Here is a 57,671-nt window from a genome sequence, read left to right on the forward strand (position 1 = left end):
GAGCTGGCCGTACAGCTCGTCGGGGCTGAGCGAGGCGATGAACTCCCGGCTCAGCGAGTGCAGTTTGGGCAGGTCGAGCAGCGGTCCCGAGGGGCGCATGCCGTCGAGCCGGACGGGCGCGGCGAGCGCCTCGGCCGTGGGGACGTCCATGAGCCGGATGTTGGCGAGACCCCGCAGATAGTGCTGGACCGCGGCCGGCGGGTACCCGGCGGCCAGGTAGTAGTCCACCGAGGCCTCGGGGTCCTTGCGCTTGCTGAGCTTGCGCCGCGAGGGCCCCTCGGCCTTCATCAGCGGCGCCAGATGCGCGTACGCCGGCGGGTCGAAGCCGAGTGCCGCGTGGAGCTGCAGATGCACCGGCGTCGAGGACAGCCACTCCTCGCCGCGCACCACCAGCGACACCCGCATCAGATGGTCGTCCACGACATGGGCGAAGTGGTAGGTGGGCAGCGGGAGTTCCTCCTGAGAGGACTTGAGCAGCACGATGTCGTTGCCGTTGTCCTGCATGGTGACGGCGGCGCGGATCCGGTCCGTGAACCGGACCCGGCCGGGGAACTCGTACGGGCAGCGGAACCGCACGACGTACGGCTCGCCGGCCGCCGTCCGGCGGGCCGCCTCCTCCGGCGCCAGCGTCCGGCAGGGCGCCCACCGGCCGTAGTAGCCGATCGGCGAGCGGCCCGCGCGCTGCTCCTCCGCACTGGCGGCCAGCCGCTCCTTGTCGCAGAAGCAGGGGTACGCGCGGTCCCGCCGCAGCAGTTCGCGCACATGGCTGAGGTAGACGTCCCGGCGCTCCGACTGGAGGTACGGGCCCCACTCCCCGGCACCGGTCGCCCCGCCCTCGTCGGGGGCGAGCCCGAAGGCCGCGAGCAGCCGGGTGAACTCCTGCGCGGCACCGGCCACTTCGCGTGACCGGTCGGTGTCCTCGACGCGCAGCACATGCACACCACCCGACTGGTGGGCCAGGGCGCGCGCCACGGCCGCCGTGTAGAGGCCGCCGATGTGCAGATGCCCGGTGGGGCTCGGGGCGAAGCGCGTCACCTCGGCGCCCTCCGGCAGGGCGCGCGGCCGGAAACGGCGCTCCCAGTCGGCCGGTTCCGGGAGATCGGGCGGGAACATCGCGTTGATGACGGACAGGTCGAGCACGGTGGACTCCCTCCTGGGGTTCCTCGATCGATCCACCGTAGGCCGGTGACCGGCCGATTCGAGACGGGCGGCGGCGCGAGGCTGCGGGACTCCGAACCCACTTCGGCGCTGCGGGCCCCGAGCGGCGCACACGGTCAGTAGCGTCCTGAGGACCGATCCGTACGCCACGGACGGACACGGAACAGAAAGGGGTGTGATGGGCGGCACGCGCGCGGTGGCCCTGCTCGCGCTCGGCTCCTTCGCCATGGGGACCGACGCCTACGCGATGGCGGGACTGCTCCCGGACATCGGCGCCGACCTGCGGGTCTCCGTCTCCCTCGCCGGGCAGTCCGTGACCGCCTTCACCCTCTGCTACGCCCTGGCCGCACCGCTGTTCTCGGCCGTCCTGGCCCGCTGGGGAACCCGCACGGTCCTGGTGACCGCGCTCGTGGTCTTCGTCCTCGCCAACGCCGGGACGGCACTGACCGGTTCGTATGCCGGACTCCTCGGCACCCGGGCCCTGGCCGGGGCCGGGGCGGGCCTCTTCACCCCGGCGGCGGCCACCGCCGCCGTCGCCCTCGTACCCCCCGAGCGGCGCGGCCGGGCCCTCGGCCTGGTGCTCGGCGGAATGAGCGCGGGGACGGTCCTCGGCGTACCGCTCGGACTGCTGGTGGCCGCCGGATCGGGCTGGCGCAGCGCCCTCTGGCTGATCACCGGCCTCGGCGTGGTGGCCCTGGCCGGGGTGGGCGCCGCCCTGCCGCCGGTACGCGGCGCCGCGGCGCCCTCGCTGCGGGCCCGGTTCGGCGCCCTGGCCCGGCCCCGGGTCGCCGTGGTCGTCGCCGTCACCTTCACCCAGACCGTCGCCAGCCTCGGGCTCTACACCTATCTGGAACCGGTGCTCCACCGCGTCGCCGACATCGGCAGCGCCGTGCCGTACCTCTGGGTCTGGGGCATCGGCGGGGTCTGCGGCAGCCTCCTCGCCGGGACCCTCGTCGACCGGACGGGGCGGCCCGCCCTGCTCGCGGTCGCCCTGCTCGGCACCCTCGGCGGCGCCCTGGCCCTGCTGCCGTGGACCGGAACCGTGCCCGGCCTCGTCCTGCTGCCCCTGATCCTGTGGGGCGCCGTCGGCTGGGCCTTCGTCGTACCCCAGCAGCACCGCCTGCTCGCGCGGGAGGGCGAGGGAGGAGCCGCGGCCGTCGGCCTCAACAGCTCCGCCACCTATCTCGGCGGCGCCGTCGGCTCCGCGCTCGGCGGCCTCGCCCTCGCCCACGGGCTCGACGCCCGCTGGCTCCCGCTCCCCGCCGCCGGGGTCGCGCTCGCGGGAGTCCTCTTCCACCTCACCGCGGTGCGCGCGCTCGCCGGGCGCGAGGCCGCGGCCGGACCGCCTGGCGCCGCGACCGACCGGCGTGATGCCGGGGCGGAACTGCGGGGCACCGGCACCGACCGACGTGACGCGGCCACCGAGCCGCGCGACGCCGCGACCGACCCATGTGACAAGGACGGGACCGGAGCCGCGGGCGCGACCGCGGCCGAGGCCCTGGAAAGGAACACGCCATGAAATTCGGCGTCAATCTGCCCAACTACGGGCCCGAGGCCACCCCCGACGCCCTCGCCGACTGGGCGCTGCGGGTCGAGTCGATGGGCTACCACTACGCGATGGTCTCCGACCACGTCGCGCTCACCCCGGACGTCCAGCACCTCTTCCCCGCCCCGTTCTACGACCCCTTCACGACCCTCGCCTGGCTCGCGGGCGTCACCAGGACCGTCGGGCTCGGGACGACGGTGACGATCCTCCCGTACCGGCATCCCGTGCACACCGCCCGCGTCGCCGCCAACATCGACCGGTTCAGCAACGGCCGGCTCGTCTTCGGCGCCGCCGCCGGCTGGGCCGCCCGGGAGTTCGCCGTCCTCGACGTCCCGTACCGCAAGCGCGGGGCGATCAGCGACGAGTACCTCGCCGCGATCAAGGCCTGCTGGGCGACCGAGGTGGCCTCCTTCGACGGCGCCCACGTCTCCTTCCGGGAGGTGCACACCGGGCCGCTGCCCGTGCAACGACCAGGCCCGCCCGTCTGGGTCGGCGGCCACAGCTACGGCGCGCTCCGCAGGGCCGTCCGGCTCGGCGACGCCTGGCACCCCACGTCCGTCTCCGGCGACTGGCTCCTCGGCGTCGGGCTGCCCGCGCTCCGCCTGGTCGCAGAGGAGCACGAGCGGCCCGTCCCCGACCTCTGCCCCCGGATCAAACTCCGTGTCACCTCCCGGCCGCTCGGGCCCGGGCGGCTGCTCGGCGAGGGCACCCAGGCGCAGATCGCCGACGACCTCGGACTCCTCCAGGACCTGGGCGCGCGGGCCGTCGTCCTCGACCCCACCTACCCGGGCGACCGGCGCGAGGCGGGGCGCACCGCGCGCGACCTCGACGTCCTGGAGACACTGGCCAAGGAGGTCATCGACGTGGACGCCGGCTGCGTACGATGACCGAACGGCGGCAGCGGGAGGGGGTGCGCGACGTGACCGATCCGGACCTGCGGAAGCTGCGCGTGCTGAGGGAACTCAGCGAGCGCGGCACCGTCAGCGCGGCCGCCCAGGCCCTGCACCTCACCCCGCAGGCCGTATCGCAGCAGATCAGCGCGCTGGGACGGGAGTTGGGCGTTCCGCTCACCGAGCCGTCCGGACGCCGGCTGCGGCTCACCGGGGCCGCGCGGATCGTGCTGCGGCACGCCGAGGCCGTCTTCACCCAGGTCGAGCACATGCGCGCGGAACTCGCCGCCCACCAGAGCGGCGAGCGGGGCGAGGTGGCCGTCGCCGGGTTCTCCACCACCCTCTCGGCGCTCATCCTGCCCGCCGTGGCCCGGCTGCGGGAGACCCGGCCGCTGCTGCGGACCTCGCTGGCCGAGGTCGATCCGCCGGAGAGCTTCTCGCTGCTGCAGCGCGGGGAGGCGGACGTCGTCATCTCCGCGGACACGACCCGGCCCCCGGCGGACTCCGGCGGCTCGGGGAACCCGGGAGGCCCGGGGAACTCGGGGAGCCCGGGAAGCCCGGGGAGTCCGGAGCCTTCCGGAGGCGGGGAGCGGCGCCTCGGCGGACCGGGGGACGGCGGCCCGCCCGGCGGTCCTTCCGGCCATCGTTCCGGCAACCGCTCCGACAGTCGGCCCGAGGGGCGTTCCGAGGGGCGCTTCGACGGGCGGTTCCACCGGGTCGTGCTCTGCGACGACCCCTTCGACATCGCCCTGCCCGCCGGTCACCGGCTCCTCGACAGCGAACGGCTGCTCCTCGCCGACCTGGCCGACGAGACCTGGATCTTCGCCACGACCGGCCTCTGTCACGACATCGGCGTCGCCGCGTGTACGGCGGCCGGCTTCACCCCGCAGGCCTCCCACGCCATCGGCGACTGGGACGCCACGCTCGCGGCGGTGCGGCTCGGCCTCGGGGTCGCGCTCGTGCCGCGGCTCGCCAAGCCGGTCCCGCGACCCGAGGTGACGATCCGCCCGTTCAGCGAGCGGGCGCCCTCGCGGACGGTCTTCGCGGCCGTACGCGAGGGCAGCCAGACATCCCCCGAGATCGCCGCCGTCCTCGACGCGCTGCGGACGGCGGCCAGGGCGGCCGTCGCCGGCTGAGCGGGCATCGCGGGCGGCGCCTGAGCGGGCATCGCGGGCGGCGCCTGACGCGCCGCTCCGACCTGCGGGAACGCGATTCGCCACGGCTCGTGGACGGTACCGTCCAGCAGACGTTGCTGGACCCGCCCGACCGCCGGTGCGAGGCTCGATCCCGTACCGCGGAGAGCTCCGCGCGTCCTCTCACCCTTCTTTTCCAACTCCTTGCCGAGCCCTGTCTGCCTTCGGAGAGCGGGAACACCCATGTCCAAAGCCACCTACACGCGGCTGGCCGCGCTGAGCCTCATCTGGGGCTCCGTCTTCCTGTGGATCAAGATCGCCGGGTACGGCTTCTCACCCGTGCAGATGGTCCTGATCCGGCTCGCCCTCGGGGCCGTCGTCATCCTCGCCATCGGCTACGCCAAGGGGCTGCGGCTCCCCAAGGAGGCCGCCACCTGGGGCCATCTGACCGTGGCCGCGCTGCTCGGCAACGCCATCCCGTGGACCCTCTACGCCGAGGGGGAGATCGACGGATCGAGCAGCGTCGCCGCGGTCGTCAACGGCAGCGCCCCGATCTGGACCCTGGCCGCCGCCCTGCTGCTCGGCCAGGAGAAGCGGGTCTCCGGCTTCAAGGCCGGCGGCGTGCTGCTCGGCCTCGGCGGCACCGCGCTCATCGCCTCGCCCTGGAACTCCACCTCGGCCGGGACCGGTTGGAGCATCCTCTGCTTCGTCCTCGGCTCCATCAGCTTCGGCGCGAGCTTCGCGTACATGGGCAAGTACCTGGTGGGCAGGGGCATTCCGCCGCTGATGCTCGCGGGCGGACAGCTCGGCGCGGCCACCGTCCTCCTGCTGGTCGCCTTCCCCTTCCTGGGGCTCCAGACCATCACCTGGCGCACCGACTCGGTGGTCTCCGTCCTCGTCCTCGGCGTGGTCTGCACCGGCTTCGCCGCGCTGCTCAACTTCGAGCTGATCATCAAGGACGGGCCCACCGTGGCCTCCACGGTCACCTATCTGATGACCGCCGTGGCCGTCGTCCTGGGCGCCGTCGTCCTCGACGAACCCCTCGGCTGGACCGTGTGGCTCGGGGCGGTCGCGGTGCTCGCGGCCACGGGGCTGCTCCGGCGTAAGCCCCGCCCGGCACCCGAACCGGCGCCCGAGGCCGCCCCCGTACCGACGGCAGCGGCGGCCGATTAGCCGCCCCATTCCCCCAGGAAATGCCGGGCCGCCGCCCGCAACATTGTGTTCATTCATGGGGCGGGTGATGGGTGGTAGCGTCACGAGTGGAAACACCCGGCCTTTATGGGGGAGTCGTACGTGGCTTTTGTGGTCGAACTCGTTTTCCGTGGCAATGAGACGGACCGGTTGAGTTTCGGAGAGGCTCACCGGACCTATTGGAAAAGGATGGCCGCGCGCGGCATCCTGCTCGGCGGCGGACCCTGGCGGGACGGTACCGGGGAACTCCTGGTCTGTGAGGCCAGGGACCGCGGCACCCTCTTACGGGTCCTGTACGCCGACCCCTACGCCCAGGCGCAGGTCGTCGGAGAGTTACGGGTCCGAGAATGGAACGCGGTCATGGGGCACGTGGTGCTCGCCGGTCTGGAGCGGTCCACCGGTGGTGCCGGGACCCATGAGCGAATACGCGGGGGCGTCACTGCGCCCGCCCCGCCGGCCGTCCGACCGGTGGCCGCCGTACGCGAGGAGGTCGCCGTCCGTGAGGAACTGACCGCCCACGAGCGGCGCATCGCCACCATGATGCTCGACGGCCTGACCAACAAGCAGATCGCCGAATCGTTCACGGTCTCGACCCGGGCCGTGGAACTGCACATCACGCGCATCTATCGCAAGCTCGACATTCGTCGGCGTGCCCAACTGGCCGCCGCCATCGACCGGTTCGAGGCAGCGCTGGCCTGCTGACCCGTCCGCAGCGCGGGTCCCGTCCGGTACCCGTTCCCGTTCCCGTACGTCTCCGCTTGGGGGAGTTCGCCATGCCGCTTGTCGAGATCACCGTTCCCGAGGGCACCCTCTCCGAGGCCGCCGCGGAGGTCCTGCAGCAGCAGGTCGCCGACTCCGTGCTGACGGCCATGGAGCTGCCCCGTACCGACTTCTTCGCCGCCGCCACCTGGGTCTACGTCCGTGAGGCCGCCAAGGGGTTCGCGACCACCGGGGCCGGCACCGCCCCGGGCGTCCTCGTCGTGGTCACGCCCCTGGAGGGCTTCCTGACCCCCGAGCGCAACGAAGCGCTCTCGGCCGAGGTCACCCGGCACGTCCAGGAGGCCACCACGCCCGACACCGTCGTCTGGCTCGTGGTGAACGAGATACCCGAGGGGAACTGGGCCGTGAACGGCGGGCTGACCCGACGGGCGAAGATCGACGAATTCGTCGCGGAGGCCGCCAGGGCCCACTGAATTCCGTTTCCGTTTCTTCTTTCGTCTCGCATTTCGGACGCATCGGCGCCGCACCGTATTCACGGTGCGGCGCCCTCGTTTTCCCGGGTGATGAATCCGGCCACGGGTGCGGAATCCCGTATCGATGTGCGGTCCGTTCCGCTCGTACGGTGATGTCAATGGCACCGACGGATGGGAGTGACTCGTTCATGGCTCTGCATTCGGCGCCGCGACTCGGTGTGGTGGTTCCTTCGGGAAACGCCGCGGCCGAACCCGAGATCGGCAGCCTCGTCAGCCCCGCATTCAATGTCCACACCTCACGCTTCCCTGTCCTTCCCGGAAAAGACCTCCGCGGCCGGCTCGAGAAGTACAACGACGTGCTCCCCGACGTGCTGGGGAATTTCGGTGGCCTGCGTCTCGACGCGGCCGTCGTCTCCTGCACCGGCTCGCACTACCTCCTCACGCCGGACGGCGACCGGGCCCTCTGCGCGGAGCTCTCCGAGCGCGTGGGAGCCCCCGTACGGTCGGCGGCGCTCGCCATCCTCGACACGGCGCGCGCGGTGGGCGCCGAGCGGCTCGTCCTGATCTCGCCGTACGAGCCCTGGCTCACCGAACTGTCCCACGCCTACTGGGAGTCGGCGGGTCTCACCGTCGACCGGGTGGTCAAGATCCGGGCCGGCGCCCGCTTCTCCCCGTACGACGTGACCACCGAGGAGCTCGTCGCGCAGGTGCGTGAGGCCGAACTCCCCGAGGACGCGGCACTGCTGTTCACCGGAACCGGCATGTTCACCTTCGACGCGCTCGCCGAGCTCGGCCGGGACAGCGGACACACCCTGCTGACCTCCAACCTGGCGAGTGCCTGGTGGGCCCGGGACACCCTCGGCCTGCCGGCCGAAGGGCCGGACGCGCACCCGCTGCTGCGCCGGCTCGCCGAGCGGACCGGCACGAGGGCCGGCGCGCCGGGGCCCGGCCGCGATGCCGCCGAGCCCGGTCGCGGTGCCGAGCCCAGCCGCGATGCCGAGCCCGGTCGCGGTGCCCTGCCCGGCCGTGATGCCGCCGTGGCCGTGTCGTGAGCGGCGATACCGTCTCCCGCGAGCCGGTCGCCGTCGTCGGCGCCGGGCCCGTGGGACTGACCGCCGCGCTCGTCCTCGCCCGGTCCGGTGTCCGCGTCACGCTCCTGGAGTCCCGGGAGACGCTGGCCACCGAGTCCCGCGCGTCCACCTTCCACCCCTCCACCCTCGACCTCCTCGACGAGCTCGGCGTCGCCGCAGCGCTGCGCCGCCAGGGCCGTACCGTCGACCGCGTCCAATGGCGCGACCTGGACGGCTTCGTCCACGCCGAGCTGGACTACTCCCTGCTCGCCGGGCACACCGGCCACCCGTACCGGCTCCATGTCGAACAGGCCCGGCTCACCCCGCTGCTGCTCGCCGAGCTGACGGCCACCGGTCTCGCCGACATCCGCTTCGGCACCACCGTCACCGGGGCCGACCACATCGGCGGCGGAGGAACCGGCGGCGGAGGAGCCGGCGGTGCGACCGGCGGACGGACCGGCGGTGAGACAGGCGGAGGCGGCGGGGTGCGGCTGCGCACCGAGGACGCGGCGGGGCGGGTCACCGTCACCCGCCACCCGTACGTCCTGGCGGCCGACGGCAGCCGCAGCACGCTCCGCGCGCTCGCCGGGCTCCCCGGCACCGCCGAGGAGTACCCGGACTACGCGCTCCGCGTGGTCACCGGGACGCCGCTGGACGAGCTGGTTCCCGGGCTCGCCCCGCTGTCCTACGTCCGCGACACCCGGGCCTCGTTCAGCGCCCTGGGCATGCCCGACCACTGGCGGCTGATCTTCCGGATCCCGCGCGGCACGGACCGCGACGCCGTCCTCGCGCCCGAAGCCGTCCGGGTCAGGGTCGAGCAGGCCCTGCCGGGCGCCGCGGGGAAGGCCGTCCGGATCGACGACGCCCACACCTACCGCCTCGCGCGGTTCCTGCTGCCCCGCTACCGGGCCGGCCGGGTGCTGTTCGCCGGGGACGCGGCCCATCTGACGTCCACCGCCGGCGGCCTGAACATGAACTGCGGGATCCACGACGCCGTGGAGACCGGCCGGGCCCTCGCCTCCGTCCTGCGGGGCGACGCCCCCGGCGAGACGGCCCTCGACACCGCCCTCGAACGGCGCAGGTCGGTCGTCGAGACCGCGGTCATCCCGCGCAGCGAGGCCCGCACGGCCGGACTGGACAGCGCGGCCGAACTCCCGGCCCGGCTCGCCTCCTTGAGGCGCACCGCCGCCGACCCGCGCTCGGCCGTCGACTACCTGCTCAAGGCATCACTTCTCGACGTCGCACCACGACCACTGAAAGGTGACGCACATGCGGATCTGGTTTCACAAGCACACCGTTGAGGGACGCCTGCCGCTGCTCGACCAGTGGTACCGCGAACACCTCGACGCGATCGCCGCACCCGGCACCACCATCGACATCAAGACCCTGCCGGCCGACACCTACCCCGACGCCACACCGTTCGGGCTCGTCGGCCACCACTCCGCCCAGGTGCTCTTCAGCCGCCACTTCTCCGAGTCCGCGCTCGTCGCGGAGCGGGAGGGCTACGACGCCTGGGTGATCGCCGCAGGCCAGGACCCCGGCCTGCGTGACGCCCGCCATCTCGCCTCCATCCCGACCCTCGGCTACGGCGAGACGGCCTTCTTCCTCTCGGCGCTCACCGGGCAGCGCTTCGGCGTCCTCGGCTTCATGCCGCCCCTGGAGGAGCCGATCCGCGCCAACATCCGGCAGTACCGCCTGGAGTCCTCGCTCAGCTCGTACGAGGTCGTGCCCGGCGGCTGGGACTCCGTGCACCGGTCCCTGGAAGGCGACTTCGACCAGTTCGTCGAGGTGTACTCGGCGGCCGCCGAACGCGCCGCACGGGCCGGAGCCGAGGTCATCATCCCCGCCGAGGGCATCCCCAACGAGATCCTCTGGCACCTCGGGATCCACGAACTGCACGGCCTGCCCGTCGTCGACCCGGCGGGACTCGCCGTCAAGCTCGCCGAAACCCTGGTCCAGCTCGGTGAGTTGAAGCTCTTCCAGCGCAGCGGGCACGGCTACTGGTTCAGCCGCCCCGACGAGCCCGTCGCCAAGCACCTGGAGCAGGTGTTCCTCGGCGAGGCCCTCTAGGAGATGCCGTGTCCGCCGCCCTGTGCGCCCCCCTCGCCCCGTCCGCGCCCGCCGCTCCGCCTCCGCACCGCGTCCGGTCCGCGCACCGCGCCCCGTCTCCGCACGGCGCTCCGTCCGCGCCCGCCGCTCCGCCTCCGCACGCCGCCACGCCCTCCAAGGAGTCACGCTCATGACGTACGACGCCTACGGCCGCAACACCGCGGCCACCGACCCCGCCGCCCCTTACTACCGCCCCCGCCGGCTGCGCCGCACGCCCGCGCTGCGCCGGTTCGCCGCCGAGACCCGCGTCGGCCCCGCCAACCTCGTCCAGCCCCTCTTCCTCCGCGAGGGCCTCGCCGAGGCACGGGAGATCCCCTCCATGCCCGGCGTGTTCCAGCACACCCGTGACACCCTCCGCAAGGCCGCCGCCGAAGCGGTCGCCAACGGGGTCGGCGGCCTCATCCTCTTCGGCATCCCCGAGCACAAGGACCCCACCGGCACCGGCGCGGTCGACCCGGACGGCATCCTCCAGGTCGCCCTCCGCGACGTCGTCGCCGAGGTCGGCGACTCCACGGTGATCATCGGCGACATCAACCTCGACGAGTACACCGACCACGGCCACACCGGAGTCCTGGACGCGAACGGCGACGTCGACAACGACGCCAGCATCGAGCTGTACGCGCAGGCCGCCGTCGTCCAGGCCGACGCGGGCGCCCAGATCGTCGCCCCCAGCGGCATGATGGACGGACAGGTCCGCCGCATCCGCGAGGCGCTCGACCGGGCGGGCCACCAGTCCGTGGCGATCCTCGGCTACTCCGCCAAGTACGCCTCGCACTTCTACGGCCCCTTCCGCGACGCCGTCGAGTCCACCCTGCGCGGCGACCGCAAGGGCTACCAGCAGTTCCCCGGCAACATCCGCGAGTCCCTCCTGGAGGTCTCGCTGGACGTGGCCGAGGGCGCCGACCTGGTGATGGTGAAGCCCGCGCTCGCCTACCTCGACATCGTCCGGCTCATCGCCGACCACGTGCAGGTGCCCGTCGCCGCCTACCAGGTCTCCGGCGAGTACTCCATGGTCGAGGCGGCCGCCGCCAAGGGCTGGATCGACCGCGACCAGGTCGTCCGCGAGAGCCTCGCCTCCATCCACCGCGCGGGCGCCACGCAGATCATCACCTACTGGGCCTCCGAGTTCGCCCAGACGCTGGACCGGTGACCCGGTGAGCCCGTCCTCCACCATGCTGGTCCTCGGCATCAGCCATGCCAGCGCCCCGCTCGACCTCCTGGAGAGACTCGCCGGCACCGACCGGCCCGCCGAGGACCTCGTCTCCGACGTCACCTCCGTCGACGGCATCGACGCCGCCGTCGTCGTCTCCACCTGCAACCGCCTGGAGATCTACGCCGAGACCCGCGGCGGCACCGCCGGCTTCGGGGACGCGGGCGAACCGGCGGCCGCCGGCGAACTGAACGGCCTCGGCAGGCTGTTCGCCGAGCACACCGGGGTCGACCACGAGGAGATCGCCCCGCACCTCTACAGCCACCACGCCGACGGAGCCGTACGCCATCTGTTCGCGGTGGCGTCCGGACTCGAATCGGTCGTGGTCGGCGAGGACCAGATCCTCGGGCAGGTGAAGCTGGGCCTCGAACGCTCCCAGCGGCTCGACCGCACCGGCCGGGTCCTCGCCAAGGCCGTGCAGACCGCCCTGCGGGTCGGCAAACGGGCCCGCAACGAGACCGGTCTCAACGAGGCGGGCCGCTCGCTCGCCACCGCCGGACTCGGCTTCTTCGAGCGCCGGGTCGGCTCCCTGCACGGCAAGACCGCCCTGGTCATCGGCGCCGGAGCCTTCGCCGGGGTCGTCGTCGCCGCGCTGCGCCGCTCCGGCCTCGACCGGGTCCACGTCGCCAACCGCACCCCGGAGAAGGCGCAGCGGCTCGCCGAGACCACCGGCGGCGTCGGGTACGACCTGACGGACCTGCCGAAACTGCTCACCGAGGTGGACGTGGTCGTCGGCGCCACCGCCGCCACCGGCCACCTCGTCTCCGCCCGGGACGTCGAGGAGGCGCTCGCCGCCCGGGACGGCCGCGAGCTGTTCCTGCTCGACCTGTCCCTTCCGCACAACATCGCGCCCGGCGCGGCCGACCTGCCCGGCGTCACCTTCGTCGACCTCCGCCGGATCGCGGAGGAGGGCCAGGAGGACGAGATCTCGGCGGCCAGCGTCCAGGCCGCGCACGAGCTGATCGACGCGGAGGTCGAGCAGTTCCGCACCGGACTGCGGCTCGCCGGCGCCAAGCCGGTCCTCACCGCGCTCCGGACCGCCGCCACCGAGGCCGCCGACGTCGAACTCAACCGTCTCGCACGCCGGCTGGACGGCATCGAAGGCGTCGACGGCACGGTGCGGCGGGAGATCGACCGCAGCGTACGGCGGATCGTCGACAAGGCCCTGCACCAGCCCACCGTCCTGGTGCGGGAGCTCGCGGCCGACCCCGACGGCGCCCGGCACATCGCCGCCTTCACCCGCCTCTTCGCGGCGGCGGAGGCCGAGGACGGCGCCGGCGCCCCACAGCAGGCGCAACAAGCACAGCAGGCACAGCACGCGCAGAACGACCCGAACGCACAGAACGAGACGAAGATCGAGGCCATCGCATGAGTGACATCTCGGCTCTCTGGGAAGCCGAATCCATCGCCGTCATCGGCGCCAGCGAGCGCCCCGGCGCCCTGGGCCGCAAGCCGCTCGACTACCTCCTCCGGTACGGCTACAAGGGCCGCATCCTGCCGGTCAACCCGCGCTCCCCGGAGATCCTCGGAGTCCCCGCGTACCCCAGCGTGAAGGACGCCCCCGGCCCCGTCGACCTCGCCCTGATCATGGTCTCCGCCGAACGGGTCGCCGGCGCCGTCGACGACTGCGTGGCCGCCGGCGTCAAGCTCGCCGTCATCGCCTCCTCCGGCTTCGCCGAGACCGGTGAGGAGGGCGCCCGGCTCCAGGACGAGATCGTCGCCAAGGCCCGCGCCGGAGGCCTGCGGATCATCGGCCCCAACTGCATCGGTGCCGTCGGGTACGAGAACCGCGTCCTCGCCACCTTCAGCCCCCTCTTCGGCGCCGAGTCCGTGCCCTTCGAGCCCGGCACCCTCGCCTTCGTCAGCCAGAGCGGCGCGCTCGGCTTCGGGGCCGCCAGCCTCGCCCTGGAGCGGGGCCTGCGCCCCGGCTGGGTCGTCAGCACCGGCAACGACGCCGACGTCACCGCCCTCGAAGTCCTCCGCGAACTCGCCGCCGTCCCCGAAGTCACCGGTCTGCTCGGGTACCTGGAGGACACCCCGGACATCGGGACCCTCCGCGAACTGGCCGGCTCCGGCAAGCCCGTCGCCCTGCTCAAGTCGGGCCGCACCGAGGCCGGCGGCCGGGCCGCCGCCTCGCACACCGGCGCCCTCGCCACCGACGACCGCGTCCTGGACGCGGCCCTGCGCGGCCTCGGCATCGTCCGTGTCGACGACATCGACGAACTCCTCGACGTGGCACGGGTCTTCGAGTCCGAGCGGCGCCCCACCGGGAACCGGGTCGCCGTGGTCACCACCTCCGGCGGCTCCGGCATCCTCGCCGCCGACGCCGTCGAGGCCCACGGCCTCGAACTCAGCGCCCTGGAACCGCGCAGCAAGGAGGCGCTCGCCGAGATCGTCCCCGCCTTCGGGGCCATCGACAACCCCGTCGACATCACGGCCACGGTCCTCAGCGACCCCTCGCTCTTCGACCGCTCCCTCGACGTCCTGATCGCCGACGACACCGTCGACATCATCGTCGCCGCCTTCTGCGTGATGGCCGGACCCGATGTCGAGAAGGCCGTCAACGCCCTCTCCCGCGCGGCCGAGAAGGGCGGCAAGCCCATCCTCGTCGCCCGCACCGGCGCCGACTTCCTCGCCCCCGACGCCCCGCGCGACCTGCGCGAGGCCGGGCTCCCCGAGTACCCCACGCCGGCCCGCGCCCTGCGCGCCGCCGCCGCCCTCTGGGAGGTCAGCCGCCCCCGTACCCTGCCGGACGCCCCGCGCCCCGGGACCGTGCCGGGCCCCGGTGCCGGGGCCACCGAACCCGAGCTGAAGCGGCTGCTCGCCGAGGCCGGGATCTCGGTGCCCCAGGGCCGTATCGCCGAGGACGCCGAGGACGCCGTGCGCGCCGTCACCGAGGTCGGGGGTACGGCCGTGCTCAAGGCCGTCGTGCCGGGCCTGCTCCACAAGACGGAGGCCGGGGGAGTGGAGATCGGCGTCACCGCCGACACCGCGCCCGAGGTCCACGCCCGCCTCGCCGCCCTCGGCGGACAGGTGCTCGTCGAGGAACTGATCGACCGGGAGGGCGAGGGCGTCGAGCTGATCGTCGGCGTCCACACCACCGACCTGGGCCCGGTGCTCACCGCCGGCCTCGGCGGGATCTTCACCGAGGTCCTGGACGACGTCGGCCACCGGCTCCTGCCGCTCGCCCCCGGTGAGGGGGCCGACCTCCTCGCCGGGCTGCGCGGCGCGAAGATACTCGGCGGGGCGCGCGGGCGTACCGCCGTGGACATCGATGCCGCCGCCGAACTCCTCCACAAGATCGGTGCGTTGGTGCAGGACTGGCCCACCGGCTTCGCCCTGGACCTGAACCCCGTCCGCGTCCTGCCGAAGGGCGCCGTCGTCCTCGACGCGGCCCTCGGTTTCGACGCCCCCGAGGAGGCCGGGCGATGAGCGGCGCAGGGACCGCGAGCCGAGCGCTCTTCGAGCGGGCCCGCCGGGTCACCCCCGGCGGCGTCAACTCCCCGGTGCGCGCCTTCGGGGCCGTCGGCGGCACCCCGCCGTTCATGGCCTCGGCCCAGGGCCCGTACCTCACGGACGCCGACGGCAACGAGTACGTCGACCTGATCTGCTCCTGGGGTCCGATGATCCTGGGCCACCGGCACCCGGCCGTCGTCGAGGCGGTCGGCCGGGCCCTGTCGCTCGGCACGTCGTTCGGAGCGCCGTCCACCGGGGAGGTCGAGCTCGCCGAGGAGATCGTCGAGCGGGTCGCCCCGGTCGAGCAGGTCCGCCTCGTCAGCTCCGGCACCGAGGCGACGATGTCGGCGATCCGGCTCGCCCGCGGCTTCACCGGGCGCGGCAAGATCGTGAAGTTCGCCGGCTGCTACCACGGCCACGTGGACGCGCTCCTCGCCTCGGCCGGCTCCGGTCTCGCGACCTTCGCGCTCCCCGACACACCGGGCGTCACCGGAGCACAGGCGAGCGACACCATCGTCCTGCCGTACAACGACCTGGCCTCCGTCGAGAAGGTCTTCGCCGAGATCGGCGACGAGATCGCCGCCGTGATCACGGAGGCCGCGCCCGGCAACATGGGGGCCGTCCCGCCGTTGCCCGGCTTCAACGCGGGCCTGAAGGAGATCACGTCACGGCACGGGGCGCTCTTCGTCTCCGACGAGGTGATGACCGGCTTCCGGGCCAGCCGCGCCGGCTGGTACGGACGGGACGGCGTGGCCCCGGACCTGCTGACCTTCGGCAAGGTCATGGGCGGCGGCTTCCCGGCGGCGGCCTTCGGCGGTCGCGCCGACGTGATGGCCCACCTGGCCCCGGCCGGACCCGTCTACCAGGCGGGCACGCTCTCGGGGAACCCGGTCGCCACCGCCGCCGGCCTCGCCACGCTCCGGCACAGCACCCCCGAGGTGTACGAGCGGCTCGACGAGGTCTCGGCGACGCTCGGCCGCGAGGTCTCGGCGGCGCTGGCCAAGGAGGGCGTGGCGCACCGGGTCCAGTACTCCGGCACGATGTTCTCGGTCTTCTTCACCGAGGACGAGGTCGTCGACTTCGACGGCGTCCGCGCCACGGAGTCGTACCGGTACACGCCCTTCTTCCACGAGCTCCTGCGCCGCGGCGTCTACCTGCCGCCGTCGCCCTTCGAGGCCTGGTTCGTCTCGGCCTCGCACGACGACCGGGCGGTGAGCCGGGTGGTCGAGGCACTGCCCGCGGCGGCCGCGGCGGCAGCGGCCGCGAGGCCCTGACACCGGGGCCGCGGAGGAGAGACGAGGAAGGCCCCCGTGGCAGGACCACGGGGGCCTTCCCCTTTCCCCTCCGTACGGATCCCTCCGTACGGATACGCGTCGGAGCCGATCCGCGGCGACCGCGGATCGGCTCTCCTCCGTACGGACGGGAAGGGGGCTACGGGGCGAGGTTCACCCGTACCTCCACGTTCCCCCGGACCGCCTTCGAGTACGGGCAGCGCCCGTGCGCCGCGTCGGCCAGGCGACGGGCCTCGTCGGCGTCCAGTCCGGGGAGTTCGACGGTGAGGACGACCGACAGGTGGAACCCGCTGTCCTCCTTGTGGAGGGCCACCTCGGCGACGACCGTGTCGTCCGCCAGCGCGACCTTGGACTCCCGCGCGGAGACCCGGAGCGCGCTGTGGAAGCAGGCGGCGTAGCCGGCGGCGAAGAGCTGCTCGGGGTTGGTCGCGGTGCCGGATCCGCCCACGGCCTTGGGACTCGACAGCGGAAGGTCGAGCAGCCCGTCGGAGGAGCGCACGGCGCCGTTGCGCCCGTCTCCGGTGGAGGTGACCTCGGCGGTGTAGACGACGGCCATTTCGTCATGCCTTTCGACTTCGGGAAAGGGGGAATTCCCCCAGTCTCGGGCGCCGCCGAATTCCGGACGCTACGGATGTCCGCAGTCCCCTGACCCGCCCTCCGGAATAGCGTGGAAAGCATCACAGACCTTTGGACACGAGGGAGTTGGCCATGGCCGGACCGCTGACCGGAGTGCGCGTACTGGAATTCGCGGGCTCGGCACCGACGGCGTTCGTCGGAACCGTCCTCGCGGGGCTCGGCGCCGACGTCGTACGGGTCGACCGGGCGCCCGGGAAGGCCGCCGGCCCCGACGAGCCGCGCCCGGCGGAGAACCCGCTCTCCCGCGGCCGCCGTTCGGTCGCCCTGGACCTCAAGAGCCCCGAGGGCGTCGAACAGGCCCTGTCGCTCGCCGAGCACGCCGACATCCTCGTCGAGGGCTTCCGTCCCGGCGTCGCCGACCGGCTCGGCATCGGGCCGGAGGCGGCGCACGCCCGCAACCCGCGCCTCGTGTACGGACGGGTCAGCGGCTGGGGCCAGCAGGGCGAGTGGGCCGGCCGCGCCGCCCACGACCTGGCGGTCCTGGCCCTGACCGGGGCCCTCGACGTCGACCCGGTCACCGGTGACCCGGTGCTGCCGCCGACCGCGTACCTCTCCAGCTTCGCCGGCGGCGCCAACGCCCATGTGCAGGGGCTGCTCGCCGCGCTCCACGAGCGGGAGCGCTCGGGCCGGGGCCAGGTCGTCGACACCGCGCTCGCCGACGGCGCCGCCCTGATCTCCACGCTGATCCACCAGTGGCGCGAGGTCCCCGGCAACCACACCGTCACCGACGCCCCGCACTACTCGCTCTACCGGGCCGCCGACGGCCACCACCTCGCGGTCGCCGCCATCGAACCCCGGCTCTACCAGAACCTCCTGGAGCAGCTGGGCCTCACGGACGCCGGCACCCGCCCCGAGGACAGCGGCCTCCCGGACCGCTCCGACCCGGCGGCCTGGCCCGCGCTCCGCGAGCTGATCGCGGCCCGGTTCGCGACCCGGGACCGCGACCACTGGGTCAAGCTCTTCGACGCCGTGGACGCGGGAGTCGCTCCGGTCCTCACAGCCGCGGAAGCCGCCGCGCACCACCAACTCGCGGCCCGCGGGGCCTTCGTGGCGATCGGGGACAGCGCCGTCCGCCAGCCCGCCCCGCCCTCCCGCTTCGACCGCACCCCCGCGGCGGCCCCGGGCCGCGCCCCCTTGCCGGGCGAGCACACGGAGGAGGTCCTCGCCGAGTGGCGGGGGTGATCCGGCCGGGCTCCGGGCGACCGTCCGGATCACCCGGCCGGTCGCCCGCTACCGCCGGTGTTCCCCCGCCGCTGCCCCCACCGGCACCGGCACCGGCGGGCGCGGCGGCCGGTCCGCGTCGGAGCGGGCCGCGTGCCGGCCCCGCGACGCCGGGCCGAGTCCGCCCGGCCACCAGTTCCACCGGCCGAGGGCCGTCATCAGGGCCGGCAGGACGAAGATCCGGATCACCACCGCGTCGAGCAGGATCGCCGCCGCCAGGCCGACGCCCAGCTGCTTGAACTCCACCATGCTGAGCGTCCCGAAGACGGCGAACACCGCCACCATGACGATCGCCGCGCCGGTGACGACGCCGGCGGAGCGGGTGATGCCCTCGCGGACGGCGTCGCGGACGCCGGCGCCGTCGAGGGCCGCCTCGCGGATCCGGCTCACGACGAACACGTGGTAGTCCATCGAGAGTCCGAAGAGGACCACGAAGAGGAAGAGCGGGAGCCAGGAGACGACCGCCCCCGAGCTGTGGAAGTCGAGCAGGCCCTCGGCCCAGGTGTGCTGGAAGACCGCGACGAGGACGCCGAACGAGGCGGCCGCGGACAGCAGGTTCAGGAGGATCGCGGAGAGCGCCACGGCGAGGGAGCGGAAGATCGCGGCCATGGTGACGAAGGTCAGCAGCAGGACGAAGCCGACCACCCACGGCATCCGGTCCTTCAGATGGCCGGTGAAGTCGACCCCCTGGGCCACCTTGCCGCCGACCGCGCCCTCGGCGCCCCGGACGGGTGCGAGCGCCTCGGGCACCCAGGCCCGCAGCAGGGCGAGCGACGCGCGCGCCCCGTCGCTCCTCGGCGAGTGCGGGGTGCCGACGGCGACGGTGTGCACGCGCCTGTCGGCCGACGCGCGGATCGCGGGCGCCAGGTCGTGCGCGAACAGCCGCTCATCCTCGGCACGGTTCAGCAGGCTCCTGAGCGCGGCCTCGACCTCGTCGGCCCGCTCGGCGGGGGCCCGCACGGCCACCTGGTGGACGGTGCCCTTGCCGGGGAACGCGGCGGTGAGCCGGTCCATGGCGCGGACGACCGGGATGTCGCGCGACAGATCGTCGGAGCCGGGCTGCTTCAGGCGCAGGTCGAGGGCGGGCAGGGCGAGGACGAGCAGGGCGCCGACGGAGACCGCGAGCGTGAGCGCGGGCCGTACGAGCGCGGGGCGCAGGAGCACGGGCCAGAGCCGGGACCCGGAGGAGGAGCGCAGGGTGAGCCGCCACAGGAACGGCACCCTGGGCCGGTCGACCCAGCGGCCGAGCTTGGCCAGGAGCGCGGGGAGCACGGTCAGCGACGCCAGGACGGCGACGGCCACGACGATGATCGACCCGGTGGCCAGCGAGGCGAACGTGGCCTCCTGGGCGAGGTAGAGGCCGGCCATCGAGACGATGACGGTCGTACCGGAGACGACGACCGTGTGCCCCGAGGTCTCGGCGGCGATCTCGATGGCATCCAGGTGCGAGGCGCCCTTGCGCCGTTCCTCACGCTCCCGCTTGAGGTGGAAGAGGGAGTAGTCGACACCGACGGCCATGCCCATGAGCAGGATGACGTTGCTGACGGCGCTGGTCTCGGGCAGTACGTGCGAGGCGAGGGCCGACAGGCCGATCGCGGCACCGACGCAGGACAGGGCGAGCAGCACCGGCACACCGGCGGCGATGATCGCGCCGAAGACGACGAGCAGGATCAGCAGGGTCAGCGGAAGGCTGATCAGCTCGGCCTTCCTGAAGTCCTCGCCGAGGGTCTCGCCGAGCCCCTTGGCGGTGGATCCGGTGCCGATCTGGTCGATCGTCAGGCCCTCGTGGGCCCTCTCGGTGGCCGCGCTCGCGTCGAGCAGCGGCTGGACCCGGGTGTCGGCGTCCTCCGTGTCGCCCCGCATGGTCACCGGGAGCAGCAGCGCCGTGCCGTCGGGGGAGGGGAGGGCGGAGCCGACGCTCTCCACCTCGGGCAGGGCCCTCATCCTTCCGGCGAGCTCCGCGGCGGCCTTCCGCGCGGTGGCGGTGTCGAGCCGTCCGCCGCCGGCGGCGGTGATGAGGACGTTCTCCTCGGGTTTCTCGGTGAAGCGCCCCGAGGCCGTGATCCGGCCGGCGCGGCCGGACTCGCCGACCCCCGACTCCGCGTCGCTGATCCGCTGCGTTCCGGCGGCCCCGCCGAGCAGGAGGCAGAGCGCGACGAAGACGACCCAGAGGCCGATGGCGGACCACGGGTGCGTGGCACTCCATCGAGCGATCCGTACCGTCGCCGGTTTCCTTCGCATGGGCGGTTCCCTCCCGTTGGCTTCGCGTCTGCGCGACGGGAGAAACGCTATTCAGGGGAGAACGACGGGAGTACGAGGTAAACCCGTGCGGTTTCCCGTAATGCGGGGCGGGAATTCCGGGCGGGAGGCGCGCGGTTCGACGGCGCGCGCATTCCGGCGGCGCGTGTGTCGTCGTACGGCTACGACTCCAGATAGCGGAGCACCGCGAGGATCCGCCGGCTGTAGCCCGTCGTGTGGGTCAGCTCCAGCTTGTCGAAGACGGTGTTGAGGTTCTTCTCCACCGAACTCAGCGAGATGTGCAGCTTCTTCGCGATGGCCGCGTTCGTGTGCCCCTCCGCGAGCGCCTCCAGGACCGTCCGCTCCCTCGGCGTCAGCCGCGCGAGCGGATCCCCGTGGGTGGTCCGGACGACCAGCTGCCGTACGACCTCCGGGTCGATGACGGCCCCGCCGGCGTGGATCCGTTCCAGCGCGTCGAGGAACTCCTCGACCTGGGCCACCCGGTCCTTGAGGAGGTAGCCGACCCGTTCGGCGTTGGACGCGAGGAGCTTGGCCGCGTACGAGCGCTCGACGTGCTGCGACAGCACCAGCACGCCCACCTCCGGCCGGCGCTCACGGATCTCGACGGCCGCCCGCAGCCCCTCGTCGGTATGGGTCGGGGGCATCCGGATGTCGACGACGACGGCGTCAGGCCGCCGCTCCTCGACCTCCGTGAGCAGCGTCTCCGCGTCCCCGAGCGCCGCCAGGACCTCGTGGCCCTCCTCGGCGAGCAGCCTGACCAGGCCCTCACGCAGCAGGGTCGAGTCCTCGGCAAGGATTACGCGCACGGCAGCTCCGCGGTGATGGTGGTCGGTCCCCCGAGGGGGCTGTGGACGTGCAGCACGCCGTCGAGCGCGGCCACCCGGCTGCGCAGTCCGGTCAGCCCGCTGCCTTTCTCGCTCGCGCCCCCGGTGCCGTCGTCCTCGATCCGTACGGTGAGCCGTGCTCCGTCGAGGGCCACGGTCACCGCGATCTCCGAGGCCGAGGAGTGCTTGGCCGCGTTCGTCACGGACTCCGACACCACGAAGTAGGCGGCCGTCTCGACCGGCCGGGGCAGCGGCGCGGCGACCTCGTACCGGGTCCGCAACGGGATGCCGCTCCGTTCGGCGACTCCGCCGATCGCCTCTTCGAGCCCGAGGCTGTCGAGCGCCGACGGGTACACCCGCCAGGCCACCTCGCGCAGTTCGGTCAGCATGCCCTGCGCCTCCTGGTGGGCCTGGAGCAGCAGCGCCTCGGCCTGCTCGGGGCGGCGGCCCCTGCGGGCCCGCCCGATCAGCATGGCGAGCGCCACCAGGCGCTGCTGCAGCCCGTCATGGAGGTCGCGCTCGATGCGCCGGCGCTCGGCGTCCACGGCCTCGACGACGGCGGCCCGGCTGGCGGCGAGTTCGTCGATCCGGCGCCGGAGGAGCTCCCCCTCGGAGGGACCGAAGCACGCGCGGGCGGTGCGGGCGTCGAGCGCGGCCAGCGAGAACAGGCCCTGGACGTCGAGGAAGAGCAGCACGCCGCCGAGCAGGACCTGGGTGAGCAGTTCGTCCCAGTCGAGAGTGCCCCGCCCCGCGCCGTACGCCAGGATTCCGGCCAGGACGGCGCCGAAGACGAGCAGCGCGATGACGACCGCGCAGAGCAGCCCCGTGGAACTGCGGACGGCGAGGTAGCGCAGGACCTTCCGGTCCGAGGCCTCGTAGTGCGCGGGGAAGAGATCGCCGAAGAAGGCGGAGCGGCGGACCCGTTCGACCGCGACCAGGCGCCGGGCGCCGGCCGTCAGGACCCCCAGCGCGCCGGCGCGGGTGCGCGGCCGGAGCAGGAACGGGCCCAGGGCCGTACCGACCGTCAGGAAGTAGAGGGCGCCGAGCAGCGCGGTCGCGCAGCCGGCGAGGGTGCCGAGACCGCGGCGGGCTGAGGACGGGACGGACGCACGGGTGGCGGGTCCGTCCCCACCCGCGGTGTTCCCGGCCGTCGCCGGCTCCCCGTCCCCGTGCACGGGGCCCGAGACTAGTGCGCCCGCACCACCCGGGCAAGATCGTCGGGGCGGTGCGGGAGGCGGTGCCGTACCGGTGGGGCGGGAGCCCCGGGTCATGAGGCGCGCCGGTGCCGGTCGGCCCGGCCGCGACCGCGCAGCCGGACCGCCACGTAGGCCGCGACGGCGACGGCGACCATGCCGAGGACCGCCTTCGACAGGACACCCACGTAGGTCTCCACGACGTCCCAGCGGTCGCCCAGCCAGTAGCCGGCCATCACGAGCACGCTGTTCCAGATGAGGCTGCCGAGCGTGGTGAGCAGGACGAAGAGCGGCAGCGGCATCCGCTCGACACCGGCCGGAACCGAGATCAGGCTCCGGAAGATCGGCACCATCCGCCCGAGGAACACGGCCTTGGTGCCGTGCCGGGCGAACCACTCCTCCGTACGGACCAGGTCCGAGGACTTCACCAGGGGCAGCTTCCGCCAGAGCGCGTGCATCCGGTCCCGGCCGAAGAGCACCCCGATCCAGTAGAGCGCCACCGCTCCCACCACGGAGCCGAGCGTCGTCCAGAACAGCGCCGAGGCCAGGCTCAGCACTCCCTGACCGGCGGCGAATCCGGTGAGCGGCAGGATCACCTCGCTGGGCAGCGGCGGGAAGAGGTTCTCCAGGGCGATGGCGAGGCCGGCTCCGGGGCCGCCCATCGTGTCGACGAGGTCGGCGGCCCAGCCGGCGACGCCGTCGGCGGGCTGCTGGGCGACCGCCGTGGTCGTGAGGTCGAGCTGCATGACGGGACTCCAAGCCGGCCGGGAGGATGCGGGGCGGATGCCCCGCTCTTCTCCCACGACCCTAGGAAACGCAGCTCAGCGCCGGTATGAGGGATCCCACCCATCCCGGTCCGGTTCTCCGTACGCCCGACCCTGCGGAAAACCGCAGGGTCAGGCGTGCGGCCCGGCCCGCGACGGACGGCCGGCGCCGGGGGGCGACTCCCGGCCCGGTCCCGCTCCGCCTCCGGCTCCCGGTCCGGCCGGAGGCTCTCCGGGGACCGCCTACCCTTGGACGCATGACGAGCAGCAGCGACCGGAGCACCGCAGTGAGCGTTGACGGCACCAAGACCTATGAGATCCGCACCTACGGGTGCCAGATGAACGTCCACGACTCCGAGCGGCTCTCCGGTCTGCTGGAAGAGGCGGGTTACGTCCAGGCCCCCAAGGGCTCCGACGGGGACGCCGACGTCGTCGTCTTCAACACCTGCGCGGTCCGCGAGAACGCCGACAACAAGCTGTACGGCAACCTCGGCCGGCTCGCCCCGCGGAAGACCACGCGCCCCGGCATGCAGATCGCCGTCGGCGGCTGCCTCGCGCAGAAGGACCGCGACACCATCGTCGAGAAGGCCCCCTGGGTCGACGTGGTCTTCGGCACGCACAACATCGGCAAGCTGCCCGTCCTCCTGGAGCGCGCCCGCGTGCAGGAGGAGGCGCAGATCGAGATCGCCGAGTCGCTCGAGGCCTTCCCCTCGACGCTGCCGACCCGCCGCGAGTCCGCCTACGCCGCCTGGGTCTCGATCTCCGTCGGCTGCAACAACACCTGCACCTTCTGCATCGTCCCGGCCCTGCGCGGCAAGGAGGAGGACCGCCGTCCCGGCGACATCCTCGCCGAGATCGAGGCGCTGGTCGCCGAGGGCGTCTCCGAGATCACCCTGCTCGGCCAGAACGTCAACGCGTACGGCTCCGACCTCGGCGACCGCGAGGCCTTCTCCAAGCTGCTGCGCGCCTGCGGGCAGATCGAGGGCCTGGAGCGGGTCCGCTTCACCTCCCCGCACCCCCGCGACTTCACCGACGACGTGATCGCGGCGATGGCCGAGACGCCGAACGTGATGCCGCAGCTCCACATGCCGATGCAGTCCGGCTCGGACTCGATCCTCCGGGCGATGCGCCGCTCCTACCGGCAGGAGCGTTTCCTCGGGATCATCGAGAAGGTCCGCGCGGCCATCCCGCACGCCGCCATCTCCACCGACATCATCGTGGGCTTCCCCGGCGAGACCGAGGAGGACTTCGAGCAGACCATGCACGCCGTGCGCGAGGCCCGCTTCGCGAACGCCTTCACCTTCCAGTACTCCAAGCGCCCCGGAACCCCGGCCGCCGACATGGAGGGCCAGATCCCCAAGGAGGTCGTCCAGGAGCGCTACATGCGCCTGGTCGCGCTCCAGGAGGAGATCTCCTGGGAGGAGAACAAGAAGCAGGTGGGCCGCACCCTGGACGTCATGGTCGCGGAGGGCGAGGGCCGCAAGGACGGCGCCACCGACCGGCTCTCGGGCCGCGCCCCCGACAACCGGCTCGTCCACTTCACCAAGCCGGCCGAGGACGTCCGCCCCGGCGACGTCGTGACCGTCGAGATCACCTACGCCGCCCCGCACCACCTGCTCGCCGAGGGCCCCGTCGCGGCGGTGCGCCGCACCCGCGCCGGCGACGCCTGGGAGAAGCGCACCACCGCGGCCGCGGCGAAGCCGGCGGGCGTGCTGCTCGGGCTGCCGGGGATCGGGGTCCCGGAGCCGCTCCCGGCGGCCGCGGTCCCGGCCTGCGGGAGCCACTGACACCCGATCGCACCTGTGGGGGGAATGCATGGAGAAGTGGATCGTCTACGCGCAGTACGGGTCGGGTGACTCCTACTTCACCGAGGTGCTCGCCCGGGTGTCCGGCACCCGGGACGACGCCCGGGAGGCGCTGCTCGGCGTCACCAGGACGTACCGCGCGCCGCTGCGGGAGAAGTGGCGCGAGGTCTACCGCATGCCGGGCGGCGACAGCTACCTGGTGATCGTCAAGGGCGCGGTGACGCTGACCGAGATCACGATGGGCATCGCCGAACTGGTCCACGACTCGAAGGCGGAGTCGCCCGAGTAGCGGCGCGCCGGGTCGGAGGACGGGCGGAAAGGCCCGGGTGCCGGGATGGACGGCGGGTCGGAGGGGCCCCGGGGTGCGCGGACGCACGGCGGGTCGGAGGGGCCTGGGGTACGGGGACGCACGCACTGGGGGTCCGAGGGCCCAGGTGCCGGGATGGACGGCGGGTCGGAGGGGCGCCTGGGGTGCGGGGACGCATTGCGGGCCGGAAGGCCCGGGTGCCGGGCGCTCCGGCGCCCGGTCCCGCGGGGCGGGGAACCGGGCCTCGCGGGGTGGGGCGCAGTAGGCTGCCGATCATGCTTGTCGCCGCCGCCGTCTGCCCCTGCCCGCCGCTCCTCGTGCCCGAGGTCGCGACCGGCGCCGCCCCCGAGCTGGACGCCGCGCGGGCGGCCTGTACGGATGCCCTCGGGCTGCTCGCCGCGGCGCGCCCCGACCGGCTGTACGTCGTCGGCCCGGCCGGCGAGGGCGCCCACGGCGTCTTCCCCGCGGGTTCGACCGGCACGTTCGCGGGCTTCGGCGTCGACCTCTCCGTACGGCTCGGCGACGACGGGGGACGACCGGCCGGCGACGACGGGGGCCGGCCGGCCGCCGACCGCCCCCTGCCCGTCTCCCTCGCCGTCGGCGCCTGGCTCCTCGGCCGGGCCGGGTGGGCCGACGCGCCGATCGAGGGCCTGGCCGTCGACGGGACGGCGACGCCGGACGTCTGCGCCGGGATCGGCCGCGGCCTCGCCGACTCGGCCGAGCGGGTCGCCCTCCTGGTGATGGGCGACGGCAGCGCCTGCCGGACCGTGAAGGCCCCGGGCTACCTCGACGAGCGGGCCGCCGGCTTCGACGCGGAGGCCGCCCGCGCCCTCGGCACGGCCGACGCCGCCGCACTCCTCGCCCTGGAACCCGAGCTCGCGTACGAGCTGAAGGCGGCCGGCCGCGCCCCCTGGCAGGTCCTCGCGGGCGCCGCGCAGGGCGCGGACCTCGACGGGCGGCTGCTCTTCGAGGACGCCCCGTACGGCGTGGGGTACTTCGTGGCCGCCTGGTCCTGAGGCCCCGGCACACAGACCTGAGGCCCCGGCACACGGACGCGCGGAAACGGCGGACGGCCGCGGAGCGAGGTGCTCCGCGGCCGTCCGCCGTATCAGAGGGGCTGCCGGGTGACGCCGGACGTCAGGCGCTCGGCGGCGGGGTCGTGCCGCCGCCACTGCCGGGCGCGGGGTCGCTGCCGGGAGTGGGACCGGTGCCGCCGGTGCCGGCGGTGCCGGGGAAGGGGCCGGTCGCCGGGCCGGTCCCGGGGGCGCCCCCGCTGCCCGGCGTGGCTTCGTCCTTGTGACCGATCCGGTCCAGTGCGTCCTTGGCCTTGTCCGTACCGGAATGGATCTTGTCGCTGTACTTGCCCTTGGTCTTCTCGTCGACCAGCTTCGCGGCCTTCTCGATGCCGTGATCGATCTTGCCGCCGTGCTGCTGAGCGAGATCGGCGACCTTGTCCTTGGCAGGGGCGAGCTTTGCCTTCAGCGAATCCAGGAGACCCATGGGGCACCTTCCCTCCGAGGACCCCCGAGGAGTCCCTCTTCCGTGTGCTGCCTACTGACGGGCGCCTTCGCCGGCCTCGTTGTCCGCGGCGGCCTCTGCGGACTGCTGCTTCGGGATCTCCACGACGTCCACGACGTCCACGACGTCCACGACCTCCACGGTCTCCGAGGCGACCGCTCCGGTGCCCACGTCGTCCGCGTCGACGCCGTCCGGCGCCGCGCTCACGGCCTTCGCCGCGTCGGCCGCGGATCCGGTCAGGGCCCCGGTGACGTCCGTCACGGTCTCCGTCCCGGCCTCCGTCCCGGACTCGGTCTCCGTGCCGCCGTCCGCAGCCGGAACGACGGCCTCGGTCCCCGTCTCCTCCGACGACACCGCGGCCGCATCCTTCTTCTTACGGCGAAACAATGCAAAAACGCCCATATTCACTCCATAGCGTACTCGGATGGGAGGGATTCCGTGATGATCGACAGCCGGAACCTCGCAACAGGAAACGAAGCCGGATGGGCGCCGTCACGTAGCTCGTTCGGGGACGGGCCGTGAGGTTTGCGAGACTGGTGCGGTGAGAAGCGCAGCTCCCGCCCCGCGGGTCATCGCCGTCGTCGGCCCCACGGCGGCCGGAAAGTCCGATCTGGGTGTGTTCCTGGCCCAGCAGCTCGGGGGCGAGGTCGTCAACGCAGACTCGATGCAGCTCTACCGGGGGATGGACATCGGGACCGCCAAACTGACACCGGAGGAACGCGGCGGCGTTCCGCACCACCTCCTCGACATCTGGGACGTGACCGAGGCCGCCAGCGTCGCCGAGTACCAGCGGCTCGCCCGCGCCGAGATCGACCGGCTGCTCGCCGCCGGCCGCACCCCCGTCCTCGTCGGCGGCTCCGGCCTGTACGTACGGGGTGCCGTCGACGCCCTCGAGTTCCCCGGCACCGACCCCGCCGTCCGGGCCCGTCTCGAGGCCGAGCTCGACGAGCGCGGCCCCGGCGTCCTGCACGCCCGGCTCGCCGAGGCGGACCCCGAGGCGGCCCGCGCGATCCTGTCCAGCAACGGGCGCCGGATCGTCCGCGCCCTCGAGGTGATCGAGATCACCGGCAAGCCCTTCACCGCGAACCTGCCGGGACCCGACTCCGTCTACGACACGGTGCAGATCGGTGTCGACGTGGGCCGCCCCGAGCTCGACGAGCGGATCACCACGCGCGTGGACCGGATGTGGGAGGCCGGCCTCGTCGACGAGGTGCGCACCCTGGAGGCCCAGGGCCTGCGCGAGGGGCGCACCGCGGCCCGCGCCCTCGGCTACCAGCAGGTCCTCGCCGCGCTCGCGGGCGAGTGCACCGAGGACGAGGCCCGCGCCGAGACCGTGCGCGCCACCAAGCGCTTCGCCCGACGCCAGGACTCGTGGTTCCGCCGGGACCCGCGGGTCCACTGGCTCAGCGGAGCCGCCGATCACCGGGGGGAACTCCCGGGGCAGGCGCTCTCGTTGGTCGAACGAGCGGTTACAGCCTGATCACGTGATGGCATCGGGACGCCCTGCCCGTCATTTCGGCGGTCGGGAGCGTGCCATCATCGAGCATCGATCGACCAAGTGGAGTCCGAGTGGGGAGGGCGCGTGGCGATGGAGGCCGGCCCTCGCGACAGAGAACAGCACGAATCGGCGCTCGGTGACCCGACGGGTGACACACCGGGCCTTCCGACCGGCGACCTGCCGGTCGGTGCCGCCCCGGGGCTGACCCCGGACGGCCCCGACGACGCGGTGGGCACCGCCGTCGAGGTGGACGCCGACGAGGTCGAGGTCGAGCTGCGTCCGCAGCGCCGGCTGAGGATCTGGCAGCTCGCCCCGATCGTCGGTCTCGCGGCCGTCGGCTCGCTGATGTTCGCGTTCCCGCTCGCCTTCGGCTCGGGGGACGGCGGCGCCGTCCTCGCCATGCTCGGTCTGCTGATCAGCTTCTGCGCGGCGGGCTGGGGCATGATGGCCGCCCGCAAGGTCGGCTACACCTGGCCGGGTCTCCCGCAGCGCGGCTCCGGGGAGCGCCCGAACTGGCGCTACCTCGCGCTCTACGTGACAACGATCGCAGCGCTGGTCGCCCTCGCCGTCTGGCGCGTCGCCCGCCTGCGCTGACCGTACGGGCCGGTCGTCCGGCGGGTCCCGCCGACCGGCCCGTGGACGACCGGGCGGCCCGTCGGGACCACCCCGTACAGTTGATCTCGTGACCAGCGCGCAGACCCCCGCACTCCCGCCCCTCCGGTTCCTCAAGGGCCACGGCACCGAGAACGACTTCGTGATCGTCCCCGACGCGGAGAACGCCGTGGACCTGCCCCCCGCCGCCGTCGCGCGCCTCTGCGACCGACGGGCCGGCATCGGCGGCGACGGGCTGCTGCACGTCGTGCGCAGCGCCGCCCACCCCGAGGCCCGGCACATGGCGGACGAGGCCGAGTGGTTCATGGACTACCGGAACGCCGACGGCTCGGTCGCCGAGATGTGCGGCAACGGGGTCCGGGTCTTCGCCCGCTACCTGGAGCACGCCGGGCACGTCACCGCCGGCGAGGTCGCGGTGGCCACCCGCGGCGGGATCAAGCGCGTCCACCTCGACAAGGACGGCTCCGTCACCGTCGCCATGGGGCGCGCGGTCCTCCCCGAGGCCGGCGTCACCGTCACCGTCGACGGCCGCAGCTGGCCCGCGCGCAACGTGAACATGGGCAATCCGCACGCGGTCGCGTTCGTCGAGGACCTCGACCACGCGGGCAACCTGTTCACCGAGCCGCCGTACACGCCGGCCGCGGTCTACCCGGACGGGGTGAACATCGAGTTCGTCGCCGACCGGGGCCCCCGCCACGTCGCCATGCGGGTCCACGAGCGCGGCGCCGCCGAGACCCGTTCCTGCGGCACGGGCGCGTGCGCCGTCGCCGTCGCCACCGCCCGCCGGGACGGCGCCGACCCCGCCGCGAGCGGCACCCCCGTCACGTACACCGTCGACGTGCTCGGCGGCACGCTGGTCATCACCGAGCACCCCGACGGGCAGATCGACATGACGGGCCCCGCCGTGATCGTCGCCGAGGGCACCGTCGATCCCGCCTGGCTCGGCTGAGGCCGGGCGGGCGCGGGGGCGCGGAGCCGAAGGACGCGGCAGAGCCGTACGGCGCGGCGGATTCGAAGGAAGCGACGGAATCGAAACAGTCAACGACTGATTTGTCGCTCGAATGGGTGATCCGTTTCACGCTGAGCGAGAGGGCGACTGCGCCACGTGGTGGGGTCGGTAGCATCAAGCACCGGCCCCCCGGGCACGCCTGGCCCGCCCACCGCCGGTCGACGTTGCCGGAGGTGCCCCATGAGCGCAGAGGCCACCAACCCTGTGAGCGCGGCGGAAGCCGCCGTCACCGAAACGACCGCCCGCAGACGCGGACGCGCCCGCATCGACCTGCGCCGGATCGGCCGCGCCGCGCTGCTCGGCGCCACCGCAGGACCGGCCCCGCGCGACCGGCTGCCCGACGCGATCAGCCATGTCGCCGAGGCGCACCGCGCCCACCATCCCGAGGCGGACCTCTCGGTGCTGCGCCGGGCGTACGTCCTCGCGGAGTCCTCGCACCGCGGCCAGTTCCGCAAGAGCGGCGAGCCGTACATCACCCACCCGCTCGCGGTGACCCTGATCCTCGCCGAACTCGGCGCGGAGACCACCACCCTGACCGCGTCCCTCCTCCACGACACCGTCGAGGACACGGAGGTGACGCTCGACCAGGTGCACCGGGAGTTCGGCGAGGAGGTCGCCTACCTCGTCGACGGCGTCACCAAGGTGGAGAAGATCGACTACGGCGCCGCCGCCGAGCCGGAGACCTTCCGCAAGATGCTGGTCGCGACCGGCAACGACGTCCGGGTGATGTCGATCAAGCTGGCCGACCGGCTCCACAACATGCGCACGCTCGGGGTGATGCGCCCCGAGAAACAGGCGAGGATCGCCAAGGTCACCCGGGACGTCCTCATCCCGCTGGCCGAACGGCTCGGCGTCCAGGCCCTCAAGACGGAGCTGGAGGACCTGGTCTTCGCCATCCTCCACCCCGAGGAGTACGAGAACACCCGCGCGCTCATCGCCGGGAACCCGCACGCGGGCGACGCGCTCGGCGCCGTCGCCGAACAGGTCTCCGCGGTCCTCCGCGAGGCGGGCATCGGCGCCGAAGTCCACGTCCGCCCCCGGCACTTCGTCTCCGTCCACCGCGTCCGCCTCAAGCGCGGCGAACTGCGCGGCTGCGACTTCGGGCGGCTCCTCGTCCTGGTCTCCGAGGACGCCGACTGCTACGCGGTCCTCGGCGAGCTGCACACCTGCTTCACCCCGGTGGTCTCCGAGTTCAAGGACTTCATCGCGGCCCCCAAGTTCAACCTGTACCAGTCCCTGCACACCGCCGTCGCGGCCCCCGACGGCGCCGTGGCCGAGGTCCTCATCCGCACCCACCGCATGCACACGGTCGCGGAGGCGGGGGTCGTCGCCCTCGGCAACCCGCACGTGGGGCAGGAGACGACCGGGCAGCCGGGCGGCGGCCCGGACGGAGAGGGCCAGGCCGCCGCGGCCCCCTCGGCGCCGGCGAGTACCGGCCGCCAGGGAACCGCCACTCCGCGGGACGCCGCCGCACACTCCACCACTGGCGCACACGTCGCATCGGGTACCCACGCCACATCGGGTACCCACGCCGCATCGGCCGCATCAGCCACATCGCCCGCATCAGGCGCTCCAGGCCCGTCCGAAGCACCGGCCACACCTGACACCCTCCCCGCCTCCGCCCCCACGTCCGCCTCGGCCTCCGTTTCCGCGGCCGCCGCGACCCTCGCCACCGCCCCCGTCGACACCCCGGCCGCGGAGGACGGTGAACGCGTCGACCCCACCCGCCCCGGCTGGCTCTCCCGCCTCCTCGACTGGCAGCAGGCCGCCCCCGACCCGGACACGTTCTGGACCTCGCTCCGGGCCGACCTCGCCGAGGACGACGAGATCACCGTCTTCCGTGCCGACGGCAGCGCCCCCGGCACGATCAGCCTCCCCGCCGGAGCCAGCTGCGTCGACGCCGCCTACGCCCAGCACGGCGAAGCCGCCCACGGCTGTCTCGGCGCGCGCGTCAACGGGCGCCTCGCCCCCCTCAGCACCGTCCTCGGCGACGGGGACACCGTCCAGCTGCTGCTCGCCCAGGACGCCGTCTCCGGCCCGTCCCCCGAGTGGCTCGACCACGCCCGTACCCCCGCGGCCCGGATCGCGATCACCGGCTGGCTCCAGGCCCATCCGGAGAGCGCCGCGCCACCCGTGGCCACGAGCGGCTCCCGGCCCCAGTCCGGCGTCACCGCCGACCACCGCTCCGGTGCGGAGCTCCACGCCGACCTGGAGGGCGAGCCCCGCACCTCCGTCCGTCCGGCCGGCTGCTGCACCCCCGTACCCCCGGACAAGATCACCGGCTTCCGGGTCCGCGGCGGCTCCGTCACCGTCCACCGGAACGGCTGCGCGGCCGTCGACACCATGCGCCTGCTCGGCCGCGAACCCGTCACCGTCCGCTGGGGCGACACCACCCAGGGCCGGGTCACCCTCGTCGCGGAGTCCTTCGGACGGCCAGGTCTCCTCGCCGACCTCACCGAGGCCATCGCCGTCGCCGGGGCCGCCGTCGTCTCCGCGACCGTCGAGCCGCCCAGCGAGCAGCGGGTCCGCCACACGTACACCCTCCACCTGCCCGACGTGGCCCGGCTCGCCGCCCTCATGCGGGCCATGCGGGACGTGCCCGGGGTGTACGACGTGAGCCGCGCCCGGCACCGCTCCCCGAGGCCCCGCAGGGCCTGAGGCGCCAGCCCAGACCCGGGCGGTGTCCGTGGGGCCGACCCGGGTCGTGTCCGTGGGACGACCCGGGCCGTGTCCGTGGGACCGACCCGTGTCCCCCTTCGAGTGGCGGGCGAGCGCGCCGCCCGGGGGAGCGGGCGCGGCCCTGGTAGCCGTAGGGCCATTCCTCCGGAAAGGCCTGGCCCATGCCGCTCGTCCGAACGCCCCTGCCCCGCGCGCGGTGGCTCCGCTCCGCCGTCCTGGTCGCCGCATCGGCCGGGCTCGTCGCCGCCGCGCTGCCCGCCCCGGCGCCGCTCGGCATCGGGGACCCGCTCTTCCCCCACCTCGGCAATCCCGGGTACGACGTCCTCGCGTACACCGTCGATCTCACCTACCCCGGGGTCAACACCGCTCCGCTGGCCGCCGTGACCCGGATCGACGCGCTCGCCACCGACGACCTGGAGCGGTTCAACCTCGACTTCACCCACGGCACGGTCTCCGCCGTCACCGTCGACGGTCTGGCCGCCACGTACGTCACCAGCGGCGAGGACCTGGTCGTCACCCCCGCCGTGCCGGTCGACGAGGGCGAGTCGATCGCCATCACCGTCACCCACACCAGCGACCCGAGCGGTCCGGCCGACACCGGCGGCTGGGTCCGTACCGGCGACGGTCTCGCCATGGCCAACCAGGCCGACGCCGCCCACCGGGTCTTCCCGTCCAACGACCACCCGTCGGACAAGGCGTACTTCACCTTCCGCGTGACCGCCCCCAGCGAGTTGACCGCCGTCGCCAACGGGCTGCCCACCGGCCGGGTCACCCGGGGCGGCACGACGACGTGGACGTACCGCACCAGCCACCCCATGGCCACCGAGCTCGCCCAGGTGTCCATCGGCCGCTCCACCGTCGTGCACCGGGCCGGCCCCCACGGCCTGCCCGTACGCGACGTGGTGCGCACCGCCGACCGGGAGCTGCTGGAGCCCTGGCTCCGCAGGACCCCCGGGCACCTGGAGTGGATGGAGCGGAAGGTCGGCCGGTACCCCTTCGAGACGTACGGGGTGCTCGTCGCGGACGCCACCACGGGCTTCGAGCTGGAGACCCAGACCCTGTCCCTGTTCGAGCGCCGCCTCTTCACCCAGCCTGCCTACCCGGAGTGGTACGTCGACTCGGTCATGGTGCACGAGCTGGCCCACCAGTGGTTCGGCGACAGCGTCTCGCCGCGGACCTGGTCCGACCTCTGGCTCAACGAGGGGCACGCCAGCTGGTACGAGGCGCTGTACGCCGAGGAGACCGCGGGCAAGTCCCTGGAGCGGCGTATGAAGGCCGCCTACGCCGCCTCCGACGGGTGGCGGGCCGACGGCGGCCCGCCGGCCGCCCCCGAGCCGCCCTCGCCCGGCCACAAGATCAGTCTCTTCCGGCCCGTGGTCTACGACGGCAGCGCCCTCGTCCTGTACGCGCTCCGCCAGGAGATCGGCACCGAGGCCTTCGAGCGCCTGGAGCGGCGCTGGGTCGCCGACCACCGGGACGGCACCGCCACCACCGCCGACTTCGTCGCGCTGGCCGGTGAGATCGCCGGACGCGACCTCACCGCCTTCTTCCGCGGCTGGCTCTACGAGGCGAAGACCCCGGCGATGCCCGGCCACCCGGACTGGCGCAGCAGCCCGGCCGGGGCGGCGCGGACCGCCCCGAAAGCCGGCGGATGACCGCTCTCCCCGGGCCCCCGGATCACCGGCCCGGGGCCGTGATCCGGGGGCCCGGAGTCCGGGGCCGGGTCGACCGGCACGAAACCTGAGTGACGGCCCGGGACCCGGCTGACGGGCCCGCGACCCGGCCGGCACCACGGGGCCGAAACCCGGGTGACGGGTCCCGCCGGGGCGTGTCACCATCTTCAGGTCGGCGACGCGGCCGACGGACCGGGAATCTTCCCGTTCCCTCACGCGTTGTGACGGCATAAGACTCATCGCTCCAGGGCGCGCCGACACCGGTGCCGCTGTGGAAGCACTCGACGTAAGGATCCAATGACCTCCTCTTCTTCCCCTTCCCAGGACGAGCAGAGCTTCGCGGAGACGAGCCGTACCGAGAGCCTTCGGGCCGATGCCCTGATGGAAGAGGACGTCGCCTGGAGCCACGAGATCGACGGAGAGCGGGACGGCGACCAGTTCGACCGTTCCGAGCGAGCGGCCCTGCGCCGTGTCGTCGGCCTCTCCACCGAGCTCGAGGACGTCACCGAGGTCGAGTACCGCCAGCTGCGCCTCGAGCGCGTCGTGCTGGTCGGTGTCTGGACCTCCGGGACCGTCCAGGACGCGGAGAACTCCCTCGCGGAACTCGCGGCCCTCGCCGAGACGGCGGGCGCCCTCGTGCTCGACGGCGTCATCCAGCGCCGCGACAAGCCGGACCCGGCGACCTTCATCGGCTCGGGCAAGGCGCGCGAACTGCGCGACATCGTGGTCGAGACCGGTGCCGACACCGTCGTCTGCGACGGCGAGCTCAGCCCCGGCCAGCTCATCGCCCTCGAAGACGTCGTCAAGGTCAAGGTGGTCGACCGGACCGCCCTGATCCTCGACATCTTCGCCCAGCACGCCAAGTCCCGAGAGGGCAAGGCGCAGGTCGCTCTCGCGCAGATGCAGTACATGCTGCCGCGCCTGCGCGGCTGGGGTCAGTCGCTCTCCCGTCAGATGGGTGGCGGCGGCGGTGGCGGCATGGCCACCCGTGGTCCCGGTGAGACCAAGATCGAGACCGACCGGCGCCGTATCCGCGAGAAGATGGCGAAGATGCGCCGGGAGATCGCGGAGATGAAGACCGGCCGTGACATCAAGCGGCAGGAGCGGCGCCGCAACAAGGTGCCGTCGGTCGCCATCGCCGGATACACGAACGCCGGCAAGTCCTCCCTGCTCAACCGCCTCACCGGCGCGGGCGTGCTCGTGGAGAACGCGCTGTTCGCCACGCTCGACCCGACCGTCCGCCGGGCCGAGACGCCCACCGGCCGGGTCTACACCCTGGCCGACACCGTCGGCTTCGTCCGGCACCTGCCGCACCACCTGGTCGAGGCGTTCCGCTCCACCATGGAGGAGGTCGGCGACTCCGACCTCATCCTGCACGTGGTGGACGGCTCGCACCCGGCGCCGGAGGAGCAGCTGGCCGCCGTGCGCGAGGTCTTCCGGGACGTCGGCGCGGTGAACGTGCCGGAGATCGTCGTCATCAACAAGGCGGACGCGGCGGACCCGCTGGTGCTCCAGCGACTGCTGCGGATGGAGAAGCACTCCATCGTGGTCTCGGCCCGTTCGGGCCAGGGCATGCAGGAACTGCTCGCGCTCATCGACTCCGAGCTGCCGCGCCCGCAGGTCGAGCTCGAAGCCCTCGTGCCGTACACGCAGGGCGGACTCGTCTCGCGGGTGCACGCCGAGGGCGAGGTCGAGTCCGAGGAGCACACCCCGGAGGGCACCCTGCTGAAGGCCCGGGTGCACGAGGAACTGGCGGCGATGCTCGCGCCGTACGTTCCCGCCGCGCACTGACCCGACGTACGCCGCAGGCCACGGCCTGACGTACGACGGAGTGCGCGGCCGACGCACGACGAAGGCGCCGGCCTCCTCCCGCGAGGGAGGGGACCGGCGCCTTCTGCCGTGCCGATGGCCCCGTCACGACGGTCCTGTCACCGCGGTCCTGTCACGACTGTGTGATGAGGACTGTGTGGTGAGGACTGTGTCGGGAGGGACGGCTCAGCGTGCGTACTTCTTGCTGACCATCTCGTGGGCCGCCTTCGCTCCCCGGCCCAGCTGCGGTCCGGCGAGCCAGCCGTTGCTGCCGGCCGGGCCGATCGAGGTGTTCGACACGAGCGCCGTCTTCCCGTTCGGCAGCACGCGGAACCAGCCGCCGCCAGACGAACCCGCGGTCATCGTGCAGCCGATCCGGTACATCACCGGGGTGGCGGGCGCCGTGGTCATGCGCGTCGCCCGGTCCAGGCACTTGTGCATGATCACGCCGTTGTACGGGGCGGCCTGCGGGTATCCCCAGGCGCCGATCGTGCCGGACTGCGCGGGCGCGGGGGCGGAGAAGTCGACCGGCAGCGCGGCGCCGACGGTCTCCTCCAGCGACTTGCCGCCCCGCTGGGGCTGCACGTGCAGGACGGCGTAGTCGTACGGCCATGCCTGGTTCGTGCCACCCGACTTGATCCACTCGCCCGAGGTCACGGCCCAGTCGGCCCAGTACTGGCCGTAGGGGTAGATCTCGTGCGGCTGCGCGTTGTTGAGCGCCGCGGGGGACTTGCCCAGGTCGTTGAAGGCCGGGACGAAGGTGATGTTGCGGTACCAGCCGCCCTTCGTGCCCGCGTGGACGCAGTGGCCGGCCGTCCAGACCAAGTTCGACTTACCGGGCCGGCGGGGGTCCTTCACGATGGTGCCGGAGCAGACCATGTGGCCCTGCGGCGAGTCGAAGAAGATCTTCCCGACCGGGGCCGCGTTGCGGTGGTACGGGGTCTTCTCGCGCTGCGCCTTGACGGGGCGGGGCGTCGGGTCGGTGCCGCCGCCTCCGGCCTGCGCGGTGATCGTGGGGTCGGGGCTCTTGGCGGACTGCATCCGCGCCGGGTCCCAGAGCCCGTCGATGACCGGGTTGACGAAGTCCTCGGCCTCACGCAGCCAGGTGTCCGTGTCCCAGTTCTTCCACTCGCCGTCCTTCCACTTGTCCAGGTCGACGCCGTGCTTCTTCAGCTTGTCGGCGAGGTCCTTGGTGAGGTCGGCGCCACCGTCTCCGGTGGCCGCGTCGTCGGTGCCCGACGCGGAACTGCTCGCTCCGGCAACCGGCTTGTCGGCCGCCGGGGTCTCGGTGGGGCCGCAGGCCGTGGCGGTCAGCGCGAGCGCGGTGACCAGGCCGAGAGCGGCGGGTAGGAGTCGTACGGAACGCATGTGGTGAATTCCCCCTGAGATGATTCCCGCGTCCGGGGAGCGGCCGTGGTTCCGGCGCGTTCCCGTCTTGACATGGCTTGGCATTGCCATGGACGCGTCACTTGCGGTGCACAGTATGCCGGTTGGGCGAACCGCCGGGCGAAGGGCCCGGATCCCGGACCAGGGGCTCCCCGTGTCCGGGTGAAGCCCCTGGGGCGGGCACAGAGAGAGGCGAGGCCCCGAGGGCCCCGCCTCACACTCCGCGCCTACTGCCCGGCGTACTTCTTGCTGACCTCGTCGAACATGGCCTTGGCCTCGGGACCGAAGCGCGGCCCCGCGAGCCAACCGGCCGTCGACGGGCCGATCGAGGTGTTCGACACCAGCGCCGGCTTGCCGTCACTGCCCTGGGCGACCCAGCCGCCACCGGAGGAACCACCGGTCATGCTGCAACCGATGCGGTACATCGTCGGCTGCTCCGCCTTCAGGGACAGCCGGCCCGGCTTGTCCTCGCACTGGAACATCCGCTGGCCGTCGAACGGCGGAGCCGCCGGGTACCCGGTCGCCTTCATGGCCGCGATCTTCGGCACCGCCGGGGCGTTGAAGTTCACGGGAAGCGCCGAACCGACTGTCTCCTCCAGGGACTTGGTCGTGCCGCCCTTCTCCGGGGTCACCTTGATGACCGCGAAGTCGTAGGGCGCGCCCGCACCGCCCGTGGAGGCACCCTCGGCGATCCACTGGTCCGAGGTCTTGACCCAGTCGGCCCACCACACGCCGTACGGCGCGATCTGCTCCCGCGAGGCCTTCTCCAGGTCGGCGGTCGACAGCGCGGCGTCGTTGTACGAGGGCACGAAGGCGATGTTGCGGTACCAGCCGCCCTTCTTGCCCTTGTGGACGCAGTGGCCGGCCGTCCACACCATGTTCGACTTGCCGGGGTGCGCCGGGTCCTGCACGACCGTGGCCGAGCAGACCATCGAGCCCTCGGGGCCGTCGAAGAAGACCTTCCCGGACTCCGGGGCGTTGCTGTGGTACTTCGCCGAAACGGGCTTCGCCCGCACGACGGCCGGCGTCGGGTCGGTCACGCCCTCGTCACCCGAGATGTCCTCCTCCTCGACCGGCTTATCGGGGCGCTCGGCGTCCCGCATCCGGTCCGGGTCCCAGAGGTCCTCGATGATCGGGTTGACGAAGTCCTTGGCCTCACGCAGCCACTTGTCGCGGTCCCAGTTCCTCCACTCGCCGTCCCGCCACTTGTCGACGTCGATTCCGTGCTCCTTCAGGCGGTCCTTCAGGTCCGCCGGAATCTTGATCTTGTCGGCCGGGTTCTGGGCGGTCGCGGAAGCGCTGGGCTTGTCTCCCGCGTTCTCCTCGCTCGGTCCGCAGGCCGTAACGGTGAGCGTCAGCGCCGCGACGGCGGAAGCCGCCGTCAGCAGCGGACGAATCGATCGCATCTCGTGATCCCCCTGGGACTACGTCAACTTGTGCATGGACAGCGGCCGCGCCCGTACGGGTGCGGCCGACGGCCCCCACTATGCCGGTGCCGGAGGGGACGGTACGCGGCCGGTCGGCGGTTCCGGTCATGGTTCCGTCGTTGCCGTGCCGTGATCCGGGACACGCCAAGTTCTTGGCTCCGGCCCGTGATCCCGGGCAGTTCGCGTCGTTGGTACGTACGGGGGACACAACGGTGGCGTTCAGGGCGGCCCTTGCGGCGGCTCCACGGCGTCCCGATGTGCAACGCAACTGTTACAGCGGGAGGACACCGAGCCGTGGCCGTGACCGAATCAGCTCCGGCCGTCCCACCGGCCGCGCGGACGCAGACCAGGACGCCCGACGGGCCGGTCACCGGAACGCCCGCCGACGCCGCCACAGGGACGCACACCCCGACACCCCGGGACACCGCGCCGCCCCAGGACACTGCGCTGCCCCGGGGCGGCGCGACGATCCGGGACACCGCGACTGTGCCGATCCGGGACGGCGCGAACCCGGGGTCTTCGGACCGAGGGCCCGCGGTCCGAGGGCCCTCGGACCGGGCGGCTCCGGCTCAAGGAGTCGCGGCTCAAGGGGGTGCGGCACCGGAGGCTGCAGCTCAGGGGGCGGCGGACCGCGCTGCTCCCGCCCAGGGGTCCGGGGGCCGCGCGGCTCCCGCCCAGGGGCCTGCGGAGCAGGGCGGTGGCGGCGGGTACGAAGGCATCCTGCGCCGCCAGTCCCTGCGGGAGTCCGCCGCCCGCACCTACGCCCGCTCCCTCCCCATCGTCCCCGTGCGGGCACGAGGGCTGACCATCGAGGGCGCCGACGGCCGCCGCTACCTGGACTGCCTGTCGGGTGCCGGAACGCTCGCCCTCGGCCACAACCACCCCGTGGTCCTGGAAGCCGTCAAGAAGGTCCTCGACTCCGGGGCCCCGCTCCATGTCCTCGACCTCGCCACCCCGGTCAAGGACGCCTTCACCTCCGAGCTGTTCGCCACGCTGCCGGGCGAACTCGCCGACAACGCCCGCATCCAGTTCTGCGGACCGGCCGGCACGGACGCCGTCGAGGCGGCCCTCAAACTGGTCCGCACCGCCACCGGACGCAGCGGCCTCCTCGCCTTCACCGGCGCCTATCACGGCATGACCTCCGGCGCCCTCGACGCCTCGGGCGGAGCGACCGACGTCCGCGTCACCCGGCTCCCGTACCCCCACTCGTACCGCTGCCCCTACGGCGTCGGCGGCGCCCGCGGCGCCCAACTCGCCGCCCGCTGGACCGAGAACCTCCTCGACGACCCCAAGAGCGGCGTCACCACCCCCGCCGGAATGATCCTGGAAGCCGTCCAGGGCGAGGGCGGGGTCATCCCCGCGCCCGACGACTGGATGCGCCGGATGCGCCGCATCACCGCCGACCGCTCCATTCCGCTCGTCGTCGACGAGGTCCAGACCGGCGTCGGCCGCACCGGCGCCTTCTGGGCCGTCGAGCACAGCGGCGTCGTGCCCGACGTGATGGTCCTCTCCAAGGCCATCGGCGGCTCCCTCCCCCTCGCCGTCATCGTCTACCGGTCCGAACTCGACGCCTGGGAACCCGGCGCCCACGCCGGCACCTTCCGCGGCAACCAGCTCGCCATGGCCGCCGGCACGGCCACCCTCGCGTACGTCCGTGAGAACGGACTCGCCGAGCGGGCCGGCACCCTCGGCGCCCGCCTCATCGGCCGGCTCCGCGGCCTCGCCGCCGCCCATCCCTGCGTCGGCGACGTCCGCGGCCGGGGACTCATGATCGGCGTCGAGCTCGTCGACCCCGACGCGGCGGGACCTGACGACCCCGTGCCGCCCGCCGCCCCCGCCCTGGCGCTCGCCGTCCAACAGGAGTGCCTCGCCCGCGGACTCATCGTCGAACTCGGCGGCCGCCACTCCGCCGTGGTCAGGCTCCTGCCCCCGCTCACGATCACTGACGAGCAGGCCACCGCCGTCCTGGACCGCTTCGCCGACGCCCTCGCCGCGGCCGAACGGGCCCACATCCCCCAGCTGCCCGCCGCCCGCAGGCCCACGGCCCCCCGGACCGTCCCCGGGCCGTCCCACTGACCCGGGCCGTCCCGGCCCCGTCCCCCAAGGAAGCCCCCGTGAACGCCACGCCCCCCTCCCCGGCACCTGAGACCGAGGCCGCCCTCGCCGTCGATCACCTCACCTCCCAGGTCCTCGCCTCCACGCCACGGGACGCCTCCCTGCTGACCACGGAGCCTCTCGCCCCCGAGGGACGGACCCCCATGGAACCCTCCACCCAGTTCCTCACCACCACCCCCCTCACCAACCCCGAACCGTGCACCACGAACCCAGGCTCCGCGCCCCCGGGCAGCACGGCCCCCGGCGCCACGGCCCTTGGCTCCACAGCCGCCGGCGCCCATGCCTCGGGCAGCAGCACGGCCCGCGGCGTCACTGCCGTCGGCAGTACGGCCGCCGGCTCCACGGCGGTCGGGGCCGCCGCCCCCGACACCCCTGGCCCTGGCGCCACGGAGCCCGCTGCCACGGAGCCTGCCGCCGCCGCTGCCCGAGCAGCAGCCGCCACAGCCCGCCCCGCCGATGCCACGGTCCCGCGCCAGCACATCGGCCCCTACGACCCCCGACCGCACCGCACGACCACGGGCACCGCCCCGCTGAGCGACCAGCACCCCCAGCCGAACCGCCCCGCCGGCGCCACCACCTCGCTGGGCGCCCCGGCCCCGGACCCGCACCACCCGGCCGGCGCCGACCCCCTGGACGACCCGGATCCGCAGCGCGCCGCCGACGCGGCCGCCGTCGAGAACCTCCTCCGCTGCTGGGTCCGCGAGACGAACCTGCCGGCCCCCGGCTCCACCACCCTGCGCATCCCCCTCGATGCCAGCGGCACCGCCCTCCTCGTCCCCGTCCGCTACTGGTCACCCACCGGCTGGCACCGCTTCGGCGCCCCCGTCCTCGAAGGCCTCCCGGCCACGGCCCCCACCGTCGACGCCGTGACCGTCGCCGCTCTGCTCAGCCGGGAGAGCGGCCGCCCCGAAGCCACCGAACTCGTCGGCAGGGTCGCCGACTCGGCCCGCCGTACCGCCGACTTCCTCATCGAGCGCCGCCGCTCGCCCCAACCGCACCCGGACGCCGACCTCTTCCTCGCCGCCGAGCAGTCCCTGCTCCTCGGCCACCCCCTCCACCCCACGCCCAAGAGCCGCGAAGGCCTCTCCGACGCCGAGGCCCGGCTCTACTCACCCGAACTCCACGGCTCCTTCCCCCTCCACTGGCTGGCCGTCGACTCCTCGCTCCTGGCCTCCGACTCCGGCTGGACCGAACAGGGCCGCCCCGTCAGCGCCGAGCAACTCGCCATCGGCCTCGCCGAAGGGCTCACGCTCCCCGCCGGGACCGCGCCCCTGCCGGTTCACCCCTGGCAGGCCCGAGAGCTGCTGCACCGCTCCGACATCCGCGCCCTCGTCGACGCCGGCCTCCTCCACGACCTCGGTCTCCACGGCAGCCCCTGGCACCCCACCTCCTCCGTCCGTACCGTGCACCGCCCGGGTGCCCGGGCCATGCTCAAGCTCTCCCTCGGCCTGCGCATCACCAACTCGCGACGCGAGAACCTCCGCAAGGAACTCCACCGCGGCGTCGAGGTCCACCGCCTGCTCCGCACCGGCCTCGTCGACGCATGGCAGGCCGCCCACCCGGGCTTCGACATCGTGCGCGACCCCGCGTGGCTCGCCGTCGACACCCCGGACGGCGCCCCCGTCCCCGGCCTCGACCTCATGATTCGCCACAACCCCTTCGGGCCCGGCGACGACGCCGTCTGCATCGCGTCGCTCACCGCCCCCCGGCCCTGGCCGGGAACGGGCGCCATGCGCTCCCGCCTCGCCGACGTCATCAGCCGCCTCGCCGCCCGCACCGGCCGTCCCACCACGGCCGTCGCCGCCGAGTGGTTCCTCCGCTACCTCGACCAGGTCGTCCGCCCCGTCCTCTGGCTCGACGGACACGCCGGCATCGCCCTGGAGGCCCACCAGCAGAACACCCTGGTGCTCCTCGACCCCGATGGCTGGCCGGTCGGCGGACGCTACCGCGACAACCAGGGCTACTACTTCCGCGAGTCCCACCGGAGCGAGCTGGAGAGCCGCCTTCCCGGTATCGGCGCGGCCAGCGACACCTTCGTCTCCGACCAGGTCACCGACGAGCGCTTCGCCTACTACCTCGGCATCAACAACGTCCTCGGCCTGATCGGCGCCTTCGGCTCCCAGCACCTCGCCGACGAGCGCGTCCTGCTCGCGGCCTTCCGCAGCTTCCTCACCTCCTCGACCAGCCTCGGCTCACCCCTCCCGCACCGCCTCCTGGAAGCCGCGACCCTCCGCAGCAAGGCCAACCTCCTCACCCGCCTGCACGGCATGGACGAACTCGTCGGCCCCGTCGACACCCAGTCCGTCTACGTCACCGTCACCAACCCCCTCCGCGCCTGAGCCCGCCTTCGGAGAACCCACGCACCGACCGCACCGCCGAGAGGAGAGCGACACCGTGTCACCCACCCGCCCACCGGCCGACCCGCCCGGTGACGACACCCTCGATCTGAGACTCGACGAACTCGTCACCCTCCTCGAAGGCGGTCACCTCGACGCCGAACCCCTCGATGCCGAACCTCTCGGCACCGAGCCCCTCGGCGCCGACCCTCTCGACGGCGACCTGCTGGACTCCGTCGCCTCCTGGAACCCGGTCCACACCGCCGCCGGCGTCTTCCAACTCGTCCCCGTGCGGCTCGACCGCGACCTCGGGCTCGTCGCCCGATGGATGAACGACCCCGCCGTCGCGGCCTTCTGGGAACTGGCCGGACCCGAGACCGTGACCGCCGAGCACATCCGTACCCAACTCGACGGCGACGGCCGCAGCGTCCCCTGCCTCGGAGTCCTCGACGCCACGCCCATGAGCTACTTCGAGATCTACCGCGCCGACCTCGACCCGCTCGCCCGGCACTACCCGGCGCGGCCCCACGACACCGGTATCCATCTGCTGATCGGAGGCGTCACCGACCGGGGCCGCGGCGTCGGCAGCACACTGCTGCGCGCCGTCGCCGATCTCGTCCTCGACCACCGTCCCCGCTGCACCCGCGTCGTCGCCGAACCCGACATCCGTAACACCCCCTCCGTCTCAGCCTTCCTCAGCGGCGGCTTCCGCTTCGCGGCGGAAGTCGACCTCCCTGACAAGCGAGCGGCGCTCATGATGCGTGACCGCGCCCTCCGTCACGCTCTGTGAACAACCCTCTGTCTTCTATACACCGCTCGACCCACAGCGGTTCCCACTCCGAGGAGTCCTCGTGTCGATGTCCCCTGCACCCCACGACTCCGCACAGCCCACCCCCGCCACCACAGCTCCCGCCCCTGTCGCCGGGGCCGCACCGGTGCCGGCACCCGCCGTCGCACCGACGCCGCCCGCCGTCGAACCGGCGTCGGCTCCCACGCCAGCCTCCGCCGCCGCACTGACGCCGGCTCCCGCCCTGCCCGCGCCCCCCGAACTCCTGTCACCGCCCGAGCTGAACGCCGCCGCCTGGACCAGGGCCTCCTCCCGGCTCCTCGCCAAGGCCCTTGCCGAGTTCGCCTACGAGGAGATCGTCGAACCCGCTCCCGTGGAGAACGAACGGGACCTCCACACCCTGCGGCTCGACGACGGCACCACCCTCGCCTTCCGCGCCCGCCGAGGCGCCTACGGCAGCTGGTCCGTCGCCGCCGACTCGATCACCCACGAGGGCCGGCCCATGACCGACGCCCTCGACTTCCTGGTCCGCGCCCGCCGCCTCCTCCAGCTCGACGGCGCCACCCTCGGCCACCTCATCCGCGAGCTCTCCGCCACCCTCGCCGCCGACGCCCGCCTCGACCACACCGCCCTCTCCGCCGCGCGGCTCGCCGACCTCTCCTACGCCGAGCTCGAAGGGCACCAGACCGGCCACCCCTGGCTCGTCCTCAACAAGGGCCGCATCGGTTTCTCCGCTACCGACGCCGCCCTCTGGGCACCGGAGGCCCGCCGCGCCACCCGGCTGCCGTGGATCGCCGTCAGCAACCGCCTGGCCGCCTACCGGGGCGTGTCCGGGCTCTCCACCCCCGACCGCCTCTACGCCCAGGAACTCGACCCCGGGGTCCACGCCGCGTTCCGCGCCGAACTGACCGCCCGAGGACACGAACCCGACGGCTATCTCCTGCTGCCCGTGCACCCTTGGCAGTGGGACGAGATCCTGCTTCCGCTCTACGCCCCGGCCATCGCCGCCGGGACCGTCGTCCCGCTCTCCGCGGACGGAGACCTCCGGCTGCCGCAGCAGTCGGTCCGCACCTTCCTCAACACCAGCCGTCCCGACCGGCACACCGTCAAACTCCCGCTGTCCGTGCTCAACACCCTCGTCTGGCGCGGTCTGCCCACCGAACGTACCCTCGCCGCCCCGGCCGTCACCGCCTGGGTCCACGGCCTCCGCGAGGCCGACCCCTTTCTGCGGGACGAATGCGGGGTGATCCTCCTCGGCGAGGTCGCCTCCGTCACCGTCGAGCACCCCCTGTACGACCGGCTGCCCGAAGTCCCGTACCAGTACAAGGAACTCCTCGGAGCCATCTGGCGCGAACCGCTGCGCCTGCCCCCGGGCGAGCGGGCCCGCACCCTCGCCTCCCTCCTGCACACCGACCCGCAGGGACGGGCCTTCGTCGCCGAACTCGTCGAGCGCTCCGGACTCGCTCCGGCCGTCTGGCTGCAGCACCTCTTCGCCGCGCTGCTGCCCCCGCTGCTGCACTTCCTCTACCGCTACGGCACGGTCTTCTCCCCGCACGGCGAGAACGCCATCGTCGTCTACGACGGGGAGGACGTCCCCGTACGCCTGGCGATCAAGGACTTCGTCGACGACGTGAACATCAGCGCCCAGCCGCTCCCCGAGCACGACACCCTGCCGGACGACGTGCGCGCCGTCCTGCTGACCGAGGAGCCCGACTTCCTCGTCCAGTTCATCCATTCGGGGCTCTTCGTCGGCGTCTTCCGCTATCTGGCACCGCTCTGCGAGGAGCAACTCGATGTGCCGGAGGCGGACTTCTGGTCCCTCGTTCGCGCGGAGATCCTGCGTCACCAGGCGCGCTTCCCCGAGCTGAAGGAACGGTTCGAGCTCTTCGACCTCCTCACCCCCCGGATCGAGCGGCTCTGCCTCAACCGCAACCGTCTGCACCTGGACGGCTACCGGGACCGCCCCGAGCGGCCCCATGCGGCCGTCCACGGCACCGTGCCCAACCCGCTCGCGTGACGCGCGCGCGTGCCTCGCTGTCAGTGGCGCCCCGTAGGCTGGACGGGCTATGACGAAGCCATCCCTCCCCGACCTCCTCCACGCCGCCGTCACCGCCGTCGGCGGCACGGAGCGGCCCGGCCAGGTCACCATGGCCGAGGCCGTGGCCGAGGCCATCGACGACAACTCCCACCTCCTCGTCCAGGCCGGCACCGGCACGGGCAAGTCGCTCGGCTACCTGGTGCCGGCGCTGGCCCAGGGCGAGCGGGTGGTGGTGGCCACGGCCACCCTGGCGCTCCAGCGCCAGCTCGTCGAGCGTGACCTCCCGCGCACGGTCGACGCGCTGCATCCGCAGCTGCGCCGCCGCCCCCAGTTCGCCATGCTCAAGGGCCGCTCGAACTACCTCTGTCTGCACCGGCTCCACGAAGGGGTCCCGCAGGACGAGGAGGAGGGCCTCTTCGACCCGTTCGAGGCGGCCGCGCCCAGCAGCAAGCTGGGCCAGGACCTGATGCGGCTCCGGGACTGGTCGGACGAGACGGAGACCGGCGACCGGGACGACCTGACGCCCGGTGTCTCCGACAAGGCCTGGGCCCAGGTCTCGGTCTCCTCCCGCGAATGCCTCGGCGCGAGCAAGTGCGCCTACGGCCCCGAGTGCTTCGCCGAGTCGGCCCGCGAGCGGGCCAAGCTCGCCGATGTCGTCGTCACCAACCACGCCCTCCTCGCGATCGACGCCATCGAGGGTGCCCCGGTGCTCCCGCAGCACGAGGTCCTGATCGTCGACGAGGCCCACGAGCTGGTCTCCCGGGTCACCGGGGTCGCCACGGGCGAGCTCACCCCCGGCCAGGTCAACCGCGCCGTGCGGCGGTCCTCGAAGCTGGTCGACGAGAAGGTCGCCGACCAGCTGCAGACCGCGGCCGAGGGCTTCGAGCGGGTCATGGAGCTGGCCCTGCCGGGCCGTCTGGAGGAGATCCCGGAGGACCTCGCGTACGCCCTGATGGCGCTGCGCGACGCCGCCCGCGCCGTGATCACGGCGCTGGGCTCCACCCGCGACCGGTCCGTGCAGGACGAGGACGCGGTGCGGAAGCAGGCCATGGCCTCCGTGGAGACCGTCCACGGTGTGGCGGAGCGGATCACCCAAGGCTCGGAGTACGACGTCGTCTGGTACGAGCGGCACGACCGTTTCGGAGCCTCGGTGCGGGTCGCGCCGCTCACCGTCTCGGGTCTGCTGCGCGAGAAGCTGTTCACGGAGCGGTCCGTGGTGCTGGCCTCGGCGACGCTCAAGCTGGGCGGCGACTTCAACGGCGTCGGTGCGTCGCTGGGGCTCGCTCCGGAGGGCACCACGGGTGACGACCTGCCGGTCTGGAAGGGGCTCGACGTCGGCTCCCCGTTCGACTACCCCCGGCAGGGCATTCTCTACGTCGCGAAGCACCTCTCCCGTCCCGCGCGGGACGGGGACCGAGGCGACATGCTCGACGAGCTGACCGAGCTGATGCAGGCGGCCGGCGGGCGGACCCTGGGTCTGTTCTCCTCGATGCGCGCGGCGCAGCAGGCGGCGGAGGAGCTGCGGGTCCGGGTCCCGGAGCTCCCGATCCTGCTCCAGGGTGAGGACACCCTCGGCGAGCTGATCAAGAACTTCGCGGCCGATCCGAAGACCTGTCTTTTCGGCACGCTGTCGCTCTGGCAGGGCGTGGACGTCCCGGGGGCCAGCTGCCAGCTGGTCGTCATGGACAAGATCCCGTTCCCGCGCCCGGACGATCCGCTGATGAGCGCCCGGCAGAAGGCCGTCGAGGAGGCCGGGGGCAACGGCTTCATGGCGGTCGCGGCGACCCACGCCGCCCTGCTCATGGCGCAGGGCGCGGGTCGGCTCGTACGGGCCACGGGGGATCGGGGTGTCGTGGCGGTTCTCGACCCCCGGTTGGCGACGGCACGGTACGGCAGCTATCTGAAGGCCTCGCTGCCCGACTTCTGGTACACGACCGACCGCAACCAGGTGCGGAAGTCGCTGGCGGCCATCGATGCCGCCTCGAAGGCGGCGGATGCCTGAGGTCCCACCCTGCCGATCCCCGGCGCACCGGGGCTCGGCAGGACACGGCAGGGCCCCGGGACCGGCGCAGTGGGTCCCGGGGCCCGGTCAGAGCCGGCGGGCTGGGTCAGACCCGCCGAAGCACCGCCACGACCTTCCCGAGGATGGTCGCTTCGTCACCGGGGATGGGCTGGTACGCCGCGTTGTGCGGGAGCAGCCAGACGTGACCGTCCTCGCGCTTGAAGCGCTTGACCGTGGCCTCGCCGTCCAGCATCGCCGCGACGATGTCGCCGTTCTCCGCGACGGGCTGACGGCGGACGGTGACCCAGTCGCCGTCACAGATGGCGGCCTCGATCATCGAGTCGCCGACGACCTTGAGGACGAACAGCTCGCCGTCGCCGACCAGCTGCCGGGGGAGGGGGAAGACGTCCTCGACGGACTCCTCGGCGAGGATCGGGCCACCGGCCGCGATCCGGCCGACCAGCGGTACGTACGACGCGGCGGGCTTGCCCGTGGTGTCCGTCGGCTGGGTGCTCGGCTGGTCGGAGCCGCGCACCTCGTACGCCCGGGGGCGGTGCGGGTCCCGGCGCAGGAAGCCCTTGCGCTCCAGCGCCATGAGCTGGTGCGCCACCGAGGACGTGCTGGACAGGCCGACGGCCTGGCCGATCTCGCGCATCGACGGCGGGTAGCCGCGCCGCTGGACCGAGTCGCGGATGACTTCGATGACCCTGCGCTGCCGGTCGGTGAGACCGGAGCTGTCGGCTCGGATGCCTGGAGGTCGCCCGGGGAGGGCGCGGGCAGGTCGCCCGGGCTCCTCACCGTTCATGCTTGTGTCGTTCATGGCGTGCACCGGCTCGAGTCGGCCCTGGGAGCGGTCCTGGGCGGTGATGGCGGCACTGTCTGCGGTGGTGGTCACGTCGGCGGCCCCTCTCGAATGGTCTCCCTGGCTGGCACAACGGTAGTGGCTTTCGAAAGGTTGCGCCAAACACACGTTCGAGTGAAAATTCGCAGATTGCCTTACGCGTATACGCATGCGGGTGTATGTACGCTCTCGCGCCGCCGCCCTGACGCGGACGTCACGGTAGCCTTCGCGGCTGGGCCGCGCGCGGTGCACCCTCCCAGTGTCGCATTCGGAAGGGCTGAATCGCGGGAGCGGACGCCTCGCGACACGCGGAACGTCCGGAATCGCCGCCAACCCAAGATCTAGTGGTTGGATGGCATCGGCCACCCAGGGGTAGTGGTCCCCGGTCTGCCGGGGCCGCGCGCATCGCCTATGCTGGTGGTCGCTTCGCAGGGCCTTGACGGGCCGGTGAGGCTTGTCAGTCGTGCCGTGAGAAGGGTCGAAACCAATGCACTGCCCCTTCTGCAGGCACCCCGACAGCCGCGTCGTCGACAGTCGCACCACCGACGACGGGACGTCGATCCGGCGTCGTCGCCAGTGCCCCGACTGCTCCCGTCGTTTCACGACGGTGGAGACCTGCTCGCTCATGGTGGTGAAGCGCTCCGGCGTCACCGAGCCCTTCAGCCGCAACAAGGTCATCTCCGGCGTGCGCAAGGCGTGCCAGGGGCGACCGGTCACCGAGGACGCCCTCGCCAAGCTCGGCCAGCGGGTCGAGGAGGCGGTGCGCGCCACCGGCAGCGCCGAGCTGACCACCCACGACGTGGGCCTGGCCATCCTCGGCCCCCTGCAGGAGCTCGACCTCGTCGCGTACCTGCGCTTCGCGTCCGTGTACAAGGCCTTCGACAGCCTCGAAGACTTCGAGGCCGCCATCGCGGAACTCCGCGTGCGGCCTCCCGCTGAGAACGACGGGACCGGTGTGACCCCCGAGGTCCCCGTTCCCGCCACCGCCGCCGACTGATCGGCGGGCCGGGCCCACGCAGGCCCGGCGACCGGCCGCCGTGCGGCCCTGCAGACGTGCCCCGAGCGACCCCCGCGGCGCTTGTGGCAGCAGTACAGAACGACGTACAGAAGACGGTGCCCTGGGACTATCTGGGCGCCAAAGTGTGTTTTGCCCGTATATGGGAGGCGGCATGACAGAGACGGCGAGCGGTCCGGCACGTGGTTCTCGTTCCAAGGGAGCGAAGGCGACGAGCAAGGGCCTGCGTATCGAGCGCATCCACACCACCCCCGGCGTGCATCCGTACGACGAGGTGGCGTGGGAGCGCCGTGACGTCGTCATGACCAACTGGCGCGACGGCTCGATCAACTTCGAGCAGCGTGGCGTCGAGTTCCCCGACTTCTGGTCGGTGAACGCGGTCAACATCGTCACCAGCAAGTACTTCCGGGGGGCCGTCGGCACCCCGCAGCGCGAGACCGGTCTCAAGCAGCTCATCGACCGGATCGTGAAGACGTACACGAAGGCCGGCGAGGAGTACGGCTACTTCGCCTCGCCCGCCGACACCGAGATCTTCGAGCACGAGCTGGCGTACGCCCTCCTGCACCAGATCTTCAGCTTCAACTCGCCGGTCTGGTTCAACGTCGGCACGCCGCAGCCCCAGCAGGTCTCCGCCTGCTTCATCCTGGCCGTCGACGACTCCATGGAGTCCATCCTCGACTGGTACAAGGAAGAGGGCATGATCTTCAAGGGCGGCTCCGGCGCCGGCCTGAACCTCTCCCGCATCCGCTCCTCCAAGGAGCTGCTCTCCTCCGGCGGCAACGCCTCCGGCCCGGTCTCGTTCATGCGGGGCGCCGACGCCTCCGCCGGAACGATCAAGTCGGGCGGCGCGACCCGCCGCGCGGCCAAGATGGTCATCCTCGACGTCGACCACCCCGACATCGAGGACTTCATCGAGACCAAGGTCAAGGAGGAGGAGAAGATCCGCGCCCTCCGTGACGCGGGCTTCGACATGGACCTGGGCGGCGACGACATCACGTCCGTCCAGTACCAGAACGCCAACAACTCCGTCCGCGTGAACGACACGTTCATGAAGGCCGTCGAGTCCGGCGGGAAGTTCGGCCTCACCTCCCGGATGACCGGCGAGGTCATCGAGGAGGTCGACGCCAAGTCGCTCTTCCGCAAGATGGCCGAGGCCGCCTGGGCCTGCGCCGACCCGGGCATCCAGTACGACGACACGATCAACCACTGGCACACCTGCCCCGAGTCCGGCCGTATCAACGGCTCGAACCCGTGCAGCGAGTACATGCACCTGGACAACACGTCCTGCAACCTCGCCTCGCTGAACCTGATGAAGTTCCTCAAGGACGACGGCAAGGGCAACCAGGCCTTCGAGGTCGAGCGCTTCGCCAAGGTCGTCGAGCTCGTCATCACCGCGATGGACATCTCCATCTGCTTCGCCGACTTCCCCACCGAGAAGATCGGCGAGAACACCCGCGCCTACCGCCAGCTCGGCATCGGCTACGCCAACCTCGGCGCCCTGCTGATGGCGACCGGCCACGCGTACGACTCCGACGGCGGCCGCGCCCTCGCCGGTGCCATCACCTCCCTGATGACCGGTACCTCGTACCGGCGCTCCGCCGAGCTCGCCGCGGTCGTCGGCGCGTACGACGGCTACGCCCGCAACGCCGAGCCGCACCAGCGCGTCATGCAGCAGCACGCCGACGAGAACACCAAGGCCGTCCGCGTGGACGACCTGGACTCGCCGATCTGGGCCGCCGCCACGGAGGCCTGGCAGGACGTGATCCGCCTCGGCGCCAAGAACGGCTTCCGCAACGCCCAGGCCTCGGTCATCGCCCCGACCGGCACCATCGGTCTCGCGATGTCCTGCGACACCACCGGCCTCGAGCCCGACCTCGCCCTGGTCAAGTTCAAGAAGCTCGTCGGCGGCGGCTCGATGCAGATCGTCAACGGCACCGTCCCGCAGGCCCTGCGCCGCCTGGGCTACCAGGAGGAGCAGATCGAGGCGATCGTCGCCCACATCGCCGAGAACGGCAACGTGATCGACGCCCCCGGTCTGAAGACCGAGCACTACGAGGTCTTCGACTGCGCCATGGGCGAGCGCTCCATCTCCGCGATGGGTCACGTCCGCATGATGGCCGCCATCCAGCCGTGGATCTCGGGCGCCCTCTCCAAGACCGTGAACCTGCCGGAGACGGCCACGGTCGAGGACGTCGAAGAGGTCTACTTCGAGGCCTGGAAGATGGGCGTCAAGGCGCTCGCGATCTACCGCGACAACTGCAAGGTCGGCCAGCCCCTCTCCGCCAAGAAGAAGGAAGAGGAGAAGACCGAGGTCACCGCGAAGACCGAGGCGACGATCCGCGAGGCCGTCGAGAAGGTCGTCGAGTACCGCCCGGTCCGCAAGCGTCTGCCCAAGGGCCGCCCGGGGATCACCACCTCCTTCACCGTCGGCGGCGCCGAGGGTTACATGACCGCCAACTCCTACCCGGACGACGGTCTCGGCGAGGTCTTCCTCAAGATGTCCAAGCAGGGTTCGACGCTCGCCGGCATGATGGACGCCTTCTCCATCGCCGTCTCCGTCGGTCTGCAGTACGGCGTCCCGCTGGAGACGTACGTCTCGAAGTTCACCAACATGCGCTTCGAGCCGGCCGGCATGACGGACGACCCGGACGTGCGGATGGCGCAGTCGATCGTCGACTACATCTTCCGCCGCCTGGCGCTGGACTTCCTGCCCTTCGAGACCCGCTCCGCGCTCGGCATCCACTCGGCCGAGGAGCGTCAGCGCCACCTGGACACCGGCTCGTACGAGCAGTCCGTGGAGGACGAGGTCGACGTCGAGGCGCTGGCCCAGTCCGCGCCCCGCGCCCAGGAGCTGAAGGCCGTCGCGGCCCCGGCCCCGAAGATCGAGGTCCCGGCCCCGAAGCAGGCGCACACCTCGGCCGAGCTCGTCGAGATGCAGCTCGGCATCAGTGCCGACGCCCCGCTCTGCTTCTCCTGCGGGACGAAGATGCAGCGCGCCGGCTCCTGCTACATCTGCGAGGGCTGCGGCTCGACCAGCGGCTGCAGCTGACATCGTGTAGGTGCTTCATGAAGGGGACCGGCCTCGTGCCGGTCCCCTTTGCCGTGCCCGAGAGCTTCGGCGTGTCCGGGAGTCGTGCCCGTGTCAGGGAGCGCGCTTCGGGCTTCCCGCGCGTACGGAGCCCTCAGGCGCGCAGGGAACCCAGCACGGTGCCGAACACCTGGGGGTCGGCGTCGAAGCCCTGGCTGATCGGGCGGTACGACCAGCCGTCGGCGCCGTCCCGGGTGAACTCCACGACCGTCGCCGCGAGGGCGTCCGGCACATCGGCGAAGTCGTGGACCAGCAGGTCCGTGTAGCCCTCGCGGACGCGTATGCCCGTGTTCGCCACGTCACCGAAGGACCGCCGTCCACCGCCCTGCTGTATGGCGACGCCGACCACCACGCGCGCGTACCGCGGTGCCAGGCGGTCGAGCTCCAGGGTCATGGCCTCGTCGTAGCCGAAGCCCTGGCCCGTACGGCTGTCCCGGTGGAGCGTGATCGTGCCGTCGGGGGACCGGCTGCCGAAGTGCACCAGCTGGACCGGGGCCCCGTGCGGGTCGTCCGCGTCGAAGACGCCGGCGACGATGTCCAGGTCGTGGGCCGGCGCGCCGCTCGGGGCAGGGTCCCACTTGAGCGTCACCTCGACCCGGCCCACCCCTTTGTTGAGTCCGCTCATGGTGCTTCCCCTCTCCGCGTACGCCCCCGCGCACGCCTCGCGTCGAACCGCCCACCCGCTCAAAAGCCCTTGGTCGTGGGCCGATTGCCCATGGTGTCATGGGGCTACGACAGTGGGCCCGGGGGTTGAGGGGGAGATCGGTTTGTGGAGTGGTGAGGAGCTGGATCTCGATGCATATCTGGCTCGAATCGGATACGACACCGAACGGGACGGGGAACTCGTCCCCGATCTGCGGACACTGACCGCCCTTCACCGGGCGCACGTCCGAGCGGTGCCCTTCGAGAACCTCGACGTCGCACTGGGGCGACCGGTGCCGCTGGATCTGAAGAGCCTGCAGGCCAAGCTCGTCGAGCGGCGCCGCGGGGGCTACTGCTACGAGCAGAACTCCCTGTTCGCCGCCGCGCTCGAACGGATCGGCTTCACGGTGACGGCGCGCGGGGCGCGGAACCGCTCACGGGGCGCGGCGCTGCCGCCCGTCACGCACGCGCTGCTCGTCGTGGCGGTCGAGGGCGAACAGTGGCTCGCCGACGTGGGGTTCGGCTGGCAGGGACCGCTGGAGCCGGTGCCCCTGCGGGACGGTGCGCGCGTGGAGCAGAGCGGCTGGACGTTCGGGATCGTCGTGGAGGACGAGGGCATCCATGTCCTGCGGTCCCTGCGCCCGCAGGGGTGGGCCGATCTGTACGCTTTCTCCCCGCAGACCCTCTACCCCGGTGACTTCACCGTCATGAACCACTACAGCTCCAGCCATCCGCAGTCGCGTTTCCTCGGGCAGGTCGTGGCGCAGTGGCCCGGGGAGGACGAGCGCCGGGCGCTGGTGCGCGACAGGCTGTCGACGGTGCGGACGGACGGCGTCGTCGAGGAACGTGTCGTCCCCGCGGACGAGTTGATCGCGACCCTGGAGAGCCGGTTCGGGATCGAACTGGACGACGAGGAGCGCACGGGACTCGAGCGCATACATCCGGCGCGATCTTGACGGGGCCTGCCGGGGCTTTCGGAGCCGTCGGGGTCTGCCGGGGCCGCCGGGGTCTGCCAAGGTCTGCCGGGGCGGTCTCCGGGACCGTACGATGGCGCGGTGCTGGTCAAGTGGATTCGCTGCACCGTGATGGACCGTCGAGGGTTCGAGCGGGGGCAGCGGAAATGGGCGGGGCTGCTCGGTGAGCCGGGATTCCGGGGACAGGGCGGCGGGTGGAGCCGGGCTCGGCCGGACGTCGCCCATGTCTTCGGCTTCTGGGAGAGCCGGGCCTTCTACGACTCGTTCATGGCGCGTTCGCATGATCGCCTGGCGGCCGCGCAGATGGGCACGTACAAGGACATCCAGGTCAAGCTGTTCGACCACCGCTTCGACGTGAAGACCGGGTTCGAGCCGAAGTTCTCCGACGCCGACGTGGCCAGGGTGGCGCACTGCCGTGTCCATGAGGACCGCGCCGAGCACTTCGCGCTGATGCAGGAGAAGGTGTGGAACCCGGCGATGGCCGGGTCCCCCGGCATGCTGCGGGGGCTGTTCGGCGAGGCGCCGGGCAGTGAGTTCCTGGTGCTGTCGATGTGGCAGTCCGCCGCCGAGCACGGGAAGTACCGGGTGGAGCGGATCGAGCGGCTCGGACTCCGGGCCAAGACCGCGGCCGACGTGGCGGCACTGGCCGGGGACGTGGTGCAGCTCGAGTCGGCCTGGACGGTCTGAGCGGGCCGGGAAAGGGCTATACCGGGGCGTACGCGCCCGCCTCCACCCCCGCCAGAACCGCGCGTGCCGCCTGGTCCGCGAGCGCGCTGTCGATCGGTTCGCGGGTGATGAAGAGGCGCAGGAACAGGGGAGCGGAGACCGCCCGGACGACCGCGCCCGGATCGGTGCCCCGTGGTGCCTGACCGCGGGTGACGGCCCGGGTGACGACGACCTCGCAGCGCCGGAAGCGCTCGGCGTAGAAGGCGTGCAGCGCCTCCGCCGCCCGCGGGGACTGGAACGCGGCTCCGATGAACGCGGTGGGGGCCGCGCCGCCTGCGGGATCGCCGAAGGCGTCGACGACCTCGTGCGCGAGTGCGCGCAGATCTCCGGAGAGGCTCCCGGTGTCCGGTGGCGTCCAGGCGTCCTCGTTCGCCAGGTCGAGCGCGTCGGCGAGAAGGCCTTCGACGCTGCCCCAACGGCGGTAGAGCGTCGTCTTGTGGACGCCCGAGTGCTCCGCGACGTACTCCACGGTCAGGGCGGGATAGCCGTGCTCGGTCAGGCCGGTCAGGACGGCGTCGCGGACGGCCGCCCGGGTGCGGGCGGTGCGGCCGCCGGGGCGCGCGCTGCCGGGTGCCGGGGCCGGGGGCTCCTCGATCGAGTCGTTCAATTGCTACTCCCGTTGCGTTAGTGGTCCGAGTCTGCCACACTCGGCTTAACGCAATCGAAGTTGCGTTTGTCGTCCACTCTTGGAGGCGCCCTTGCCTACTCAGATCTCACTGCACGACGTCACCGTGTCCCGCGGCGAACGACTGCTCCTCGACCAGGTCTCGCTCTCCGTGCGCCCCGGGGAGCGGATCGGGATCGTGGGGGAGAACGGCGCGGGGAAGTCGACTCTGCTGCGTCTCCTCGCCGGGGCGGAGCAGCCCGACGAGGGCGGTGTCGTCACCGTCGCCGACGGCGGTCTGCGGATGCTCGCCCAGACGCCCGGACTGCCTCCCGGCGCCACCGTCGGCGACGCGATCGACGCCGCGCTCACCGAGGTCCGCGCCATGGAGCGGCGGCTGCGCGCACTCGAAACCCGACTCGACGCGGCGGACGAGGAGGAGCTCGACGCCTACGGCGAGCTCCTCACCGCCTACGAACTGCGCGGCGGATACGAGGCGGACGCCCGGGTCGACAAGGCGCTGTACGGACTCGGCCTCGCCGGTACGGGTCGCGAGCGGATACTCGGCAGCCTCTCCGGCGGCGAGCTGGCCCGGCTCGGCATCGCCTGCGCGGTCGCGGCCGGCCCCGAGGTGCTCCTGCTCGACGAACCCACCAACCACCTCGACGCACAGGCGCTCGACTGGCTGGAGGGCGCCCTCCTCGCGCACCGCGGGACCGTCGTGGTCGTCTCCCACGACCGGACCTTCCTGGAGCGCGTCGCCACCGCGATCGTCGAGGTGGACGCCGACCGGCGTGCACTCGTGCGGTACGGAGACGGATACGCCGGCTACCGAGCGGCACGAGCGGCCGCTCGGCGCCGCTGGGAGGAGGCCTACCAGGAGTGGTGCGAGGAGACGGCGCGGCTGGAGGTGTACGTCGCGACCACGGCGCACGGGGTCGCACCCGGGAGGGAGATGAAGGACAACAACAAGATGGCCTTCGACCGGGCGGCCGGCCGCGTCCAGGCCTCGGTCTCGGGGCGTGTCCGCAATGCCCGGGAGCGACTGGGACGACTCCGTGAGGAGCCCGTCCCCGAGCCGCCTCAGCCCCTCTCCTTCTCGGCCCGGCCCCTGGCGGCCGGAGCCGAGGGAGCGTTGGTCACCTTGACCGGAGTGCGGGTCGCCGACCGTCTCTCGGTGGACACGCTCACCGTGCGGGCGGGGGAGCGGCTGCTCGTCCACGGGGGAAACGGTGCGGGGAAGTCCACCCTGCTGCGGGTCATGGCAGGGACGGTCGACCCCGACGCCGGGGACGTCCGGCGCGCCGGGCGGATCGGGTACCTGGCCCAGGACATCACGGTCCGGCGCCCGGAGGAGCGGCTGCTGGCCTGCTTCGGACGCGGACTCGCCCTCGCCGAGGACGAGCGGGCCGAACTGCTCCTGTCGTACGGACTGTTCCGCCCGGCCGACCTCACCGTGCCGGTCGGCGGTCTCTCCGCGGGCCAGCTCCGCCGGCTGGCGCTCGCCCGCCTGCTGGCCAGGCCCGCCGACCTCCTCCTGCTCGACGAGCCGGGCAATCACCTGGCCCTGGGGCTGGTGGAAGAGCTGGAAGCGGCCCTGGAGCAGTGGACCGGAGCCCTGGTGGTGGTCTCGCA

At 72.8% G+C, this 57,671-nt stretch carries 46 protein-coding genes (2 of these 46 running past the window's edge); 33 read left to right on the forward strand and 13 right to left on the reverse strand.

The genetic code is table 11. The features are described from left to right. Positions 1-1,140: the 5' portion of a glutamate--tRNA ligase gene (locus AMK27_RS13290; protein ID WP_073906216.1), read on the reverse strand. Its footprint begins 531 nt before the window's first position; the window shows 1,140 of its 1,671 coding nt (coding positions 1-1,140); the start codon lies at positions 1,138-1,140; its stop codon lies off the left edge, out of view. 196 nt (positions 1,141-1,336) lie between these two features. Between AMK27_RS13290 and AMK27_RS13295 the strand changes: the two genes are divergently transcribed. The 13 genes from AMK27_RS13295 to hemL all read left to right on the forward strand — a co-directional run bounded on the left by AMK27_RS13295 (position 1,337) and on the right by hemL (position 16,230). Beyond that, positions 1,337-2,677: an MFS transporter gene (locus AMK27_RS13295; protein WP_073906218.1), complete on the forward strand. Its 1,341-nt coding sequence runs from the start codon at positions 1,337-1,339 to the stop codon at positions 2,675-2,677. Continuing rightward, on the forward strand, positions 2,674-3,591 hold the full coding sequence (locus AMK27_RS13300) for a TIGR03619 family F420-dependent LLM class oxidoreductase (protein ID WP_073906220.1): 918 nt from the start codon (positions 2,674-2,676) through the stop codon (positions 3,589-3,591). The genes AMK27_RS13295 and AMK27_RS13300 overlap by 4 nt, the downstream gene beginning before the upstream one ends. 32 nt (positions 3,592-3,623) lie before the next feature. After that, the gene (locus AMK27_RS43615) at positions 3,624-4,730 is read left to right on the forward strand and encodes a LysR family transcriptional regulator (protein ID WP_241847479.1); all 1,107 of its coding nucleotides are present in this window, start codon (positions 3,624-3,626) and stop codon (positions 4,728-4,730) included. A gap of 240 nt (positions 4,731-4,970) precedes the next feature. Further along, the gene (locus AMK27_RS13315) at positions 4,971-5,900 is read left to right on the forward strand and encodes a DMT family transporter (RefSeq protein ID WP_073906222.1); all 930 of its coding nucleotides are present in this window, start codon (positions 4,971-4,973) and stop codon (positions 5,898-5,900) included. 105 nt (positions 5,901-6,005) lie between these two features. Beyond that, complete coding sequence (locus tag AMK27_RS13320) at positions 6,006-6,620, forward strand: LuxR C-terminal-related transcriptional regulator (protein WP_274535743.1); 615 nt, start codon at positions 6,006-6,008, stop codon at positions 6,618-6,620. A gap of 71 nt (positions 6,621-6,691) precedes the next feature. After that, positions 6,692-7,111 carry a tautomerase family protein gene (locus tag AMK27_RS13325; protein WP_073906224.1) on the forward strand — a complete coding sequence of 140 codons (420 nt, stop codon included), beginning with the start codon at positions 6,692-6,694 and terminating at the stop codon, positions 7,109-7,111. A 188-nt stretch (positions 7,112-7,299) separates the two neighbouring features. Further along, a complete protein-coding gene (locus AMK27_RS13330; RefSeq protein ID WP_241847481.1) occupies positions 7,300-8,163 on the forward strand; it encodes a maleate cis-trans isomerase family protein in 864 nt (287 codons plus the stop codon). Next, complete coding sequence (locus tag AMK27_RS13335) at positions 8,160-9,482, forward strand: FAD-dependent oxidoreductase (protein ID WP_073906226.1); 1,323 nt, start codon at positions 8,160-8,162, stop codon at positions 9,480-9,482. The genes AMK27_RS13330 and AMK27_RS13335 overlap by 4 nt, the downstream gene beginning before the upstream one ends. Further along, entirely contained in the window at positions 9,451-10,251 is an 801-nt protein-coding gene (locus AMK27_RS13340; RefSeq protein WP_055599433.1) for an aspartate/glutamate racemase family protein, read from the forward strand. The genes AMK27_RS13335 and AMK27_RS13340 overlap by 32 nt, the downstream gene beginning before the upstream one ends. Positions 10,252-10,420: 169 nt before the next feature. Beyond that, on the forward strand, positions 10,421-11,440 hold the full coding sequence (gene hemB, locus AMK27_RS13345; RefSeq protein ID WP_073906228.1) for a porphobilinogen synthase: 1,020 nt from the start codon (positions 10,421-10,423) through the stop codon (positions 11,438-11,440). A 4-nt stretch (positions 11,441-11,444) separates the two neighbouring features. Continuing rightward, positions 11,445-12,872, forward strand: coding sequence for a glutamyl-tRNA reductase (gene hemA / locus AMK27_RS13350; RefSeq protein WP_073906230.1), 1,428 nt, complete (start codon positions 11,445-11,447; stop codon positions 12,870-12,872). Next, positions 12,869-14,932 carry an acetate--CoA ligase family protein gene (locus tag AMK27_RS13355; RefSeq protein WP_073906232.1) on the forward strand — a complete coding sequence of 688 codons (2,064 nt, stop codon included), beginning with the start codon at positions 12,869-12,871 and terminating at the stop codon, positions 14,930-14,932. The genes hemA and AMK27_RS13355 overlap by 4 nt, the downstream gene beginning before the upstream one ends. Then, positions 14,929-16,230 (forward strand): glutamate-1-semialdehyde 2,1-aminomutase, encoded by a 1,302-nt coding sequence (hemL, locus tag AMK27_RS13360; RefSeq protein WP_073906234.1) that lies wholly within the window; start codon positions 14,929-14,931, stop codon positions 16,228-16,230. Before AMK27_RS13355 ends, hemL begins: the two co-directional genes overlap by 4 nt. 157 nt (positions 16,231-16,387) lie before the next feature. Here hemL and AMK27_RS13365 read toward each other — a convergent pair whose 3' ends face one another. Continuing rightward, the gene (locus AMK27_RS13365) at positions 16,388-16,804 is read right to left on the reverse strand and encodes an organic hydroperoxide resistance protein (protein ID WP_073906236.1); all 417 of its coding nucleotides are present in this window, start codon (positions 16,802-16,804) and stop codon (positions 16,388-16,390) included. A 152-nt stretch (positions 16,805-16,956) separates the two neighbouring features. On the opposite strand from AMK27_RS13365, the gene AMK27_RS13370 reads away from it, so the two are divergent. Further along, on the forward strand, positions 16,957-18,066 hold the full coding sequence (locus AMK27_RS13370; protein ID WP_073906238.1) for a CaiB/BaiF CoA transferase family protein: 1,110 nt from the start codon (positions 16,957-16,959) through the stop codon (positions 18,064-18,066). Between the two features lie 48 nt (positions 18,067-18,114). On the opposite strand, the gene AMK27_RS13375 is transcribed toward AMK27_RS13370, so the two are convergent. The 4 genes from AMK27_RS13375 to AMK27_RS13390 all read right to left on the reverse strand — a co-directional run bounded on the left by AMK27_RS13375 (position 18,115) and on the right by AMK27_RS13390 (position 23,127). Then, the gene (locus AMK27_RS13375) at positions 18,115-20,346 is read right to left on the reverse strand and encodes an MMPL family transporter (protein WP_073906240.1); all 2,232 of its coding nucleotides are present in this window, start codon (positions 20,344-20,346) and stop codon (positions 18,115-18,117) included. 179 nt (positions 20,347-20,525) lie between these two features. Continuing rightward, positions 20,526-21,170, reverse strand: coding sequence for a response regulator transcription factor (locus AMK27_RS13380; RefSeq protein WP_073906242.1), 645 nt, complete (start codon positions 21,168-21,170; stop codon positions 20,526-20,528). Next, on the reverse strand, positions 21,161-22,363 hold the full coding sequence (locus tag AMK27_RS13385; RefSeq protein WP_079188417.1) for a histidine kinase: 1,203 nt from the start codon (positions 22,361-22,363) through the stop codon (positions 21,161-21,163). Before AMK27_RS13385 ends, AMK27_RS13380 begins: the two co-directional genes overlap by 10 nt. A 92-nt stretch (positions 22,364-22,455) precedes the next feature. Continuing rightward, positions 22,456-23,127, reverse strand: coding sequence for a DedA family protein (locus AMK27_RS13390; protein ID WP_073906244.1), 672 nt, complete (start codon positions 23,125-23,127; stop codon positions 22,456-22,458). 275 nt (positions 23,128-23,402) lie between these two features. Between AMK27_RS13390 and miaB the strand changes: the two genes are divergently transcribed. The 3 genes from miaB to AMK27_RS13405 all read left to right on the forward strand — a co-directional run bounded on the left by miaB (position 23,403) and on the right by AMK27_RS13405 (position 26,273). Continuing rightward, positions 23,403-24,932 (forward strand): tRNA (N6-isopentenyl adenosine(37)-C2)-methylthiotransferase MiaB, encoded by a 1,530-nt coding sequence (gene miaB / locus AMK27_RS13395; RefSeq protein WP_073906245.1) that lies wholly within the window; start codon positions 23,403-23,405, stop codon positions 24,930-24,932. A gap of 28 nt (positions 24,933-24,960) precedes the next feature. Beyond that, complete coding sequence (locus tag AMK27_RS13400; RefSeq protein WP_073906247.1) at positions 24,961-25,239, forward strand: hypothetical protein; 279 nt, start codon at positions 24,961-24,963, stop codon at positions 25,237-25,239. 293 nt (positions 25,240-25,532) lie between these two features. Then, the gene (locus AMK27_RS13405; RefSeq protein WP_107425561.1) at positions 25,533-26,273 is read left to right on the forward strand and encodes a class III extradiol dioxygenase subunit B-like domain-containing protein; all 741 of its coding nucleotides are present in this window, start codon (positions 25,533-25,535) and stop codon (positions 26,271-26,273) included. Between the two features lie 121 nt (positions 26,274-26,394). Here the strand turns inward: AMK27_RS13405 and AMK27_RS13410 are convergent, their stop codons facing one another. Both AMK27_RS13410 and AMK27_RS13415 read right to left on the reverse strand, forming a co-directional pair. Continuing rightward, a complete protein-coding gene (locus AMK27_RS13410; RefSeq protein WP_073906251.1) occupies positions 26,395-26,757 on the reverse strand; it encodes an antitoxin in 363 nt (120 codons plus the stop codon). A gap of 51 nt (positions 26,758-26,808) precedes the next feature. Continuing rightward, on the reverse strand, positions 26,809-27,129 hold the full coding sequence (locus AMK27_RS13415; RefSeq protein ID WP_241847482.1) for a hypothetical protein: 321 nt from the start codon (positions 27,127-27,129) through the stop codon (positions 26,809-26,811). A gap of 187 nt (positions 27,130-27,316) precedes the next feature. Between AMK27_RS13415 and miaA the strand changes: the two genes are divergently transcribed. The 6 genes from miaA to hflX all read left to right on the forward strand — a co-directional run bounded on the left by miaA (position 27,317) and on the right by hflX (position 36,037). Beyond that, the gene (gene miaA / locus AMK27_RS13420; protein ID WP_073906255.1) at positions 27,317-28,255 is read left to right on the forward strand and encodes a tRNA (adenosine(37)-N6)-dimethylallyltransferase MiaA; all 939 of its coding nucleotides are present in this window, start codon (positions 27,317-27,319) and stop codon (positions 28,253-28,255) included. Positions 28,256-28,363: 108 nt separating this feature from the next. Then, a complete protein-coding gene (locus AMK27_RS13425; protein WP_073906257.1) occupies positions 28,364-28,867 on the forward strand; it encodes a hypothetical protein in 504 nt (167 codons plus the stop codon). Positions 28,868-28,955: 88 nt separating this feature from the next. Then, positions 28,956-29,834, forward strand: coding sequence for a diaminopimelate epimerase (dapF, locus tag AMK27_RS13430; protein ID WP_073906259.1), 879 nt, complete (start codon positions 28,956-28,958; stop codon positions 29,832-29,834). Positions 29,835-30,074: 240 nt separating this feature from the next. After that, positions 30,075-32,552: a RelA/SpoT family protein gene (locus AMK27_RS13435; protein WP_073906261.1), complete on the forward strand. Its 2,478-nt coding sequence runs from the start codon at positions 30,075-30,077 to the stop codon at positions 32,550-32,552. Between the two features lie 182 nt (positions 32,553-32,734). Next, the gene (locus tag AMK27_RS13440; protein ID WP_073906263.1) at positions 32,735-34,228 is read left to right on the forward strand and encodes a M1 family metallopeptidase; all 1,494 of its coding nucleotides are present in this window, start codon (positions 32,735-32,737) and stop codon (positions 34,226-34,228) included. 315 nt (positions 34,229-34,543) lie between these two features. Next, positions 34,544-36,037, forward strand: a complete 1,494-nt coding sequence (gene hflX, locus AMK27_RS13445; RefSeq protein WP_073906265.1) for a GTPase HflX — start codon at positions 34,544-34,546, stop codon at positions 36,035-36,037. Between the two features lie 204 nt (positions 36,038-36,241). Here hflX and AMK27_RS13450 read toward each other — a convergent pair whose 3' ends face one another. Next, the gene (locus tag AMK27_RS13450) at positions 36,242-37,423 is read right to left on the reverse strand and encodes a trypsin-like serine peptidase (RefSeq protein ID WP_073906267.1); all 1,182 of its coding nucleotides are present in this window, start codon (positions 37,421-37,423) and stop codon (positions 36,242-36,244) included. Between the two features lie 245 nt (positions 37,424-37,668). Next, complete coding sequence (locus AMK27_RS13455) at positions 37,669-38,847, reverse strand: trypsin-like serine peptidase (RefSeq protein ID WP_198955862.1); 1,179 nt, start codon at positions 38,845-38,847, stop codon at positions 37,669-37,671. 738 nt (positions 38,848-39,585) lie between these two features. On the opposite strand from AMK27_RS13455, the gene AMK27_RS13460 reads away from it, so the two are divergent. From AMK27_RS13460 to AMK27_RS13480, 5 genes are all read left to right on the forward strand, one after another. Next, the gene (locus tag AMK27_RS13460; RefSeq protein ID WP_073907470.1) at positions 39,586-40,944 is read left to right on the forward strand and encodes a diaminobutyrate--2-oxoglutarate transaminase family protein; all 1,359 of its coding nucleotides are present in this window, start codon (positions 39,586-39,588) and stop codon (positions 40,942-40,944) included. A 38-nt stretch (positions 40,945-40,982) separates the two neighbouring features. After that, the gene (locus tag AMK27_RS13465) at positions 40,983-43,322 is read left to right on the forward strand and encodes an IucA/IucC family protein (RefSeq protein WP_073906269.1); all 2,340 of its coding nucleotides are present in this window, start codon (positions 40,983-40,985) and stop codon (positions 43,320-43,322) included. 55 nt (positions 43,323-43,377) lie between these two features. Beyond that, entirely contained in the window at positions 43,378-44,109 is a 732-nt protein-coding gene (locus AMK27_RS13470) for a GNAT family N-acetyltransferase (RefSeq protein WP_073906271.1), read from the forward strand. Between the two features lie 67 nt (positions 44,110-44,176). Further along, the gene (locus AMK27_RS13475) at positions 44,177-46,123 is read left to right on the forward strand and encodes an IucA/IucC family protein (protein ID WP_241847483.1); all 1,947 of its coding nucleotides are present in this window, start codon (positions 44,177-44,179) and stop codon (positions 46,121-46,123) included. A 49-nt stretch (positions 46,124-46,172) separates the two neighbouring features. Beyond that, positions 46,173-48,146, forward strand: coding sequence for an ATP-dependent DNA helicase (locus AMK27_RS13480; protein ID WP_073906273.1), 1,974 nt, complete (start codon positions 46,173-46,175; stop codon positions 48,144-48,146). A gap of 106 nt (positions 48,147-48,252) precedes the next feature. On the opposite strand, the gene lexA is transcribed toward AMK27_RS13480, so the two are convergent. Then, entirely contained in the window at positions 48,253-49,041 is a 789-nt protein-coding gene (lexA, locus tag AMK27_RS13485; RefSeq protein ID WP_073906275.1) for a transcriptional repressor LexA, read from the reverse strand. A gap of 433 nt (positions 49,042-49,474) precedes the next feature. Here lexA and nrdR point away from each other — a divergent pair, with 433 nt between their 5' ends. Together nrdR and AMK27_RS13495 are read left to right on the forward strand one after the other, a co-directional pair. Beyond that, a complete protein-coding gene (gene nrdR, locus AMK27_RS13490; RefSeq protein WP_073906277.1) occupies positions 49,475-49,984 on the forward strand; it encodes a transcriptional regulator NrdR in 510 nt (169 codons plus the stop codon). Positions 49,985-50,156: 172 nt separating this feature from the next. Continuing rightward, positions 50,157-53,051: a vitamin B12-dependent ribonucleotide reductase gene (locus tag AMK27_RS13495; protein ID WP_073906279.1), complete on the forward strand. Its 2,895-nt coding sequence runs from the start codon at positions 50,157-50,159 to the stop codon at positions 53,049-53,051. Between the two features lie 133 nt (positions 53,052-53,184). Here AMK27_RS13495 and AMK27_RS13500 read toward each other — a convergent pair whose 3' ends face one another. Further along, on the reverse strand, positions 53,185-53,715 hold the full coding sequence (locus AMK27_RS13500; protein WP_073906281.1) for a TerD family protein: 531 nt from the start codon (positions 53,713-53,715) through the stop codon (positions 53,185-53,187). Positions 53,716-53,857: 142 nt separating this feature from the next. Here AMK27_RS13500 and AMK27_RS13505 point away from each other — a divergent pair, with 142 nt between their 5' ends. Both AMK27_RS13505 and AMK27_RS13510 read left to right on the forward strand, forming a co-directional pair. Further along, positions 53,858-54,688, forward strand: coding sequence for an arylamine N-acetyltransferase family protein (locus tag AMK27_RS13505; protein ID WP_241847484.1), 831 nt, complete (start codon positions 53,858-53,860; stop codon positions 54,686-54,688). A gap of 99 nt (positions 54,689-54,787) precedes the next feature. Further along, on the forward strand, positions 54,788-55,393 hold the full coding sequence (locus tag AMK27_RS13510; protein ID WP_073906285.1) for a YdbC family protein: 606 nt from the start codon (positions 54,788-54,790) through the stop codon (positions 55,391-55,393). A 16-nt stretch (positions 55,394-55,409) separates the two neighbouring features. On the opposite strand, the gene AMK27_RS13515 is transcribed toward AMK27_RS13510, so the two are convergent. Continuing rightward, positions 55,410-56,039 carry a TetR/AcrR family transcriptional regulator gene (locus AMK27_RS13515; protein WP_073906287.1) on the reverse strand — a complete coding sequence of 210 codons (630 nt, stop codon included), beginning with the start codon at positions 56,037-56,039 and terminating at the stop codon, positions 55,410-55,412. 91 nt (positions 56,040-56,130) lie between these two features. Here AMK27_RS13515 and AMK27_RS13520 point away from each other — a divergent pair, with 91 nt between their 5' ends. Beyond that, positions 56,131-57,671, forward strand: partial view of an ABC-F family ATP-binding cassette domain-containing protein gene (locus tag AMK27_RS13520; protein WP_073906289.1) — the 5' portion only. Its footprint extends 70 nt past the window's final position; 1,541 of the gene's 1,611 nt are visible here — the first part of the coding sequence; its start codon is at positions 56,131-56,133; its stop codon lies beyond the right edge, outside the window.

Origin of the sequence: Streptomyces sp. CB02009, from assembly GCF_001905825.1 — a bacterium.
Taxonomy (GTDB): Bacteria; Actinomycetota; Actinomycetes; order Streptomycetales; family Streptomycetaceae; genus Streptomyces.

Bases quoted from the DNA above. Each gene is read 5' to 3' on its own strand.
- AMK27_RS13435 (WP_073906261.1), top strand. From the start codon at position 30,075: ATGAGCGCAGAGGCCACCAACCCTGTGAGCGCGGCGGAAGCCGCCGTC.
- hflX (WP_073906265.1), top strand. From the start codon at position 34,544: ATGACCTCCTCTTCTTCCCCTTCCCAGGACGAGCAGAGCTTCGCGGAG.
- AMK27_RS13370 (WP_073906238.1), top strand. From the start codon at position 16,957: ATGGCCGGACCGCTGACCGGAGTGCGCGTACTGGAATTCGCGGGCTCG.
- hemL (WP_073906234.1), top strand. From the start codon at position 14,929: ATGAGCGGCGCAGGGACCGCGAGCCGAGCGCTCTTCGAGCGGGCCCGC.
- AMK27_RS13295 (WP_073906218.1), top strand. From the start codon at position 1,337: ATGGGCGGCACGCGCGCGGTGGCCCTGCTCGCGCTCGGCTCCTTCGCC.
- AMK27_RS13315 (WP_073906222.1), top strand. From the start codon at position 4,971: ATGTCCAAAGCCACCTACACGCGGCTGGCCGCGCTGAGCCTCATCTGG.
- AMK27_RS13405 (WP_107425561.1), top strand. From the start codon at position 25,533: ATGCTTGTCGCCGCCGCCGTCTGCCCCTGCCCGCCGCTCCTCGTGCCC.
- AMK27_RS13440 (WP_073906263.1), top strand. From the start codon at position 32,735: ATGCCGCTCGTCCGAACGCCCCTGCCCCGCGCGCGGTGGCTCCGCTCC.
- AMK27_RS13455 (WP_198955862.1), bottom strand. From the start codon at position 38,847: ATGCGATCGATTCGTCCGCTGCTGACGGCGGCTTCCGCCGTCGCGGCG.
- AMK27_RS13355 (WP_073906232.1), top strand. From the start codon at position 12,869: ATGAGTGACATCTCGGCTCTCTGGGAAGCCGAATCCATCGCCGTCATC.
- AMK27_RS13330 (WP_241847481.1), top strand. From the start codon at position 7,300: ATGGCTCTGCATTCGGCGCCGCGACTCGGTGTGGTGGTTCCTTCGGGA.
- AMK27_RS13375 (WP_073906240.1), bottom strand. From the start codon at position 20,346: ATGCGAAGGAAACCGGCGACGGTACGGATCGCTCGATGGAGTGCCACG.
- AMK27_RS13450 (WP_073906267.1), bottom strand. From the start codon at position 37,423: ATGCGTTCCGTACGACTCCTACCCGCCGCTCTCGGCCTGGTCACCGCG.
- AMK27_RS13390 (WP_073906244.1), bottom strand. From the start codon at position 23,127: ATGCAGCTCGACCTCACGACCACGGCGGTCGCCCAGCAGCCCGCCGAC.
- AMK27_RS13365 (WP_073906236.1), bottom strand. From the start codon at position 16,804: ATGGCCGTCGTCTACACCGCCGAGGTCACCTCCACCGGAGACGGGCGC.
- AMK27_RS13400 (WP_073906247.1), top strand. From the start codon at position 24,961: ATGGAGAAGTGGATCGTCTACGCGCAGTACGGGTCGGGTGACTCCTAC.
- miaB (WP_073906245.1), top strand. From the start codon at position 23,403: ATGACGAGCAGCAGCGACCGGAGCACCGCAGTGAGCGTTGACGGCACC.
- nrdR (WP_073906277.1), top strand. From the start codon at position 49,475: ATGCACTGCCCCTTCTGCAGGCACCCCGACAGCCGCGTCGTCGACAGT.
- hemB (WP_073906228.1), top strand. From the start codon at position 10,421: ATGACGTACGACGCCTACGGCCGCAACACCGCGGCCACCGACCCCGCC.
- AMK27_RS13340 (WP_055599433.1), top strand. From the start codon at position 9,451: ATGCGGATCTGGTTTCACAAGCACACCGTTGAGGGACGCCTGCCGCTG.
- AMK27_RS13495 (WP_073906279.1), top strand. From the start codon at position 50,157: ATGACAGAGACGGCGAGCGGTCCGGCACGTGGTTCTCGTTCCAAGGGA.
- AMK27_RS13425 (WP_073906257.1), top strand. From the start codon at position 28,364: ATGGAGGCCGGCCCTCGCGACAGAGAACAGCACGAATCGGCGCTCGGT.
- AMK27_RS13410 (WP_073906251.1), bottom strand. From the start codon at position 26,757: ATGGGTCTCCTGGATTCGCTGAAGGCAAAGCTCGCCCCTGCCAAGGAC.
- AMK27_RS13320 (WP_274535743.1), top strand. From the start codon at position 6,006: ATGGGGGAGTCGTACGTGGCTTTTGTGGTCGAACTCGTTTTCCGTGGC.
- AMK27_RS13500 (WP_073906281.1), bottom strand. From the start codon at position 53,715: ATGAGCGGACTCAACAAAGGGGTGGGCCGGGTCGAGGTGACGCTCAAG.
- AMK27_RS13325 (WP_073906224.1), top strand. From the start codon at position 6,692: ATGCCGCTTGTCGAGATCACCGTTCCCGAGGGCACCCTCTCCGAGGCC.
- AMK27_RS13480 (WP_073906273.1), top strand. From the start codon at position 46,173: ATGACGAAGCCATCCCTCCCCGACCTCCTCCACGCCGCCGTCACCGCC.
- AMK27_RS13475 (WP_241847483.1), top strand. From the start codon at position 44,177: ATGTCCCCTGCACCCCACGACTCCGCACAGCCCACCCCCGCCACCACA.
- AMK27_RS13300 (WP_073906220.1), top strand. From the start codon at position 2,674: ATGAAATTCGGCGTCAATCTGCCCAACTACGGGCCCGAGGCCACCCCC.